42 protein-coding genes and 3 pseudogenes are annotated in these 40,981 nt (G+C 34.3%); 9 read left to right on the top strand and 36 right to left on the bottom strand.

From position 1 onward, the window contains the following. Positions 1 to 215: 215 nt before the first annotated feature. The 5 genes from hfq to BAU28_RS00630 all read right to left on the bottom strand — a co-directional run bounded on the left by hfq (position 216) and on the right by BAU28_RS00630 (position 2,206). Positions 216 to 404, bottom strand: a complete 189-nt coding sequence (hfq, locus tag BAU28_RS00650; protein WP_071717420.1) for an RNA chaperone Hfq — start codon at positions 402 to 404, stop codon at positions 216 to 218. A 27-nt stretch (positions 405 to 431) separates the two neighbouring features. Then, on the bottom strand, positions 432 to 767 hold the full coding sequence (locus BAU28_RS00645; RefSeq protein ID WP_071717419.1) for a transposase: 336 nt from the start codon (positions 765 to 767) through the stop codon (positions 432 to 434). A 251-nt stretch (positions 768 to 1,018) separates the two neighbouring features. Continuing rightward, on the bottom strand, positions 1,019 to 1,297 hold the full coding sequence (locus tag BAU28_RS00640; protein WP_071717418.1) for an AbrB/MazE/SpoVT family DNA-binding domain-containing protein: 279 nt from the start codon (positions 1,295 to 1,297) through the stop codon (positions 1,019 to 1,021). A gap of 430 nt (positions 1,298 to 1,727) precedes the next feature. Continuing rightward, positions 1,728 to 1,991: a hypothetical protein gene (locus BAU28_RS00635; protein ID WP_071717417.1), complete on the bottom strand. Its 264-nt coding sequence runs from the start codon at positions 1,989 to 1,991 to the stop codon at positions 1,728 to 1,730. A 26-nt stretch (positions 1,992 to 2,017) separates the two neighbouring features. Then, positions 2,018 to 2,206 carry a hypothetical protein gene (locus BAU28_RS00630; protein ID WP_071717416.1) on the bottom strand — a complete coding sequence of 63 codons (189 nt, stop codon included), beginning with the start codon at positions 2,204 to 2,206 and terminating at the stop codon, positions 2,018 to 2,020. A gap of 115 nt (positions 2,207 to 2,321) precedes the next feature. On the opposite strand from BAU28_RS00630, the gene BAU28_RS30270 reads away from it, so the two are divergent. Further along, positions 2,322 to 2,474, top strand: coding sequence for a ribbon-helix-helix domain-containing protein (locus tag BAU28_RS30270; RefSeq protein WP_000290205.1), 153 nt, complete (start codon positions 2,322 to 2,324; stop codon positions 2,472 to 2,474). Between the two features lie 214 nt (positions 2,475 to 2,688). On the opposite strand, the gene BAU28_RS00625 is transcribed toward BAU28_RS30270, so the two are convergent. From BAU28_RS00625 to BAU28_RS00520, 22 genes are all read right to left on the bottom strand, one after another. Beyond that, a complete protein-coding gene (locus BAU28_RS00625) occupies positions 2,689 to 3,351 on the bottom strand; it encodes a restriction endonuclease (RefSeq protein WP_071717415.1) in 663 nt (220 codons plus the stop codon). Next, positions 3,344 to 4,321 (bottom strand): DUF3991 and TOPRIM domain-containing protein, encoded by a 978-nt coding sequence (locus tag BAU28_RS00620; RefSeq protein ID WP_071717414.1) that lies wholly within the window; start codon positions 4,319 to 4,321, stop codon positions 3,344 to 3,346. Before BAU28_RS00620 ends, BAU28_RS00625 begins: the two co-directional genes overlap by 8 nt. Before the next feature lie 85 nt (positions 4,322 to 4,406). Next, positions 4,407 to 7,064, bottom strand: a complete 2,658-nt coding sequence (locus BAU28_RS00615) for a type IA DNA topoisomerase (RefSeq protein ID WP_071717413.1) — start codon at positions 7,062 to 7,064, stop codon at positions 4,407 to 4,409. 15 nt (positions 7,065 to 7,079) lie between these two features. Then, a complete protein-coding gene (locus tag BAU28_RS31250; RefSeq protein ID WP_276327741.1) occupies positions 7,080 to 7,214 on the bottom strand; it encodes a hypothetical protein in 135 nt (44 codons plus the stop codon). 144 nt (positions 7,215 to 7,358) lie between these two features. Next, a complete protein-coding gene (locus tag BAU28_RS00610; protein ID WP_071717412.1) occupies positions 7,359 to 9,857 on the bottom strand; it encodes an LPD25 domain-containing protein in 2,499 nt (832 codons plus the stop codon). After that, positions 9,850 to 10,125 carry a hypothetical protein gene (locus BAU28_RS00605; protein WP_071717411.1) on the bottom strand — a complete coding sequence of 92 codons (276 nt, stop codon included), beginning with the start codon at positions 10,123 to 10,125 and terminating at the stop codon, positions 9,850 to 9,852. The genes BAU28_RS00610 and BAU28_RS00605 overlap by 8 nt, the downstream gene beginning before the upstream one ends. A gap of 43 nt (positions 10,126 to 10,168) precedes the next feature. After that, a complete protein-coding gene (locus tag BAU28_RS00600; protein WP_071717410.1) occupies positions 10,169 to 10,606 on the bottom strand; it encodes a hypothetical protein in 438 nt (145 codons plus the stop codon). Then, positions 10,607 to 11,800: a MobP2 family relaxase gene (gene mobP2, locus BAU28_RS00595; RefSeq protein ID WP_071717409.1), complete on the bottom strand. Its 1,194-nt coding sequence runs from the start codon at positions 11,798 to 11,800 to the stop codon at positions 10,607 to 10,609. After that, positions 11,793 to 12,053 (bottom strand): hypothetical protein, encoded by a 261-nt coding sequence (locus BAU28_RS00590; RefSeq protein WP_071717421.1) that lies wholly within the window; start codon positions 12,051 to 12,053, stop codon positions 11,793 to 11,795. The genes mobP2 and BAU28_RS00590 overlap by 8 nt, the downstream gene beginning before the upstream one ends. 227 nt (positions 12,054 to 12,280) lie before the next feature. Then, on the bottom strand, positions 12,281 to 13,177 hold the full coding sequence (locus BAU28_RS00585) for a hypothetical protein (RefSeq protein WP_071717408.1): 897 nt from the start codon (positions 13,175 to 13,177) through the stop codon (positions 12,281 to 12,283). Positions 13,178 to 13,198: 21 nt separating this feature from the next. Continuing rightward, positions 13,199 to 13,777 (bottom strand): MerR family transcriptional regulator, encoded by a 579-nt coding sequence (locus BAU28_RS00580; RefSeq protein WP_071717407.1) that lies wholly within the window; start codon positions 13,775 to 13,777, stop codon positions 13,199 to 13,201. A gap of 27 nt (positions 13,778 to 13,804) precedes the next feature. Then, a complete protein-coding gene (locus BAU28_RS00575; RefSeq protein WP_071717406.1) occupies positions 13,805 to 14,932 on the bottom strand; it encodes a bifunctional lytic transglycosylase/C40 family peptidase in 1,128 nt (375 codons plus the stop codon). A 4-nt stretch (positions 14,933 to 14,936) separates the two neighbouring features. Beyond that, positions 14,937 to 16,874 carry a VirB4 family type IV secretion system protein gene (locus tag BAU28_RS00570; RefSeq protein ID WP_071717405.1) on the bottom strand — a complete coding sequence of 646 codons (1,938 nt, stop codon included), beginning with the start codon at positions 16,872 to 16,874 and terminating at the stop codon, positions 14,937 to 14,939. Positions 16,875 to 16,889: 15 nt separating this feature from the next. Then, positions 16,890 to 17,702 carry a hypothetical protein gene (locus BAU28_RS00565; RefSeq protein ID WP_071717404.1) on the bottom strand — a complete coding sequence of 271 codons (813 nt, stop codon included), beginning with the start codon at positions 17,700 to 17,702 and terminating at the stop codon, positions 16,890 to 16,892. Positions 17,703 to 17,716: 14 nt separating this feature from the next. Then, complete coding sequence (locus BAU28_RS00560; protein ID WP_071717403.1) at positions 17,717 to 18,004, bottom strand: DUF5592 family protein; 288 nt, start codon at positions 18,002 to 18,004, stop codon at positions 17,717 to 17,719. A 47-nt stretch (positions 18,005 to 18,051) separates the two neighbouring features. After that, entirely contained in the window at positions 18,052 to 20,268 is a 2,217-nt protein-coding gene (locus tag BAU28_RS00555; RefSeq protein WP_071717402.1) for a pLS20_p028 family conjugation system transmembrane protein, read from the bottom strand. Between the two features lie 23 nt (positions 20,269 to 20,291). Further along, on the bottom strand, positions 20,292 to 20,501 hold the full coding sequence (locus tag BAU28_RS00550; RefSeq protein WP_048376551.1) for a hypothetical protein: 210 nt from the start codon (positions 20,499 to 20,501) through the stop codon (positions 20,292 to 20,294). 58 nt (positions 20,502 to 20,559) lie between these two features. Then, positions 20,560 to 23,136 (bottom strand): VirD4-like conjugal transfer protein, CD1115 family, encoded by a 2,577-nt coding sequence (locus BAU28_RS00545; RefSeq protein ID WP_071717401.1) that lies wholly within the window; start codon positions 23,134 to 23,136, stop codon positions 20,560 to 20,562. An 18-nt stretch (positions 23,137 to 23,154) separates the two neighbouring features. Next, positions 23,155 to 24,324, bottom strand: coding sequence for a hypothetical protein (locus BAU28_RS30825; RefSeq protein WP_116500254.1), 1,170 nt, complete (start codon positions 24,322 to 24,324; stop codon positions 23,155 to 23,157). A gap of 15 nt (positions 24,325 to 24,339) precedes the next feature. Continuing rightward, positions 24,340 to 25,425, bottom strand: a complete 1,086-nt coding sequence (locus BAU28_RS00530) for a hypothetical protein (protein ID WP_071717400.1) — start codon at positions 25,423 to 25,425, stop codon at positions 24,340 to 24,342. A 103-nt stretch (positions 25,426 to 25,528) separates the two neighbouring features. Next, complete coding sequence (locus BAU28_RS00525; protein ID WP_071717399.1) at positions 25,529 to 25,837, bottom strand: hypothetical protein; 309 nt, start codon at positions 25,835 to 25,837, stop codon at positions 25,529 to 25,531. A 25-nt stretch (positions 25,838 to 25,862) separates the two neighbouring features. Continuing rightward, positions 25,863 to 26,087, bottom strand: a complete 225-nt coding sequence (locus BAU28_RS00520) for a hypothetical protein (RefSeq protein ID WP_071717398.1) — start codon at positions 26,085 to 26,087, stop codon at positions 25,863 to 25,865. 295 nt (positions 26,088 to 26,382) lie between these two features. Here BAU28_RS00520 and BAU28_RS00510 point away from each other — a divergent pair, with 295 nt between their 5' ends. Further along, on the top strand, positions 26,383 to 27,576 hold the full coding sequence (locus BAU28_RS00510; RefSeq protein WP_071717397.1) for an IS110 family RNA-guided transposase: 1,194 nt from the start codon (positions 26,383 to 26,385) through the stop codon (positions 27,574 to 27,576). Between the two features lie 123 nt (positions 27,577 to 27,699). Here BAU28_RS00510 and BAU28_RS00505 read toward each other — a convergent pair whose 3' ends face one another. The 6 genes and pseudogenes from BAU28_RS00505 to BAU28_RS00480 all read right to left on the bottom strand — a co-directional run bounded on the left by BAU28_RS00505 (position 27,700) and on the right by BAU28_RS00480 (position 30,916). Then, positions 27,700 to 28,143 carry a hypothetical protein gene (locus BAU28_RS00505; RefSeq protein ID WP_071717396.1) on the bottom strand — a complete coding sequence of 148 codons (444 nt, stop codon included), beginning with the start codon at positions 28,141 to 28,143 and terminating at the stop codon, positions 27,700 to 27,702. A 562-nt stretch (positions 28,144 to 28,705) separates the two neighbouring features. Continuing rightward, the gene (locus BAU28_RS00500; protein ID WP_071717395.1) at positions 28,706 to 28,951 is read right to left on the bottom strand and encodes a hypothetical protein; all 246 of its coding nucleotides are present in this window, start codon (positions 28,949 to 28,951) and stop codon (positions 28,706 to 28,708) included. A gap of 103 nt (positions 28,952 to 29,054) precedes the next feature. Continuing rightward, positions 29,055 to 29,630 carry a TraM recognition domain-containing protein gene (locus BAU28_RS00495; RefSeq protein ID WP_071717394.1) on the bottom strand — a complete coding sequence of 192 codons (576 nt, stop codon included), beginning with the start codon at positions 29,628 to 29,630 and terminating at the stop codon, positions 29,055 to 29,057. Between the two features lie 90 nt (positions 29,631 to 29,720). Then, positions 29,721 to 30,005 (bottom strand): annotated as a pseudogene (locus BAU28_RS00490) (TRAG family protein). Positions 30,006 to 30,151: 146 nt separating this feature from the next. Beyond that, a pseudogene (locus tag BAU28_RS30820) lies at positions 30,152 to 30,565 on the bottom strand (LPXTG cell wall anchor domain-containing protein); the annotation flags it as partial. 141 nt (positions 30,566 to 30,706) lie between these two features. Continuing rightward, on the bottom strand, positions 30,707 to 30,916 hold the full coding sequence (locus BAU28_RS00480; RefSeq protein WP_071717393.1) for a helix-turn-helix domain-containing protein: 210 nt from the start codon (positions 30,914 to 30,916) through the stop codon (positions 30,707 to 30,709). Positions 30,917 to 31,055: 139 nt separating this feature from the next. Between BAU28_RS00480 and BAU28_RS00475 the strand changes: the two genes are divergently transcribed. Next, positions 31,056 to 31,439: a helix-turn-helix domain-containing protein gene (locus tag BAU28_RS00475; protein ID WP_071717392.1), complete on the top strand. Its 384-nt coding sequence runs from the start codon at positions 31,056 to 31,058 to the stop codon at positions 31,437 to 31,439. A gap of 271 nt (positions 31,440 to 31,710) precedes the next feature. On the opposite strand, the gene BAU28_RS00470 is transcribed toward BAU28_RS00475, so the two are convergent. Further along, complete coding sequence (locus tag BAU28_RS00470; RefSeq protein ID WP_071717391.1) at positions 31,711 to 31,962, bottom strand: hypothetical protein; 252 nt, start codon at positions 31,960 to 31,962, stop codon at positions 31,711 to 31,713. Positions 31,963 to 31,986: 24 nt separating this feature from the next. Further along, positions 31,987 to 33,141: an AimR family lysis-lysogeny pheromone receptor gene (locus BAU28_RS00465; protein ID WP_071717390.1), complete on the bottom strand. Its 1,155-nt coding sequence runs from the start codon at positions 33,139 to 33,141 to the stop codon at positions 31,987 to 31,989. A 490-nt stretch (positions 33,142 to 33,631) separates the two neighbouring features. Here BAU28_RS00465 and BAU28_RS00460 point away from each other — a divergent pair, with 490 nt between their 5' ends. Further along, a complete protein-coding gene (locus tag BAU28_RS00460; protein ID WP_071717389.1) occupies positions 33,632 to 34,627 on the top strand; it encodes a Replicase RepFR55 in 996 nt (331 codons plus the stop codon). A 506-nt stretch (positions 34,628 to 35,133) separates the two neighbouring features. On the opposite strand, the gene BAU28_RS00455 is transcribed toward BAU28_RS00460, so the two are convergent. Then, the gene (locus BAU28_RS00455; RefSeq protein ID WP_071717388.1) at positions 35,134 to 35,712 is read right to left on the bottom strand and encodes a DUF3967 domain-containing protein; all 579 of its coding nucleotides are present in this window, start codon (positions 35,710 to 35,712) and stop codon (positions 35,134 to 35,136) included. Positions 35,713 to 36,139: 427 nt separating this feature from the next. Between BAU28_RS00455 and BAU28_RS00450 the strand changes: the two genes are divergently transcribed. From BAU28_RS00450 to BAU28_RS00435, 5 genes and pseudogenes are all read left to right on the top strand, one after another. Further along, a complete protein-coding gene (locus BAU28_RS00450) occupies positions 36,140 to 37,363 on the top strand; it encodes a ParM/StbA family protein (RefSeq protein WP_071717387.1) in 1,224 nt (407 codons plus the stop codon). Positions 37,364 to 37,383: 20 nt separating this feature from the next. Next, complete coding sequence (locus tag BAU28_RS00445; protein ID WP_071717386.1) at positions 37,384 to 37,740, top strand: hypothetical protein; 357 nt, start codon at positions 37,384 to 37,386, stop codon at positions 37,738 to 37,740. Between the two features lie 705 nt (positions 37,741 to 38,445). Continuing rightward, a pseudogene (locus BAU28_RS29590) lies at positions 38,446 to 38,594 on the top strand (IS4 family transposase); the annotation flags it as partial. A gap of 240 nt (positions 38,595 to 38,834) precedes the next feature. Then, positions 38,835 to 39,953: an acyltransferase family protein gene (locus BAU28_RS00440; protein ID WP_071717385.1), complete on the top strand. Its 1,119-nt coding sequence runs from the start codon at positions 38,835 to 38,837 to the stop codon at positions 39,951 to 39,953. Positions 39,954 to 40,107: 154 nt separating this feature from the next. Further along, complete coding sequence (locus BAU28_RS00435; protein ID WP_071717384.1) at positions 40,108 to 40,752, top strand: lysozyme family protein; 645 nt, start codon at positions 40,108 to 40,110, stop codon at positions 40,750 to 40,752. Positions 40,753 to 40,981 lie beyond the last annotated feature (229 nt).

The following is a 40,981-nucleotide window of genomic DNA, read 5'->3' as shown; positions in this document are numbered from 1 at the left end:
TCATTAACATAAGAGAATAGTAACGTGCTTTTAACTTCAAGAATAGTCTAAATCCTTAAGTTGATGGATGTGGGGTCACACCACATGCCCGTCAACCTAACAGAACAAGTTGCCCCCAAAACGATAAAAATGAACTTCGGTGCCATAAAAAACACAAAATTTCCGTTTAAGGAGTACTTTAAAATCTTAGATTGATGGGTATGGGGCGGGACTCATTAAATAGCAAGTGTAGAGATTGCTTGTTTGTAGATTAGTTGTTGTTTACCATGAACCATCATTAGGACGGTAAATTTATCTGTTGCAAGGATCTTCCCGCGTAATGGAACGCCATTCTTTAAAAATACAGTAACTTCCCCTTTTTTTTCTTTCAATTGTTCATAAGTATCTTCTTGTAAATTAAACATGAAATGCGCCCCCTGGTTTCTTTTTATTTACTTTTCTTCTAATACCTGCTGCTTTTCACTGTTGAATATTTGTGATTCCCATTCACTTTCTATTTTTCTAAACCATTTTCCTATTTTGCTTAGATAATATCTTTTTACTTCACCATTAGGAATCCAAATTTCACGTTCCTGTATTTGATTCATCACTTCATGAAGAATCTCATCATGTTCATACTTCCTAGGTTTTCTATAATGTGTTTTTACAAACTGTGTATATTCTCTACGTAACCAATTAGAAATATGTTGCCTTTGTCTTTGCTTGAGATGTGACCATTTTTTATTTGTTTGAAGGATTTTTCCATTTACTTTTATGTGGTTTTTCATCTACACTCATCCCCTTTTACTAGCAAAACGAATATATAACTATCGTATCATATATAAATCGAAATACTGCTCTAGATACATATTTCGCAAGAAATCTATCCGAAACAAACCATACATGATCCATTTAGCGGCTTACTTCAACATAAGATTTAATGTAGACTATTAATTAGGTATTTAGTTTTTTATTAAATGTTACGGTACGTGAAATTTTATATTTCCTGTATTAAAAAAAAGCCCCTTGAAAGGAGCATTTATTTTACAAGATACTGTTCTACTTCTTTTAGTAATAATTCTGCACCTTCTGGACTTAATGTTATCTTACCATTTGCTAATGCTATGTTACGATTTGACACTTCTCCTGTTAATGTACAAACATGACCAGGTTGATACTTCTGTAAAATGATGTCTTCCCCTTCTACAAAAATCTCTAATGGTGATTTTTCTTTAATCCCAAGCGTATTTCTAAGTTCCTTTGGAATTACTATACGCCCTAATTCATCCACTTTTCTAGTTACTCCGGTTGCTTTCATCCAGCATATTTCCCCATTTCATCATCAATTTGTACCCAAGTTATTCTTTACTATTGTAACAGGCTTTCTCCATACACGAGAAACATAATGATCCAAAAACTAACGATCATAACCAGAATTTCTTTAAACCTTTGCTGAAAGGAAATACACCCTTCTTCCATTCTACATGCCCCTTTTCTCTACAACTTTTAATATGTTAAAATATAGAGGAAAGAAATCTGCCAATTTCTTTCCTCGACGGTCACTCATGACTTTGCTCTTTGTTTGCTTCTTGCAAATGAAGAGCTTTTATTTTGCATACTTATACTTACTTTCTAACATCGCATAGCGCAATAGCTTTAACTTTGTCTCTCTCTTCAATGCTTTCCACTCAGATACACCAATTTTCATTTTCCATTCCTCCAATAATTAAATTTGTTATTTATATAGCTTATAAGTTCCAGTTGTAAATCTTTCTAATTTGTTTATCGCTAAATCCTTCATGGACAGCAAATATTTCTGGAAAATCAGAGATACACAAATCAATAATTATATTATCAGTTGTTCTTATATAGTAATATTGGACAGCTCCTTCATAATTCGAATATAAATAGTACTTATGAATCTTATGATTTAATCCATTTTTCTCTAATACCTCATATAACTTATTTTTAGTTTCATCCATTACGTCAAAAATGGTTAACTGCTCCATCATTAACAGCTCCTTATTGCGTAAATTTACTAAACTAACTCTAGGAACAAGGTTGTTTCATTATGTTCATTTGTATGCACATTAAACTGTTTTCCCGTAGCTTCTAATGCACTAAAAAGCATTCTTTTATATCCTTGCTCCATAAAATCTACACTGATTTGACCATGATTCATAATAAATTGAAGATCAGCCATCATCTTTTTAACTTTTCCTTCCATATAATAACCTCCTCAATAAAGTTATATAACTTATATAATCATTCTATTACTCATTTTTCTAGTTGTCAATATAAGTTATATAACTTATAATATTTTTTATAGAGGAGGTTGTAATATGGCTGTTAATAAAGATAAGTACACTCAAATTTTAGTTACTTTTACAAAAGAACAAGTAGAACAAATAGAAAATTATTGGCATGAAAATAAGCTGAAGAATCGAAACGAAGCAATTCGTCAGATCGTAGACAAAGGGTTAAGTCGTAAATAATGGCTACCCTTTTTATTTTTCCTAAAAAACCTAAAAACGCATTTAAATCCCCTTTCTCCCTTTACATGCGTTTTTATAACAAATACGACTTATTATATTGATAACTCCATCAAAACCCCATACAACTAAATCTGAAAGGTCATTTTTTAGTTGAACTGTTTTTTTTCATGTATTCTTTAAATAAATAAAAAAAGAGCCGGATTTTCATCACAGCTCATGAATTAATTGGTTCTGTATGTGTACATGTGGGATATTGTGAACATCCAAAAAACTTATTACCTGTTTTATTTGAATTACGAACGACTAAATCATGTTTACATGTGGGACATTTCCGTTCTGCAGGTTTTACCCCTTGATACACATCTTCAGCCGAATATTCGGGATTGATTTTATTAATCAATTTCTGAAGTTCTACACGATCTATAAGTTTTACATGGCATGCCTCCGCTAATTCTTTCGCCTGTCTTGTATATACACTATTTGTTACAACCCAGCCCTCGTGTGCTTTGTAATAAGCTTGCGCTGCATATATCTCTTGTACGGCACTAATGCCGACTCTATTTTTCATCCCGTAGCGTTTCGCCTGGATTACAATACGATTCTTCCCCTTCAATACCAGATCCGCTCCGAAATCATTTGACTGCTTTGTGACTGTTGGAGAATAACCCAACTCTCGAAAGAGAGCTTTTAGGTATACTTCGAATTTATGTCCGTCCATTTTGTCTATATAGCGAATACCAGACTTAGCCATTCGCTTTAATATTCTTCGCTCCTGGATCTTCCGGTACATGAATTTACAAATACGAAAAAGAACATAAAGGATAAAACCATACATCAAAATTTGTAATATGTTTGGCATTTCTGGTAGATTAGACACTTCGCTCCACCTCTTTAATTGGTTTCATTTTCTTTGGTTGGGCTGTTTCTTTTGCCTGTTGCTCATTCACTTGTTTCTTCCGGACATCGTTCCAATCTTTTTCATTCGTTGGAATATCCTCTTTAAGATCTACAAAGCATTTCATTGTCTGAATGAAGTCTTTCCCAGCCTTATCATTATCAACTGCCATTATGACTTCTTTAATATCGTGCCCTTCTTTTTTCGCATCCATTAAAGATTGAATCACTGTTTTGGACTTCAATCCATGCATAGAAACCAGGCGAGCGTTTTGGATATTATTTTGTTTAATGCTCCAATGAGATAACATGTCGATTGGATCTTCATAAAAATAAATCTTATCCGGTTTACCTACATCAACCGTAAAACCGGCATTGATTTTTTCATAATTCGGGACAATTTGCTTAAAGCTTCCTCTTTTATTCTCCATTTTGACTGTACCTTGACGGTTCATTCCAATTACTTGCCCTTTTCCTCCTTCTTCCCTCCATTTAAACACCACATTATTTTTCTTATCCTGGGCGATGAGATCCTTTTTAATCAGCCAATTCACCAAGCGAGGATCTATTTTTCGTTCATGAATTAGATATTCTTTTATCTCTGTTTGCTTATTTACTTCCAGGTGTTTTGGATAACTAAATGGCTGCTGCTCTTTTTGGCGCTCCTCTTCAGCTTTTGAACGATCAAACTCTTTGTAGTCCCCCTTCTGAATGTCCATCACGGCTTGTGGGAATGTCATGTCATAGTACATCATCGCAAAGCTAATCGCTCCATATCCTTTTTCCCCTCGACTATTCCAGGCGTACTGATTTCCTTTAATGATGAGACTATCATGTTCCGTATGACGATAATAATTTCCTTCTTTCTTAAACGTTTCTCCTTTTGCTTCCAGATATGAAATCAAGTCAACTTTTCTTGCTTTCATCGCATCCTCCGCACTGACATATGCCATTACGGAATCCCCCCTTTACTCTATAAAATGAAATAAAAAAGAGGACTATTCCGTTTCCTAGTCCTCTTTTACATACATTCAATTTTTATTTGCCGAATAAGAATTTTAATCGCTTCTCCTGTACGCTGTATGATAAACGAGCGTCAAATTTTTTCCCGTTTTTGTTCGAGATAAACCCTTTGATCTGATCCGTTACATTCTTTTCTAATAACTTTTTCACATGGTTACTACTTAAATTTTTACCAGAGAATGTACCAAAAATAATGAAGTCACAGCCTTTTTTGTATTTCTCACATAAGTAATTACTTTTCCCTACAAGAACTCTACTCTTACATAATGGACACTTACCAATGGTACGATCTTCAGTTGTTGGAAAACGGAATTTCAAACTTCCGTCCGCTTCCATATAGATAGCTGCTGTAAATTCTCCCTTTTCCCCTTCAAAGCCATTTATAAAATCAGTCGTTTTATACTGAATCAGCTTTTTCATTTGATTACCAGGGATCGCTTTCCCTTTCATCTTTGCTGGTAACATAAAATCGCATCCGTTTTTATGTTCCGTGCATCCATAAAACGTTTTACGATGAAGGATCTCACCTTTTTTACATTTTGGGCATTTACCAAATGACAGCTCCTCTTGTGTTGGGAACTGAAATTTAACTTTCCCTTCATGTAACACTAGATAAGCGGAAAACTCCTTCTCATTGGACTTAAATCCTTTTAAAAGATCTGTTTTCTTATCCTCAAACAGCTTTTTCGCTTGCGCTTCCGGAATCGCTTTTTCTTTAATTTTTTTCGGTAAGGAGATTTCGCATTCTGGATAATTACTGCACCCATAAAAATTGCCTTTATGAAGGATTTTTCCTTTTCTACAAGGGCATTTGCACACCTCAATTTGCTGATTCCAAGTATTAATAATGCTATCCGATACTTTATCATCCATTGCGCCTAGTTGTTCCACCGTATCCTTTACAAACGTATTTGTTTTCTCTACAAATTCCTCATATTTCATTTCATTCTTTTCGATCATGTAGATCATCCCTTCCATTTCTGCCGTATAAGATGGATTTTTGATTTCATCTACCGGAAAAGCATCTATAAACGCACGACCAATATGAGTGGTTTGAATCTGATTGTTGGTAACATCAATATAGCTTCGCTCTAACAGTTTCGGGATAAATGTTTCTTCCGTTGCGACTGTCCCAATCCGTTTTCCTTTCATGAGTTCTTTCAAATGTTCATTATCCAATTTACGTCCTGCCGTTTCCATAAAGGTTAAAATGGAACTTTCCGTATGAAAGGCTGGTTTCTTTGTTCGGGACTCAATCAAGTCATACTGAACGATTCTGAAAGAATCTCCCTCCTGTAAAACGGGTATTTGAAATGCCTCAACTGATCCCTCTTCTATATCCTCTTGAAACACACTTAGAAACCCTTTCTCTTGTAGGATTTTTTCTTTTGTACTATATGTGTTGCCCTCTTGATCTATAAAGTGTACTTCTCTTACCAGGTAGATTGCCGGTTTCATAAAGTTCCCGATAAATCGTTTTACAATTAAGTCATATAACTGTTTTTCTAATGGATTTCGGTTGGTCCCGACATATAATTTTGTTGTTGGGATGATCGCAAAGTGACTACTTACTAACTCATCATTAAAAGTCGTATGTTTTTTCGTAATAGAAGATGGAACTACTTGTTGTACTAAATTTGTATAGGAGCTCTTTTCTAATGCTGCCATTACTTCTTTCACTCGTTCCACTTGTTCGGTAGGTAAGTGCCTGGATGAAGAACGAGGGTACGTGATAAAGCCTTCGTCATACAAACTCTGAATATGTTTTTTTGCCGTTTCTGCATTTACCTTCAGCTTGGCGTGAGCATCTTTGTAGATGTCTGTTAAGTTATATAACAATTTTGGTTTCTTTTTTCTCGTACTTTCTTTAAATTCCGTAACGATTACATTTGTTTCTTTCAAACTATCTCCAAGTTTTTGTAGTGGCGATGGATCTGTCAGTTGATCTTCTGTTTGCATTACTGGGGATAAACCGTTTTCCGTTAATAATTTTAAATTGTAGTAGGTTTGTTCTTTATAGTTTTGGATAGCAATTTCCCTTTGACGAATTTCATTCAAGATACACATTTGAACACGACCAGAAGCCAATAAGAATTGGTTTCTTGCTAGTTTTGATGTGCAACCTCTTGTAACATTAATGCCTAGGATATAGTCCAGGTATTGCCTTGCTTTAGCGGATTGAGCAAGCCCATCATAGTCTGTTCCTGGTTCTAATCGGTTTAATGCTCCCTCTAACTCTGCGGCCTCATAGGAAGAGATAAAAAGGCGGGATTCTCGCTTGTTAACACCTGCATGTTCAACTATCTCACGATAGATAAGCTCACCTTCCTTGTCCGCGTCACAGGAGTTGACCACATGTTCTACATCGGGACGATTTAACAACTTAACCAATATTTGAACTTGTTCGAGACTATCCGATTTCACTTTATATTCCGGCTCCAAAATAATTGGTAAATGTTCGAATTTAAATTCTTTGTATCTCTCGTCCATCTCCTCTGGATGTTTTAGTTCTAATAAATGCCCTCGGCACCAACTAATAATGTAATTTTCATTTTCATAGTAGCCATAATATGGCTTACTTCCTGGATATTTTTGCGAGTTTCTAAATCTAGGTGATTTCAATAATTCAACAGCTACCTTCGGCTTCTCTGCAATAAACAATGTTTTCCCCATACGTAGTACCTCCTATTAATCTGCAATTTCATTTTCACGATTCCATTTCTTATTTCTCCACCTTTTTATCATTCTGTGACCGAATAATAACAACGTGTTTAAAAAGACTGCTACGAGGAACATACAGCCCCCAAACAGCCATACATTCATGACATTCGCTCCTTTCGTTTTACAAATGAGAAAGAGGGCTTTACTTTTACCCTCTTTCATTTTTAGCTATAAAAAAATCACTTTCCGTTTTCTCAATTGAGTAACAAAAAATGATTTAATCTGGTTTTCCTGTTATAAAATTTTTCATCGTTCCATTTCCATTGTTTCTTTTTTTCTATTGGATTTCTTTGTAGCCTTCGACTGCTCTATATTACCTGGCTCTGGCTCCTTTTCTTTTTCATTCGTTTGTTTTCCGTTTAATGGCTGAATTTTTTTATCTACATCCATTTCCTTTGAAGTTGTAGACTGATTCACCGTTATTCCTTCTTTTCCAAGTTTCTCATCCACCTGGTTTTCTAATTTCACAACGTGTTCCTGGCTTACCAGCTCATTATCAATCGAAACATACTTTGTTGTATAATACCGCTCTTCAGCTTTTACACGAGGGACAATACTATCAATATTATCTGGTGTTTCTTCATATTGTGAGCGTCTGTATGCTTCGTATTTCCGGCTTAAATCCTTATCTAAAGTAGCTGACTCCTTTTCTTTTGAAGGTTGAATTTGTTGATCTAAAGAAGCAATAGGTGCATATCCCTCCTTCTTCATTTCTTTATACAATTCCACTTCTTTCTCATTAAATGAGGGATCTTTTTGTTCCTCCGCTTTATCAACTAAGATTCCATATCGTTCATCTTTTACGATTTCATCTAGACTCATATTTGCATCCTTTTCATAAATGACGAATGACAAATTTCCTCTTCCATCAAAAATAGAACTTTGAACCTTTTCATATAAATCTGGTTTCAAAATATTATCTAAATAGACATTTTCTCGTTTCCCGTTCTTTTCCATTAGGGAAACATATAAATCGTCCCGATCTGTTTTATCTTGATTCCATACAGACAAATAATTTATATCTTTCGTAACAGCATCCATCATGTGGATTCTTGCCAGTTCTTCATCTTGTATACCGTTTGCTAACACTTCAATTGTAATTAAGTGATTGGGTGTCTCTTTTATGTTTTCTAATGTATTTTCATGTGCTTTTTCCATCGGCATTTCTTTGTTACTTCTATAATTCACTACTTCATCTCGTAACGCTTGTTTCACTTCATCCGATAGATACCTTTTCTCGTTTAATACTTGTTCATAAGGTGTCTTATAGTCTCCATCTCCAAGATCCAAACAATCCATACTCACAAGCTCCATTCTCCCAAAATCCCTATCTACTTCTTTTGGAATGGCGATATGATAACGAGTTTTATCATATGGTACGTATTCATCTTTTTCTCTTGCTTCCTCCTTTGCTTTTTCGATATTTGAAATGACTTCAGACATTTTTTCATTTGCCTCTCCAAATGGGATTAATTGATTACTTGCAAAATTTTCGTTTTCACTCCATTGAATTAACATAGTTGGACGAGTAATTTCATTCTGATTTAGAGCTGCATATCTTTCTTTATTTGCCACGTTAAATGCATCTATGAATTCCTTATCACTCAATTGTTCTCCACGCTCTACAGGTTGAAATGCTTGGTTTCTAGAATTTGTTAGATCTCTTAACTGCGTAACGGAAACTAGTTCTTGTGTCGTATTACTTAGACTCATATATTCCACCAATAAAATATTTTTTTCATCCTGTTTTTCATTTTTATTTGCCATACCTTCCACCTCTTTTTCATTTATTTTTCCTTTTTCCTTTTCTAACGTGTTTTCAATTGTTTCAATAAATTCAATGGAGGTTTCATGTACTTCTTTCAATAACTGGGTTTTATCTTTCATCTCTTTTCCTTTTGTCCAACTGGCTAGGTAACCGAGGGAATATTCGCTCGTATCAATTCCGAAATAAGAAGAAACAGCATAAGCGGTCATTTCTGCTTGAAACTCTTTTTCTGGTGCTGTGTAATTCATATGTGTTTCTGCTGTATGAAGTTTGGCATGTGCCAATTCATGAAGTAAGGTTTTTACATTTTGTAATTCACTGTTTCGTGGATTCAATGCAACTTCTTTTGTTAAGGTGTAGCTGACACCCTTTGCGACACCAAGCTCTGCTTTTGGTTCAATAATTTTTACACCGTTCTTTTCCGCAACAGCCTTCATCCCTCTGTACAAACTCTTGTAATCTTTTACGCTTCCTTCTAGCCAACGGTTCGGAAAAATGCGTGGTAGGTCTTCCGCTTTTGCGTTCGTTTGATACACATCAAACACATGGCCAACAGCAAAATATAAGCGACCTGGTTTCACTTCTACGCTTTTAGAATCAATTTGTTTTTTCTCTTCTTCATTTGCCTTTGTAACGGATTTCCATGTCCCTTCTTTGTCTTTAAATTTTGCTATAGTTCTGTTTGGAACAAGGATCTGGATTCCTTTCTCACCCTTCTTAACCGCAAACCCTTTTTCTTTCCAAAAAGAAAAGGAACCAACTGCCCTGGCTCCTTCAAATTGACTCTGTATTAATGAAATATTAGATGGTGAATACTGATAAAACTTTGCCATAAACGATAAATAATCTTTCAAATCTCCTGGTGTACGAAAATAGCCTTCTATGCTTTTTTCCATCTTTTTTGTTAAAGCTTGCACCGCCTCTTTCTTTTCTTCCGGTGATTTCGTTTGATACTTTTTCTTATAATTTTTACTCATGATCTTCTCCTACTCTTTCACTTGCTCTTTGCAATTCCTCCATGTCTTCTTCATTCCATCTTTCATTTGTATCAAAGAAAAGCGCATGTGTTTTTACGTTAACCGGAACTAACATATTCTCTTGATTCATGACATGGACTGCCAGTTCTCTCACTTGTTCTCTTGTAATTTTAATTATTAATTCTTCATCCTTTACAAGTAACACAAGTTCATCTTCTCCAATTTCTTTAATGACTCCTAATGCGATATCTTCATAAAATAATAACATCCTAATAACCCCCTATTTTTTTTATAAAAAAGAACAATGTATCTTATGTTACATTGTTCTTTGATGCCTCATGATCTATACGTTTTTGTCTAGCATGACTAATCCGTTCCGCTACAACTTCCTTTGCCATTTTCACGCCACCGACTTCTATTTTATCCGTAGTAATAATACTCTCTAAATCTAAGTCATTGGCAAAAAAGTAACCATTCATTAATTCAATTAAAACTTGTGTATTCCTATCCGCACTATTTGCACCAAGACGAATTTTTGTTAGCTCACTTTTTAATATGTCATGAAGATTTTTAGAAACAACTTCTGAAATATAATTCAATGACCATTCTGTATTTTTTGATGCTTGATGTTCTCTACAAATCCTTACAATTGCTTCGCCGTTGTATCTAATATTGTGTTCTTCCATATAATCTTTAATATACGTATCTGTTTCTTCATCCAATGTAATTTGCATGCGAAAGTCCTTCATTTAATAACCCCTCTCATTTTGATATGCACTTTCTTTTTGCATACGCTCATAATACTTTTGGTTCTTCCAGCTTTCATATTCACTTTTAAACGCACGTTCTACTTTCCTCATAGAATACTGAATAGATACATTCTGTTGAAATTTTTGAAACGGCTTTGATTTTTTCGTGTGATGGATTCTCTTTTGTTCTTTATCGTATGCCTTCATTTCTTGTAAAAAGGCGTTCCCCATTCTTTTATACAGGTCATTGATTTTATTCGTCTTGTAATTTTCATATTGCTTCTTATCATACTTTCCTTCTCCATATGCTTCTTTAAAAACTTGCACTTCTTTATCTAACTTTTGGAGAAACTGATCGTAATCTTTTTTATGATGATGTTGAATATATCTCCTGCTTAATTCATCAATTTCCGGCTTCAATGGCTGAATTGTATTGTAGCTATATTGCCACTGTCTTTTATCACTTGGTAACTGTTTATAGATTTGTAAAAACAATGGTTTCAAATGTTGATTGCGCCAATCAAAAACCGAATCCTCTTTTTTACTTCCCACCATATTGTTTCGAATCAGATCATTAATTTGTTTTTGTTCCTGCTTACGATCTAACAGATTATTTACGACTTTTCCCCTCATCGCATCCAATGTTTTGGGTTTTCTTTTTCCACGTTCTCTCGTTGGAAATGGTTCAACAGTTGCCACGTGAATATGAATGTTATCCGTATTAAAATGAATGGCTGCCGACCAAGTAGAACTTTTTTCTAATCCCTCCCTTTTCTGCATTTCCTTCATTGCAAGCCGTGTCACATCCATTAACTTTTTTTCATCTAATGTTTTCGTTTTCTCATCATAAATACCTTGTTCCTCTAGCCAAGGATTATGAAAAGAAATGACATCTTGCCACATGATACTTCCATTTTCATGAGCGGTTTTAAACATTTCCTTTAAGGCTTTTTTCTCACTTTCTGTTAAGCGATTTGCGTGTTCCGTAAACAGTGCCGATGTCTTTTCTGGATTCCCCATATATTCTTGATACGTTTCAAACATTTTCGGATTTAGCTTCACTTCACTTTTTGCTTCTTCTCGATCTACATACTCAATATAGTTCTGAAAGGCATCCGAACTCGGCAATACAAATTTTGTTTTTAAAACAACACCAGGTGTGACGGAAGAGTGAACAGGAACGGCATTACTCATTTTCATCATCCTGTGTCATGAGTTGTATAAACTCATTCATTTTTTTCATTTCTCCATAACAATCATTCATCATATGGATGTTCTTTTGGATGATATTTTCTAATTCCATTTCTCTTTTATTTTGCTGCTGAAAAAATGCCAGCATTTCAATTTGAGCTTTCAAAAATTTTTGCCGGGATAATCCTTTCCTCTTTGCAATTTCATCTATTTTCTTTACAGCAATTGGATCTATTTCTCTTATTCTAATTTCCACTTTTCCCTCTCCTTTCTGCAATTCTGGGTAGAGATCAAAAAATAGTGAGAAGAGCATAAGGGTTTTTTGTTCCCACCTAAGGTGTGAAGCTAGGCGGAGCCTAGCAAAACGATGGGAACAAGAAAACCTTCTAGGTGTAGACTCACTCACGACTCATTTTTTCGTGATGTGGACTCACTCACGATACAAAATCCCCTGATGTAGACTCACTCACGACATGACTTTTTTCACTTTTTATTAATTTCTTGTGCTTTTTGTTCTAATTTTTTGATCTTATCTCGTGCAATTTTTTGTTCCCCTTTAAACAATTCAACGTTCTTTTCTGATGATTTTATTTTGGATTCTAAAGATGCTATTTTAGATTGTGTTTCCGTTTTTTCCGCTTCGGTTTGGTACTTCATTTCATCTTTCAGTTCTTTCACTTTCTCAAAAACTGTCTTCCCATTTTCTTCTTCAAGCTTGATTGCTTTTCCATAATTTTCGATCTTTGTTTCAATATCTTTTTTGTCTCTTTCTATAAAATCTAACTCATATGTTTTTTTATTTTCAGCTAATAATTCATCATTTGCTTTTGTTTTTCTTTGATCGGTAAAAATCGTCTGAACAAGTTTATTCGGACTTTTTGTTGATGCATTTTCTTCTTCATATTCGTTCACATCTTGTGTGAATTTGCGAATATCCATTTGTTCTTTTTCACTGTTTTTATTGTAAATATCAAAAGCTAACGCTCCCCAATTCGGAGATAATTCCTTTACTTCTACTACGTAATTTCCGTTTTCTTCATACAATACTTTGACAGGTAATTGAACACCAGACTTTGCTTTTTCTTGCGCCTTAAATGTGAATCCTGTTTCCTCATAACCTTCTATTCGAAAGCGAATTTGTATAAAGTTTTTGTGTGGATTGTATTCCCTTTGTTCTACAATCAATTTCCCCATCCCTGACAACTTGATTACTTTATTTGTTTCTGTATGGAATAGTTTTTCATCGTTTGGCATGTAAATTTTAGATGTTAAAAAAGCGAAAAAACCAAAAAATAGAAAGCTGATAATTGCTAGGTAAACCCACGACTTATTTTTTCTAAGATTAATTCTTTCACTCTTCTTACTGATTGCACCTATCACACTCTCACCCCACTTTTTTCGTTATAAAACTTTCATATTTAGCTCTTCTACACTCGTAACTCGCCATGTTTCCTTTTCTTTTTTTATGATAATTCGCAACACATTGTTTACCTTTTCTTCTCGATTTTGTGTTGAATCTGTCGTGATATTTATAAATTCGGCTAACACATTTACCTCCTCTTTATCGGGTTCATTTTCTTGTAAATAAAACTTCATTTCTATTGGTTTTGTTTTATACGTATCTCCTAATTCGTATTTGTCAGTCGGATAGAATTGTTGTAAAAGTTCTTCACTCATAATGGATTTTGCTTTTTCTTTTCGTTCACTGTACCCTTCTTTTTCTCGATGAAATGATAATTGTATAAACGTTTCGGCTGTCGATAAGTACTCCCTTCTCTGTTGTTCTTGTGCGGAAGGAAGTACTTTATCCAGACGTTTCTTTAAATCTTCATTCTGTCTTGTTAGTAATTCATTTGAAAGTTTTAACTGTTTTTCTTTACCATCACTCATTGATTTTTTACTCAAATAGATATTAAAAGCTGTTACACCTACAACTAAAATGACAAACACAATAAACAAAAATTTTCGTTTATCTTTCATTCTTTCAGTCTCCTATTCTTTTGGCTTTTAGAACCTTCTTACGTGACCAGAAAAGACTTTTTTCCAATATGGATTATTTAAATCTTCAATGGAAACCCCTTTATTTGTTTGGCATCCAATGAAAGTATTTTTATCAATTACAATGCCAACATGACCATCATGCTTGTAAGTATCAAAGAAAATAACATCACCTGGTTTCATATCATTCGCTGATACTTTTGTACCTATTTTATTTAACGTTTCCGTACTTACCGCTCCCATTGGACTAACATTCATCCCTACTTGTTCGAATGCCCAGCGTACAAAACTTGAACAATCAAATATCCCTCTTGCAATGTCATTTGTGTTACGTCCACCACCAAATACATACGTAGAACGTCCTATCCATTGACGACCTACATCGGCAACTTTTGAACCACTACTTCCACCACTTCCTGGATTTCCTCCACCACCAGAAACGACAGAACCTGGCTGATAATATTTCAAAACGGCATCAACATACAGGATGTCGCCATAACACGCATCAAATGGAACGGCTTCCGGCCTTAAACAATGATACATTCCTGTGTGCTTCACCTTTTGATACTGTTGTTGTGAAAATTTAATTGCTAATTCTTTCGTATACTTGCCACCATTTGCACCAATAAAGTCAAAAAATCCTGTCCCAAAATTATAGGCTTGAAGTGCTGTTTTGATATGATCCATGTCACCCGGACTCGTTACACCAGCTCTTTCTATCGCATGTTTAAACTCTTGTACGCCAGCCCCAATACTGTAATCTGGATCTGTAATACAGTTTGGTGATTTACAATATTTCGTATTAAATGCGCCCTCGGAACTCTGCATGGGATCACTACCACGCCCTCCGCTTTCTTGCATCATTTGGGCAAGCATTAAAGCGACAAAGGGTTCCACACCAAACTCTTTCGCATATTTCCGAATGGTTGGCTCCCATTTTAAAACTTCGGGTGAAACATTCATAACTTGCCCCTCTCCTGTATACGTAATATCACCTGTGTCTGTTCCGCTATCGCTTCCCATTGCTGCAATAAAAATACTAACGACTCCAAGTAAAAGAAAAGAAAAAAGACCCATCACAATTAGCGCTAAAGTGATGAGCCATTTCTTTGGTATAATCTTTAAAACTAGATGCATGGTATTAAGCACCTCCCCCAAATAACATCAATTCTTCGTCTGTTACTTCTACATGGAAGTGAATGTTTTTTACAGCCCCAATACTTAAAATGACATCCCCTGTTGGTAAATGTGGAATCGCTGCAATCTCACTTTCACTTAACTGTCCTGCAAATACTTTTCGTAACATATCTAAACTGTTATTATCTTGTTGCATGATGAATTTGTACTGTGTTAACTCAAATAATACTTTAATTTCATCCACCATTTCTTGTGACGATCCATCCGGTACAAAATCTCGTATACTATGACTTGCGTATAAAAGCCCTGCAAAATATTTTCGATCTTCTCGACTAAATTTGATTAAAAATCGTAGAGCATGAGCGCTTTCTTTTTTCGTGTTAATAATATGGTGCGCCTCGTCAATAATAATGAAATAACGTACAACATCTTCAAAAGCAATTTGCTTTTTATTAAAGGCTCTTAATTGAGGAGCACCATTTGAAATCATTTCATCCCAAAGGAGATTTAACACATTAAAGATTTGTGCTTGAAACACTTCTGGTTTAAAACTAGATATATTACGTAAGGAAAATGATACAACTTGTTCTTTCTTAAAATCTTCAATTGTAGAATGCCCATCAAACAATTCTGCATATGCTTCTACTAAATTCATAAGATTTAATTCAATTAATTCTAAACGATGGATTCTACTGTCCCCTAAATTATCATGATGCTTTCTACTTTCTACATCTTGATATAATTCGTTACGAACAAACGTTAAAAAGTCGGAGAAGATAGGGTATTCTTTCGGTTTTCTTGTTGTAATTTCATTTGTTGCTCCCTTTTTATCGTTCCATAATTCCATACGAATATATAATTTGCGAAGCAAATTTTCATATTCTTTAATTTCATCATCCTTTGCTTCTGGTGCAATAAAACGATAAAAAGTTGTCAGTTTAGATAAATGCTGAATGAAACTAACTTCCTCACTTTCTGCCGTCTTATATACCTGAAGTGGGTTAATTTGACCTTGCGATCCATCTAATGCAATTGTCTTCCCCCCTAGCTCATCTACTGTATCTGTAAACTCTTCTACAACATCAAAAATGCGAATGAAATGACCTTTACTTGCATAATCCACGGCTTTCTTTTTTAACAATGTTGATTTTCCAGCACCAGGCTTTCCAATCATTACTCCGTTATAACTCTTCCTTTGTTTGTCTTTATGAAAAATATCAAAAATAACATTTCCTTTTGTTTTCGTTGTTCCATAATACGTACCGTATGGATCATGCAAATAGGAATAGTGAAATGGGCACCCACCAGCCAGACTGACTGCCGGAATTTCTTTCCCTTTTCTTCGGTTCACATAGTTTTTTTGTGTATCAAAGCTCTTTACGAGTGCATCCCATTCATATTCTTGTTCATTTAAAAAGACAGCTCCTCGAAAGTTATAGGATTCTAATGATTCCACGATTTCTTTCACTTGTTTTTCTAACTCATCTAATGTTCTAGAGGAAACATAGATACGGATGTGAATACGTTTCATGACTTCACCTTGCTTCAAATCTGTATAGAGAGCTTCCAGCTCTAAGAATTCATTTTTCGCATCTATCCGATCTATGTTATCCTTCGCTGTATCATGCCGAACACTTTGTTCACTCAAAGATTTATTAATGGATTCAACAACCTCTTTTCGGTCATCACTCATTACATCTAATGTCGTGATCACATTTGGCATATTCATAATTTGCTCTAACCAAAAATCATTTACCTCTGTTGGATAGTCAAAAACATGAATACAAGTAGCAAATCCATCACCTGTTTGCACATAGCTTTCTTTAAAACTTATTCCCCCTTGTGGTTGAACTCTAGCCACTAAATACGGGTTGTAACCTTTCTTCTTTTTTAGTTCTTCTTGTCTTTCCTTTTTGGATTTTTTACTTTTGAACGCAAACATCGTGTTTCCCCCTCACTACCATATATTTTTCGTTCCCAATTTTGCATTTTGATTAAACAATTTAAACATAAGCTCTAACTTTTTCTCTTCATCCACCTCTAATAGTTCAGTAGAGCGCTTGATATATCGTTTTGCTGCATCCACACGTTCCTTTACGATTAATTCTGTTTCTCCGTAAATAAATAAAAAGGCTTCACGATTTGTTCTTCCCCATTCTAAAAACTGCAATTCTTTTAACTTCTGATTTAAAATTCGTTCATACAAAGGACTGGTACATTCTTTAATTTTTTTCTCTATATATCGTTGTTGTTCGGTTGTTTGACATGGGAAGTTCAAAAAAACAAGTTTAATTGACTGTTTGTATGCTTGATAAAAATACGCATGTGAGAAAATAACAAATGCTTGTTCTTCACTATTCTTAGAGAACATATCGTCACCTTCAACTTGAAGGATTTCTAAAAACTCCTCATTTTTCAGCTCAAATATGCCGTCTTCCGTCATATCTATGATTTGCATAATTTCCGCAATACTTTTCTTTACCTTTGGTGGTGCTTCTTTCTTTTTTCTAGACAAAAAACCTAAAAGTTTTGGATTTTTCTTTTTCAAAACATCTTTCTTGGGCTTTTCTTTCTTCTGTTTTTTTACTTTTCTTTCTACCTTTGTTTTTTCTTCCTCTTTCTTTTCGTTGGGTACCACCTTAACAATTTCTTCTGGCTCAGAAAGTGATTCCTTTACATTTTTTTCGTTAAAACGAAATGCCTTTTTCTTCGGTCTTTCTATTTGTTTTGGATTTTCTTTTTCTACATCTTTTTCGCTGAATAACGCCATATGTGATCCCTCCCTTATTGATCGTTATCAATGGCACAATATGCACCTTTTCTTCTTAACAATGTAATAATCAACACTTCGTACATTCGTTTTTGAGGATTCGTGCTTGGTCGCCAAATCATGATAATGGCAATAACCGCCATGAAAATAACGAATGGTAACTGAAGAGAATCATGTACGAAATTCCTAAGAATCATCGTTACAACTAATAAACCAATTAATAAAAAGAAATCTATTAAATAAAGCACTTTATTAATCCGTAATTCTGTACTGATTTCCTTCGGAATCCGATAGCTCCTCATCGGGATTCCCTCCTTTTCGACAATAAAAAATAAGCGTAGTCGTACGCTTATTTTTCATCTTTATTCTTTTTATTTTTACTCACGATATCTCTCCAACTTTTACCCGTGTTTTGCCCCATTTGATAGAAACGCTTTGTATTTTGTACCGTTTCAGAATTATGAATGCGCTCTTGCACTCCTCTTACCGTTTGTTTCACCGATGATGTTGTATGTTTAACTTTATCGGTTGTATATTGTCCTAATGTCCGTGTTTCCTGACTTCTACTTGCTGCCACTTCTTTATCACTTTCATAAGGAATAATTGGGCTACTATGTGTCACCGTTACGTTGTTGGCTGATGCCGGGCTACTTCCACTTGGCACTGATCTTGGTGTTTCCATTGGTGCTGGGCTTCCTCCACTTGGTACTGGTCTTGATGTTTCCATTGGTGCCGGACTTCCTCCACTTGGTACTGGTCTTGGCGTTTCCACTGGTGCCGGGCTACTTCCGCTTGGTACTGGTCTTGATGTTTGACTTCCTTCACTTGTTCCTTGTCTTACTGTTCCTGGTGTTTGACTTCCTTCACTTGCTCCTTGTCTTACTGTTCCTGCTGTTTGACTTCCTGCGCTCGCTCCTTGTCTTACTGTTCCTGCTGTTTGATTTCCTTCACTTGCTCCTTGTCTTACTGTTCTTGCTGTTTGATTTCCTTCACTCGTTCCATTTGCTTTTCCAGCCTCTTTCATTTCATCTTGAAGACTTGTTGTTCCCGATTCTTGCCCATTTGCTACCCCAGGGGTTTCGTTCCCTTCTTTTTTCATATCTTCTTGAATAGATGGCATGCCACCATTCTTTTTATCTTCTTCCTTATTTAAGTTACCTTTTTCTTTTTCATTTTTTGCTAAATCATTTCCATTTGCTTTCTTCTGATCTGCTTTTTTCATTTGATCTTGCAAGGACTCTTTATTTTCGGACTCATTCCCTTTTTTCAAGCCACTTATAAGACCAGCCATACCACCTGTTGCCATTGCTGCTGCACTTGCCGTTTTAGCTGCTGCAACACCAGTTCCTTCCGCTGCACCTTTCGCTCCTTTTCCAATCATATTCCCTAGACTCTTCATTGGTTTTGAATTTGCAAGAGCGCCAATTCCTTTACCAAGTGCTAAACCACCTGCTAAACCACCTGCTAACATGCCCCAGCTGCTCTTTAATCCAATATCTATTCCAAATAACCTTTCTACTACTGCTGGACCATCTAAAACTGCCATACTAAATGCCGCTAATGCAATAAGATACGGGACACCATTTAATTTGTCATGGAGAAACGTTGTTCCCATTATATATAGCTTCAAAGATAGGAAAATCATAATCGTTGCTACAAATATATTGAGGATATTGGATAATACAGCTTTTAACTTTTGACCATTCGCAACATCGGCTGGTGCTAATATGTTCGCCAATAAGTAGTTAAATGCCAATTCGTAAAATAATCTAGCCAACTTAATACTTACTAATAACAATGTTAAACCTGTTATCAATAACGTAAAGAATATATTCCAAAAGTTCCAATGCCAGCGATAATACTTTTCTGGGAAGAAATCAAACCAACCATCTTTCAATTCGGCTAAAGATGCGACTCCTAACGCATCCATTACCCTTTTATTCTGTAAAATTTTTTGACCACCATCTGATAAATCCTTATCTTTCGTAAATTTGAAATCGGAATCAATTTTTTCTGTAATATCTATTTGTCTGATATTTTTTTCAGGAATATTATTTTTCGGATTCATATCTTCTTTCTTTTTCCATCCGTTTTGATCTATTACTGCAATATCTGTTATATTCTTCTTAATAATTTCATCACTTAAGGAACCTTTTTGTTCTGATTTTACAACTGCTATGGCATCATCGGTGAACTTATCAACCTTTGTCATACCAGTACTTAATAAACAAAGTACACTTAGTGTTACGAAAATATTAATGATAATTTGAGAACGGTTCATTTGTTTGTTCATAATGAACATGTAGCCAATATATAAAAACGAAATGGCTAAAAGAACGACAAACAGTGGATATAACATATCCACAAAATTTTGTATTTCCGGTGAATTAAAGAATCCTTTAATCCCCAGTATGGCATCTGTCACACCCTCCAAAGCATCTACAACCAAAGATAGCCCTTGAATTAAGAACCATCCTAGCCAACGCAATACATAATTCACAATGTCTCCTACTTGAAGATAATCCGAGAACTCTTCTAAAACCTTTAAAATCTCTTCATCTTTCACTATTTATCCTCCTCTCATGCTTACTACTGCCCTAATACTTCCTTTGCTGTCCAATTCACCCTTTCATTCAGTCTGTCAATACGAATAATCAATTTCCCTTTTTGTTCCCGATCTACTGAAAGGAAAAGAACCGCATCTTCTAAACCAAGAATGACCTCATTTTCTTCTGTTACAAATGGCGAGTAACTATCTAAAATCAATTGCATTTTATCCGTTATTATCGGTACACACATTCTCTCTTCCTCCTTTATGTTTGGATTCAAAAAAGCACTCAATCATTTGAGTGCCTTTTTAACTCGTTACTTTTTCTTTTTCTTTTTCTTCTAACTCACGTAAAATTCGATTAATCTTTTTTTCAACTGCTTGATAAACACTTTTGTCGATGTGGTCATTGTGAGCTAACATTTGAAATTCACTGTAAAACTCGCCCATTTCTTGATGTTCAACCTTATCTATTGATTTCCCTAACTGTGCTAAAAAGAACTTATCAACCAGTTTCAAAACCGCTAAATCAGATTCAAAAAATTCAACAACCGTTTTTGATTTCCAATTTTCAATAGTGAGTGAGTCAAACGGGCTGTCTTCCTGCTGAAACGCCCCTTCGGGTATGTCTTCATCAATTCCCATCATTTTTGGTTCTTCTATTGGCTGCGGTGCCTCTACTGGTGAAGAAGCTTCCTGTTCTGGCTCCGGTGTTTCTTTCTCGATTTGTTCTGCCTTTCTATCTCCTAAGAAATCTACAATAAGTTTTTTAGGATCTACATCATCATGTAGGGAGTCAATATCTATATCTAAAATAGATTTATCTGTATCGAACTCTACCCCTAGGTATTCCCATCTGTATTTTAAGGCCGTTTCGTCCGTGTTATAAATTGGTCGTGGTCTGATACGTGTTCGGTTATTATCTTGACGTTTTATGACACGAATAACAGTAGTTTCTCCTTCTTTAAGAGTCATAAGTTCATTTGGTGTTAAAAGTGGTCGTTGATCTAGACTTTCGGTTTTATTTTTATCTGTAGAGAGACCTTTTCCACTTCGGGAAAGTGTGTTAATTGTCTTGTTCCCAAGCTTTTTCGATACTCTTTCGGCTGTCTGTTGGTCATTTGTTAATATATAAATGGTATTCCCACAGTTACCATCGATGGTATCTGCATCATCTCCATATTTGTTTTTTAGTTGTGAATACGCTTGAATGATGAGATTAAAACGGATATTTCTTCCCAAACAAACCGTTGCTAACGTTGCCATTCCTTCTATACTCGGCATGTTGCCAAACTCATCCAAAATAAATACTACTTCACGATGACACTCATTACCACGAGCAAAGGATGCACCTTTAGCCAATATAAAATAAAGCTGTCTTACGAAAATAGAAGCAATCACATGATTCGAAGAATCAAAGTCTGGTGTAATCATAAAAATAGCCACTGGTTTATCGAAATAATCCACTTTTGTGACTTGCATATCTTCATTTTCTTCTACTACTTTAAATTCTGTATGACCTGTCTTTTCATCTATTTTCGAAATAGAAATGGATGTTTGGGTTTGAGGATTTTCCTTTTCGTTACATTGAATGGTATCCCCAACTTTTATTACTTGCTTAAAATCTAATTCAAAACGTCCTGTAATATCTGCTTTGATAGACTCCTTTGAGCCATCTGGAAATACAATTTCTACTCGTTTTCTAGGTGTTACTTTTCCTTTTATCGTTTTTCCAAACCCTACACGTTTTAAATCCACACTGTTTTTCGAAGTCATTTTTGCAATTTCATCGAACGTAAAGATAGAGAGTCCGTTCATTGTTTGGGTGAAGATTCCGCCTCGTGTCGTTCCTTTCGAGAAGTTTGAGGTTGCATATTGCATTTTCGCAACATTATCTGCTGGCAACCCTTCAAAGTATAAATCTAATGCATTTTGTGGATCTGCTTTTGGATCTACGATTACCTCTTTTGATCCAAGTTCTGATAACATATTTGCAACTGCATACATTGTGATTTTTTCTTCTGTACCCTCCGCAATACATTTATCTGTAACTGCTAATATCATGGCGTTACACAAGCTCATAGCGCACTGTTGCCAAAAAGGATCTTTTACAGTTGGGTTGTAATACAAAGTGTGTGAGAGTGTTTTACATAATGCCTGTGCCGTTGAATAATCTCCATCTTTATAGGCATCTTTGACAAGCTGCAACAAATTATAACTCATAGAATCAAGTGGGTTTAACAAGTTCAAAACTTCAATGTGATACCCTCGCTCTTCCAGTGTTTCTTTCGATGCACTGAAGAGCTCACCTTTTGGGTCATTAAAAATTAGGGATGGCTTATTTTCCGCTCTAGAATAGACATCAATTGTAGGGAATACAAAGGTTTCCCCTTTACCAGAGCGTGTTGTACCAATGATTAAATTGTTTACCGGACTATCATCAATAAATACTTTGTCACCTAGTCGAGAGATAACGACGCCACCGCCACCTTTAAATGATTTCTCTCGATCTGGTACAGCTCGATATTGCTTTTTCAGCTCTTCAACTGTTGTAAAACGACTAGATCCTTTCTGATGATTATTTAAGTTTTTAAAGGAAGATTTTAATTTGTACACTGTTCTCACTATAGTTCCAATCACTAAAAGGAAAACAAGTAAGTAGTAAATTGGATGCTCTGTAATCGGCATCCGAAAAAGAAATCCTATCTCCATATGAAATGGTTTGGGATGTAATAAGTCACTAAATGTTGTTTCTATCAGCTCTAAAGATAAATTGAGTAAAAAATTAGCGATTAAAAACATTCCAACAAACAAAAAAGTACTCAATGGAATGAGTACTTTTTTTTCAGCTAACTTATATTTAATTGAAATTTCATCCTTGTACATGGGCAAGTGAATCCCCCTTTAAACTGTTACATCTGATTTTGACTCTTTTTTATTTAATTCTGTCGGCTTTTCTGGATTTGTTGGTTTTTCTGGATTTGTTGGTTTCTCTGGTTCTGTCGGCTTCTCCGGTTCTGTTGGCTTCTCTGGTTCTGTTGGTTTCTCTGGTTCTGTCGGCTTCTCTGGTTTCGTTGGTTTCTCTGGTTCCGTTGGTTTCTCTGGTTCTGTCGGCTTCTCTGGTTCTGTCGGCTTCTCCGGTTCTGTTGGCTTCTCTGGTTCTGTTGGCTTCTCTGGTTCTGTTGGTTTCCCTGGATCTGTCGGTTTCCCTGGATCTGTCGGTTTCTCTGGTTCTGTTGGCTTTTCTGGTTCTGTTGGCTTCTCTGGTTCTGTTGGCTTCTCTGGTTCTGTTGGCTTCTCTGGATTTGTTGGTTTCTCCGGTTCTGTCGGTTTCTCTGGTTCTGTTGGCTTCTCTGGATTTGTTGGTTTTTCCGGTTCTGTTGGCTTCTCTGGATTTGTTGGCTTCTCCGGTTCTGTTGGCTTCTCTGGATTTGTTGGTTTCTCCGGTTCTGTTGGTGGCTCTATAGGTGGTTTGGGTTTTTCTGTCCCTGTATTTTCCGTATTACCATTCTCACCTTCCGGTGTAGCTGGTAGGCTCACAATTGCATCTGGTTTCTTCTCTGGAGGAATAATTTCTCCTATACTTGCTACTGAAGAATCAATATTTTGATCGCCAAATGCAAAATGATCTCCGTTTACGGTGACTTGTGGCTTATTATCCGTAATAGCTGCAATCACATTATCTTTTGCTGTATCTTGAATTGATTTATCTGTTGTTTCTTTATCAAAGAGTGCTAGAACACGAGAAGTGGTGTCATCCCCATTTTGAAGATTACTTACAATAGATTTTTCTTTAAAATTAATTTTCGATTTATCAAGCTCTTCGAGAACATAAGCAACTTCATTATCCTTACTTTGAATTGCATTATCTGTAATTGCTTCGAAATCTTGTTTGTTCAGATTCTCTTCCTTTTCCTCCGGTTTATTCTTATCTACCTTTTTTGTAATAGCTGGTTTACTTTTTGATGATTCCTTACTTCCAAACCAACTGCAACCTGTCGTACTTAATATCAATGAACCACCAAGAAAAACAATCCCCATTTTTTTGTACAAATTCTCATAATTTAATGGCATGTTATTTCTTCCCCCTTAGATATCCTTTAGATCCTTATCAATTTTTTCAATCTTAGCTTTCTTTTCCTCTTCACTTATCGTAGATTGTTGAATATCTCGTTTCTCTAATTCTTTGACCTCTTTCATCAAGTTTTTATTTCCTTGCGTTTTGGCAAAAGAATAACAATCTTCATATTTTTTTAGATTTACAAAAGCCTCAACAATGAGTTTTTCACGTCTACCATCCATATTGACTTTCCCCTTAAGTTTAATTACCTCCTCATATTTCTTATTAAGCGCTGCCTTTTCAAAGTCGATCACATCATTTTTGACATCAATTTCATTGATTTTATTCATGTTGTCTATCCCAATAAAATAAGCAACCACACTTTCTGCAAATTTCGGCTCATATTGTAATGCCTTATTTGCCTTTCCATTTAATAAATAAGTAAATAAAACTGCCTTCTGGCTATCTTTATCTAATTCTGTGTAATTGACTTTATCGAAGTATTTAACGGCTTCCCCATACTGTTGAATGGCTGCCTGTTGTAATCCTTTTACTACATATTGTTCAGAACCAGCATTTGCACTCGAAACCGGATCGGAAGAGAATAATTTAAAAGCAAATATGGCACCAGCTCCCATTAACACCACGCTTCCTATGACACTCGCAATAATCTTGAATCCTTTTCTATTTTCCTTTTCAGGCTTTACATGAGGCTTTATTCCATCCGATGGACTATAAGAGGGTTCTTCTTTTCTTACTGGTAATTCTTCTTGATATTCATATTCTTCATGAAAAGGAGAATCATTGATTTCCCTTTCTAACGTTTCTAACAGCTCCTTTTTTTGTTCCTCTTGTTCTGGATCTAATTGCATCACATTCATTTTTTTAGAAATGTGATCAAAAATGTGATCTGCATATCTCGAACCAAGTGATAACGTACCATTATAAATTTCATTAGCATGAACATCTAACAAATCGAAATCAATATGTTCTTGCCGCCCTGTTTCTCTATAAACTCGTTCTAATCGCTTAGTTAAGGTATAAGCTTCATGAAACGAATATTGCTTACCCGACTTAATTTCTGTTCCATTGCTACTCTTAAAAATGACAAACATGGCTTCTCCTTTCTCACATTCACTTTAAATTCCAATAAAAAAAGGCAACAAAAAAAGCCATACCTTTTGCATAGCTCCCTCATTGCCTTTTTATAATTTTTCACTATTTCATCCAAAGAAATGGGAATAAGATTTGACCAAATTTAACATTGCTATTTACGCTCTCTGCTAAGTATTGGCATCCCATTACGATAACAAGTCCGGCTGCCCCACCAATAAACCACCAAATACATTTATGTCTTCCTCGTTCACCACCCCAAATTAATAGATAAGCGCCCCAGCAAAATACAATCGCTGTACTCACCATTGCCCCTCTTTGCATCCATGTAATAAATGAATTCCCCGTATTAATTAGACCATCCATCGCATCACCTAAAACTAACATTTGAGCTATTGTTCCCAACATATACATTCACTCCCTTTTCATTTTTAGATGCTTACACATTACTAAGCTGACTTGACTCATTCGGCTTGCTGCCTTCTTTTACTTCTGTTGATGTTGTTTTATAAGCTTGTAAAGCTTTCATTACTAAATCTTGATTTTCTTCAATGTATTTCTGATGATGTAAATGAAGCCAATGGTTATAATCCTGACCATTGGCTCTTAATAGGTTTGCTACCATATCTTTTTCTTTTTTTAATTCCCTTTGTGTAATCGCCACTGTATCACCACCTCGTATGATTAAGTTAGGTTTTTTAGGAATGGGATTCACCTATAAACCCAAGAGTATCCAGCTTTATGAGATACTTATATTTGTAGATAGAGTGTTGCCGATCACCACCTTGAATCCTTGTATTCGATTGAAAGATTGGTACCTCTGTCTAATAAGTAGTTTACGAATGAGTTGGATGTTGATGACCATTGGTCATTCTTCGTATCTCTTACGAGGTAGTAGCGCTTATTAGTTCAGGGGAGGATAACACTATCTAAAAATCATCAAAATAGGGGTGTATACTATGTTCTACTTAGGTATTGATATTGCCAAACACAAGCACTATGCTTCCATCATTGATTCCACTGGGAAACCTATTACCAAGCCATTTCCTTTCCACAATCATAAAGAAGGTGGACAAGCTTTATTAACTTGGCTTTACCGATACATTAGTTCTCCGACAGAACTGTCAATCGGGATGGAGGCCACCGGTCACTATTGGATAGCTGTCTATTCTTTTCTACTAGATCATGGTTTTTCTGTGATTGTACTGAACCCACTCCAAACCAATGCATGGCGAAAGGGAACAGAAATTAGAAAGAGAAAAACAGATGCCATTGACGCCACTATGATTGCCGATGTCATACGATTTGGCCGCTTCCTTGAAACTCCACTCGTAGACGAGAAAATGTTCGCTTTAAAACAACTAAGCCGGTTTCGTAATTCTCTTGTACGTAATATAAGTGATTTAAAACGTAAGGCGCTTGTCGTGTTAGATCAAACCTTTCCAGAATATCAAAGTATTTTCTCTAATGTCTTTGGCAAAACGTCTTCACAGCTCCTAATTGAATATACATCTCCTAGCGATTATGAAAGACTGTCTATTGATGATTTGACACTAATAATTGAGCAAGCAAGTCGTTGCCGACTTGAAAAAAAAACAGCCAATCAACTGATGGAATTAGCCTCAAACTCATTTGGTGTCACCTTTTGTAAAGATGCTTTCTCATTCCAATTAAAAATGTTGATGGAGCAAATCCGCTTTATTGAAACTCAGTTGAGAGAATGTGAGAATCAAATGTCTCAACTATTAAGTGACTTAGATACGCCAATCACTACTATTCCGGGTATTGGTCCTATATTAGGTGCCACTATATTAAGCGAGATTGGGGATATAGGCCGCTTTGACAAGCCTTCTAAACTTGTGGCTTATGCCGGTATTGATGCCACTATTTCTCAATCAGGTCAATACGAATCAACTGGTATGTCTATGTCCAAACGTGGCTCCTCCCATCTACGTAGAGCATTATTTCAAGCGGCTATTACTGCTTATAAACATGACCCTGTATTAAAAGCTTTTTATGAAAAGAAACGAAATCAAGGAAAACACTATTATGTTTGTATAGGAGCTGTAGCTAGGAAGTTGTGTTATATTGTCTATGCCATTCTAAAGAGTAATAAACCCTATAAAATCCCTCCATTCCCAGTCCAGAGATAACTTTTTTATTTTTTGAGACTTCTCAAGGTTTATTTAAGTTACCCTTTTTTAGGGTAACCACTCTTCATTTATATTGTATTTCACGCTTGACATTTCATAGTTGGTCTTTCAATGGTTATGTGATTACTTCTGATATTGCTCTTTGCAATTTTGGACAAAATAAGTAACTTCTTTTTCAAGTTCTGAGAGTTTATCAATTGTGAACTTAATCTCTTTTTTCACCTTACCTTTTTCATAATATGCAAGAGTATCCCTTCTTTGATATAATCCCCAATCATGAGGGTTACTTGTACTTGGAATATCATCACGATTTTCATCTAAACCCTTTACTTCAATCTTTTCTTTTTCAGCTATTTTTTTTACAAGGAAGATCCAATCTTCACTATGCCTCATGTTAGACGTTAGCATAACAAAACCTGTTCCATCCTCACTCATAAACTTCTTCATTTCTAACGGACTAAGTTCCATTACTTCCCCTTTTCCCGAACTAAAGACAAATGTTGAACCAATACCAATTGCAATTAACAGTCCAACAACAGCGGAAATGATCCACCCTTTACGACTCATATTTGTTCCTCCCTATGCCATATTTTTATAAGCGATTTTGAAGTGTGATGAGACACATTTAAACTTCAACATCCGTCTTTTTTTATAACATTTTAAGGAAAGTGGAATATAAAATGGAAATATCATTTGTGGCTGGAATGACGAACCCCGTATTGGTCTGCGTATAGAGAAAAATCCCGACTTAGTTTCTATATGCCCAATACCGCACTACGCATTTTGGCATGAACGTAGAACCTTATGTATCTACGGTTTATGATGTTCGTCGCTTCATCAGAATGTCAAAATGGGATATTCCTCACAACTACTGACACAAACGGATTTTTGATACAATGCATTTTCCAGTGGTCACAGATGAGTTTTACGATCTTACTCATCCAACGATATTCGTATACCTAAACCCTTTAGTGACCTTTTGAAGGGAGGCACGCATATATATTGAAAGCTGTATATCATCCTTCTACATCATTACTTAAAGGAAGATATACGCAATATACATCTAAATTGTCAAAGAGCAAATGACTTTGTGCTATATTCTCAGCACACTTCAAAATCGCTTTTTTATTTACATTTTTTGTTTAACAGCTACTAATTCCGCTTGTTTATGTTTCCGTTTTGCAATTAAGTTTTGATGTTCGTCTCTGACAGAACGCACTTGATAATAAATTTGAGCTACTTTCTCGATGTTTCCTGTGGTATTTTCAATTGCGATGGAACCTTTCAGTTCGTATATTTTTCCATCAAAAGTTTTGACACTATGAGCTTGTGATGCGGCAATATCATAAAATGTGAGCCTTTGTTCTTTTCCCATACGATCCCCTCCTATTTTTGATTAAGAAGGGAGAAAAATGTTTCTCCCTTGTCTAGTTTTCTAGCCATCTAGATAGGGTAAAATAGTAAACGAGTGCTTTATATCATGCTAAGATTGTTGTGTTATACGAGGTTATGATACGTTGCGCTGCCTCTTTTCCGTATATGTGCTGTAATGCGGATTGAGATTCAACTACGATTGAATGATGAATGTGGTATGTTGCGCTTTCTTTTAAAAACTGCTCCATATGAGGGATTGGATACAAATCATATTGATGAAATACCAGGTGAATTGGTCTTATATTCTTGCATTCTGTTAGATGTTGAAGAAAGTTCGATAACGCTTCCCCTCTTTCTTCATAAGTACTTTGTTCTGTTTCTACACGAATATAAACAACTACTTTTTGATACCTATCAATTTGAAGTGTTTCATATCCAACAAATAGATCATGTTTCAGTATGTGATACCCTTGTTCTTGCTTTTCCTTATGAGTATCCTCATGGAAAATGTCTTTTGGATCAAAAATAAAGATAAATTGATCTTTTGCTTCCTTCAGCTTTTCTATAACCGATTTATAAGCTCCAAAACGAGCATTTATGATACCTGCAACCTTTTTTCCCTCATCCATTTCTTTCAACGCTCTAATTACCTTTGTGTACTTCTTAGCTACACTTAACATAATTATTCTCCTTCCTATTTCACTTGTATCTACTAGCGGTTACTGAAACCAAAAATACTCTTTTTGCTCCCCTTGCTTTTCACGTTGATGTTATTCAAGAATGTATAACAATGTGATTATGATCGCATTCCCTGTTTCTGCTGAATAAAAACCCATCTCATGGAATATCTGATACGCTGGATGCTCATTTTCTAACGATTCCACCACTTCTACCAAATACGCCTCACTCTCATATATTTTTTCTATGAACTCGATGACCTTTTTTACATCCAGGTAGTACAAGTTTTTGTGTCGTTGATCCAGGTATAAAATACTTCCTGCCAATAAATTTATTTCCAATCATATCCAATAGTCATGGCGTTTTTTAGGTTTCATGACAGTTTGAGCAATCAAAATCGCTTACATCAGTTCTTCAGAAAGCCAAGAATTTTTGCGCGGCCTAACTTCTTCCCCAGGTTTCCCTAAATTTTTCATTTTTCCAACATTGACTCCTGTCACTACATTTCATCCCCCTTTTCGGTCTAATTTGCTTTTTTAAGATTTCTCATTGCAAATACGAATGCTGTTAATGCAAGAGCAATACATGCAAAACCAATCCATTTCAAATATGGATTTTCAGCTTTACCGCCTGTTGTAGGAAGATTTCCTTCTACTTCTTCTACTTTCTCTGGTGTTTTTTCTAGTTGTTGTTTTTTAACAATATGTTGTGTTTTCTCTGATTGTGGTGTAACAGGTTTATCTGTTACTTTTGGTTGTTCTGGTGTTTGTGGTTGTTCCTGTTGATGTGGTGTCTCTGGTGTTAGTAGTGTCGGCTACTTCTGGTCCTTCACCATGTGCTTAATAATTTCACCATCTTCTTTGATTTCAAAGGAGAATGTTTCTTCGTTAATCAAGTATCCTTCTGGTGCGAGCGTTTCAACATGACTAACAGATCCCTCAAATGATATGCAGTTTTTGTTGAATGGAATCAGAATTTTCAGATTAAGATAATTAAAAAAAATAAAAATAAAATTGTACCTTTTCTTCATTACTGATTTAAAATATAAATGTATAATTGTATATTACTAAGCATTGCTTCATTCCAACCTTGCTCGATAGTATGTTGCGAAAAAGAGGCTCTCGATAGGTACTCCCAAAAAATCCGCAATACTTTTTGCACGACTAGAAATCAGACCTTTTCTTCCTGATTCTACATCATACAAAGTACTGGCTGGAATTTTGGAACCGCTTGAAACCTCATTAATTGTATAGCCCTGTGATTCACGAATTTCTCTTAGAACTGTCAAATATCTCCCCCCTTATTTACAGTTTATTCGTCTTTAAGACTAAAGTCAACACTTAAAGTTCTTATTTTTAACACTTTAAGTGTAAAACGTGAAGACTCTTCTTAAAACCTACTTGTTTAAAATTGGAGTGATAACTTATATGAAAATTGAAGAAAACGTACTAGGAAAAAACATAAAAAAATTAAGGGCTTTAAAAGGAGTAAATCGCAAAGAAATGGCGGAAAATCTCAAAACTACGTATAGGACTGTTTCTAGTTGGGAAACAGGAGAAAAAAAACCCCGCCTAAACAAATTAGAAGAAATCGCAAATTATTTTGACGTTAATACAGCTTCTTTATTAAAGAGTGAAATCCCTGATAAAGAATTATTAAATACTATAAAGGGAGAGGATCCCGTTGAACGTCTAGCTCGACTTCTTTATGAAAAGTACATGAGCGTTCCAGATAAACACAAACCTAGAATTGAAGAAGAATTACTAAAATATGCAAGCAAATTGAAGATGCAAATTGATAAAGAAGAATAGAGGGTCCCTACGCTTGAGACTCTCTTATTCTTCTTTACAGCTATATTCTGAACATAATTCAATAATTTCACCAAATGTTTGTAAATCCATCTCTTTTATAATCTCTGTAAGCTCATATATACTTAATTTCATGTCTATCCCTCCATTATTAGATTGTGAATTTAGAAACATAAATTTCGCAATTCCTTATTTGGAAATTTATAAAACATTTTATAAAAGCACAAAAGACACCGTTTAAACGATGTCTTTTTTTAATAAACAAGATTAAGAATCAGCCGCCACCACCGGGATCAACCATTCTATTCATTATGTCTTTATTAACTGTATATTTCAAATTAGATTCATGTGATCCAAATAAATTCGGAGAGCCTCCACCAGGATCTACATTCATATAAGAAACAAATTGATTATCAACATGTTTATATTTAAAATGCCATTGATACGCTAGAAATTTATCTGATAAACCATTTACTATTGTTATCAAAAGTAAGGTAACTACTATCAATCCAAATAACTTTTTCACTCTATTCGCCCCTTCCTGTAAAAACTACATTACAATTTCTACATATTCTTCATATACTCCTTCTGCAAATTTTCCGTACAAGAAATCATTATTTGACTTAAACATATTAATAGATTTCTTTATTAATGCTAAATCATCCTTAGCCATCCCCATATAGCATGTCTGCAATGGTGATAAGTACCCTTTTTGAATTTCAATTTTTTCTAATATACTTATAGCTTCACTTTTTTTTCCTTCCTTAATTAAAAAAAGCGCAAATTCAGCTGAATGGAGTTTATTAAATTCTATTTTATCTATATCTTTCCACCAGACAATTCTAATAAAATTGATATCGTTTAACGCTATCGCAAATTTTAAACTCTCTTTCGCCCCACTCAATATATTTAAAGCTTCCAAAAAGAATTTTAAAGATTTATTGTAATCAGAGAACATGTAACTTTCTCCACGCCTAATATTCAAAAATGCTTCCATGACCGGGAAAAATTTTAGATCTCTATATGTCCTTAAATATGTATTATTTTCTTCAAAATCCTTACACATATCTTTTCTTAAAAGCGAATAACTCCATAGTTCTTTTACCCAAAAACAATATAAATTCTTTAAATAACTATTAGTCACCAATTTCATATTATTTTCAATCCTAATCTTATATCCTTCCATCAATCCAAAATCACCTAAATCACATAAAATTAGCATGCTAAGTATGTCACAATAGATTTCTATATCGAAATTTTTTTTATTGGTTATGTTTCTAGCTTTCTCAATATCTAAATATACATCTTTAACATTCTCTCCATCCAAACGAGCAATATATAAACTGAAAACCTTTTCCAATCGCCTCATTTCAATGTCTTCACTTTTCTTGCATAGTTGCGAAAGAAACTTCATTAATTTCAAGTAATCATTTAAATGTGCAATTGCAAATGCAACTTTTACATTTATATTCATTCTATCTTTTAAAGTACTTAAATAATTAATAATCATTTGTTCTTGCTTATCTTTATCCTCTTCAAAAACAATGTATATAATTTTGGAAAAAGTATATACTGATAATGCATTATTCTTGTTAAAGTAATTAGAAATGGTTGATTTAGCAACACCAACCTCTTTTGCAAGGTCTGTATATGTCATATTCTTAAATGATATGTAATCATCAATTTCTTTTGCTAGATTCTTCATATATATTCACCTCTTTTTCAGCGGTATTCAGTTTAGTTTATAAAATATTCAGAAATATATACATTTAAGGCGATTATACCATAACAAAAAACTCTTTATTTTTCTCATTAATAGACTGAATATTAAGTCTATTAATGGCAAATGAATAATAATTTTATCTATATTTTCCTCTTTAACATTAAATATGAACTTTAAGTGTTGATATTCTCCAAACGGAATTGTAGAATATAAATAACTTATCTATGTACGCAGGTTTTATAAACCAAAACAAAAAAAAACCCCACCGTCCAGTTTTTAATTGGCTTCTAGTTTGGCGACCGGATCCAATTAAAAACTCCAAAAGATAGGGTTTTAATTCACACTACAAATGTATGTGTTTTTCTTTAATATCATGCTTGATATTAAAATTATATCATAAGGTACATACTATGTGAATATAAAACCTCTGTTTTCTTATTTATTTGTGGTGGGAAAAATAGGAGGTTTTTTTGTGTTACTTCAAAACTTTTTGCTCAGTCGAGCAAAGTCCGAATTAAGTCCTCGAATCAAACACTTATCCAAAACACCTGGGGCTATTAATCACGCAATCAAGAAAGTTACTACTTATATTGATAATATTGTCCTAGAATATGAAGGTGTTACTACAAAGGATTATCTTACCAAACGAAAATATGAAGCATTAGAAACTGTTTTATCATATTTAGTACAAGAAGGGTATTCCCAAGTAAAGCAAGATCATATCAGCAAAAAATCAGGTATTTCAAAACCAATTATTAACTACGTGTTTAATTGGTTACAAGACTTGGGAGTGTGCCAACAAATCAAAGTACGAAGACATGGTAAAATTGCCCCTTCAATTTACATTTTAACTCTACATAGCAATTATTTAAAAATCATTGAATATTTCAAGATGAAATGGGCTGTAGCAATTGATGTCTGTTCTACTTTCACTAAAATTTTAAAGAAAAAACTCTTTAAAAAAGTTGTTGAATCCAAACATGAGGAAAAGAATACTTTATCTGATGGCATAGATATTTTAAATTTTGAAAAACTAGAAAGATCAAATACTTATTCACAAAATGCTATTGATAGATCACAAGATTTAAATGATTATTTAAGTGAAGATCAGAAAAAAGCATATCGCTATATAACAAGTCAACCAGTAACATATTTAACAGAACAGGACGCTTATACTATAGCCTTAAGAATGCCGAAAAAAATTGATCGTTATCAAAGGTGGGATTTTGAAAAATGCGTTGAATGGTTTGAATATAATCAAGCTGAAATAAGTAATCCCGCTCATTTTATGAAAATGTTCGCTGAAAAATCTAAACAAAGAAAAGAGCGTAACGATTATGAAGCGAAAGAAGCCTTAACTAATATGGAACATGCACAAAAATATGAAAGCAAACTTCCAATTATAGACTGGCTTAATAACAAGAAAATGGATTCCATTCTGCAAAAAATGGGCGCTCTAAAGCCCTAATAAAAAAACATCTAAAACTTAGCCTTGCTCAAAAATAATATAATTAGCAAGGCTATTTGTCATGTATTCTTATAATCTCCTAGCAACGTGCTATTTTTCATCAAAAAGAATTTCAAATCACCCCTCAGATCTTATAATTATTTCTCTTTTTCTAAACTATTCAGCTATGAAATTTCAACTTATACGCGACTGAAAATTCTATCATTTACTCATAAATTAACCTTGTAATTTACTAAGATAAAATCTTGAGTCCATTGATACAACTAGCCTATCATCTCTAAAATAGATTCTAATGTTTGTAATGATTTTATTTTTTAAACAAGATTTAATAAATACAGTATTCTATCCTAAAAGGGAAACATTATAAGTATGTTCTTTATCATTTTCCGACAGAAGACTCTCCCTTAATTTTTGTGATTATTTGGGGAAATATATCAAATTCATAAAAAAGTAGGGAAGCTTGTATGTTTTTACAAGCTTCCCTACTTTTTTACGTATTATTTAAGTCATTTTTTAAATAATTTAGCGAACCATGATTTTTCTTGTTGAGAAGACGCAACTAACTTTTTGGTTTCTTGTATTTCTCGAACCACTTCTAATAACTGCTGATCTCTATTGTTTATTTTTCTATCAATAGTCTTTTGCTGTTCATCAATCTTGTTCGTTAGTGTTTGATTAGTTTGTTCTAAATTGTCTATGCGCTTTAAAAGTTCCATATTCATAGCTTTTTGCTCTTGAAAATATATAGAAACCTCTTTCATACTCTCATACATTGTCTGAATAATTGGTTTCGTTATTTCGTCGTCTTCATCATTCTCTTCTACTACAATATAATCTACATTTTGTTTTAACATCTGTTCTATTATTTCTGGTGGCTCTTGTGCATCCTTCATATTGGCAATTAATTTAAAAAGCTCTAATGCTTCCTGTTCATATCTCAGCGTTCGCCCCTTCGTCCCAGCGACAGTTGGTAAGTATGGTTTGAATTGATCCCGCCAGGCCTGAAGGGTTGTCCGTGGCTTCCCAAGCATCCTTGCTATATCTGCAAGGGAATATGTTTTCTTATAAGGTTCTTCCCTATCCATTCCATCGTCCTCCCCTCATCGTCATTTGTTATTATCGATGTCCGACATGTTGTCATCGTATTGTTATTGATTATCATCCATGTCGGTCATGTTGTCATTGTATTGTTATTGGTTATCATCCATGCCGGTCATGTTGTCATTACATTCTTGTTGACCATCATTTATGTCGGTCATGTTGTTGTTTTACTGTCATTCATCATCATTTATGTTCGACATGTCGGCGTCTAACTGTTATGTGTTTAATTCGTTTGAAAGAAGGTATTTCCTTGTTTATTTTGAATTTTTTAAGTATATAGGTTAATTAAATAACAAGTATGATTCAAGTCGTACTTATTATTTAAAGTGTTCTTATTTTTGATTAAATGTGCTAAAGCATAATCAAAAGTAGCATTTAAGTCGTACTTAATGTATAAAGGGGGAATTATTAATGAAAATTGGAAGAAAAGTAGCGGATTTCGGAAATAGTTTTAATAATTTCATGGTTGATGGTTATTATATTGAACTTGCAACGAATGTAGTTAAAATTTCAAAGAAACAAGCTGAGGATTTACTTGTTGATCGTATTTCTAGACCAGAAGATTTACTAGATAGATTACTAATTTCCACTGAAATCGAAGGTGAAGAATCTTTCTATTTAGTTGGGCAATTAGCTGAAGATAATCAGTTGGCAAACTCACATGTAAATAAGATGCACGATAAAATTAAGAGTCCTATCCCATACGTAAGCTTTTTAGGAGCAATTGCATATTATCATGCCCTTAACGCTGAACAAGAAGATAATGAAGTTGAAATTGAACACATGAGTATGATGCTTCCAATTTGGCTTTTAAAACGCGAAGAAAAATTTAGCATTGCCCATAAAAAAATGGAAGAAAGATTTATCGGTGAACATAAAGTTAAAGTGTTAACACCAGGAATGGAGAAAGAACTAACTATTACAGTCAATTCAGCAAAATGTAGAAATGAATCCGAAGTTGCTAGACATTCTTTAAAATATAAAATGGTTTCAAAAGATCATAATACAAATGTAATTAGTATTGAAAAGCGATATGAATCCGAGAGATTCGATGACTATGAAATAGTTTTAACTGACATTGGTGGCGGGTCTACAGATGCTGTGCGATTAGGCAAAGGACTTACTACACCTAAGCACAGAGATTCTTTCCAAGTTATTGATATTGAGCCATTCTTAGGATACCTAGAACGCTTTAGAAAAGAAAAATTGATTCAATACTTTAAGGATATAAGAACATTAGAGAAATTTATAGTTAATAATTATAAAGTACAAAAGTATGTACTATCGAATGAAAATACTGGTGAAGAATATGATTTTACAAATGAAATTGTAGAGGCGCTGAAAGAATATGCAAGAATTTTAGTAGCTAAAATTCTTGATGTATTCATCCCATCTAGTACGAATACAGTATTGAAATTCATTTATATCGGAGGCGAAGCACCCGTTTTAGAACCTTACATCCGTCTCGCTTTATTGAATCATATGTCTGAAATGGCCGCTAAAAACAATCACTTCTTCTTGAACGATATTATTCAAAATAGCGACAAAGAAGTATTTGCTCCAACTTCACGTACAATTAATCTAACTGCATTAGAATTAAAAGTAATTGATGAAATGAAGGGACAGTTAGCTTAAAATAAAAGGACGTGCTGATAATGGCTAAACATAGAAAAATGGCATTACATGCTGATAATATGCCTGAAGATGTATATAGGATCCTTAATGAAAAAGCTAATAGTAGACAATTAACAGCATTTATTGTTGAACTAGTACTAAATGAAAAACGTTATGAGCAACTACTGCAGAAATTAGATAATGTAGAACAGAGATTAAATCTTTTAGATACAGTTGAAAATAAATTGGAGCTTTTACTTACTAATGGAGTTGTTTCCGCACAGAGACAAGAAGATTTAAAAACAGAGGAGCCCATATTGCAAGAAGGTAAAATTATTGACGCTAGGGTAGTACTTGGTGGGATTTCTGAAGAAGATAACGAAGAGCTTGATTTCTAACTAGTAAAGAAGACCTTTAGGTATAATCCTAAGGTCTTTTTATAGTTGTGTGACCTAAAAATCTGTTGAATTGAACTATCCCACACTTAACACCCTTATAGGTTATTAGAAGTGGGAGATTCCTACGAACACCAAAGTATCCTTCGGTTATCCTATTAGGCTAATCCCTTATTTCCTACGGTTAATACAAAATTCGTACGGTATCACAATCTTATTTTGTTTTTTTAACATCCAGGGTTTTGATAGTACGAATCCCACTGACATAAGTCATGTTTCCCCTTTAGGGATGAGAGTGTCAAAATGAAATAGTCCTGATATCACGGCTATAACCTCCTTCACAATATAGAAATATCCCTATTTCTATAATTGGATATTTCCCTATTACTCCACTTTTATTATTAGAAATGGCGGTATAGGGGCATTACCACACATCCATCAACTTAAGAACTCAAAATTACCCCAAAACGAAAAAAATGAGCTCAATTCTCATGAAAACCTATGAAAATATGAATTTTTCGTTTCGGGATGCTACAAAATCTTTAAGTCGATGTGCATAGGGTCACCATATTATTTCGGGAAAATTATACGTATAGACACAAATTAACCGGTACCTTGTACGTTAAGGAACCGGTTATTGACTTACTGCTTAATGGTTGTAATTTAGTTTCTTCCTAATCCCAATTGATATCTCCAGTAGTTATAGCTCCCTTAGTACAATTATGTAGTAAACTTCATGCAGCCACTGGTACCTTACTCAGCCTTAAGGGCTTAAATAAACGCTTAAATACAAAGGCAGTTTTGTTTTTACAACATATTTTTCTTTATTGTTACAACAAAAACGCTGTGAACAAACACAGACTTTAACAATTAGAATACATAAATATGTTTATGCGTTTCAATAAATTGGAATACCATCTTAAAAAAACTTTAGATGAATTTTTAAAAAAACTTTAGATAAATTTTATTTTTTCTTTCTATAATTTATGCATGAATATGAAAAATCTCTTTAAAAGATACACAACTTTTTTGTAGTAGCGAGGGTTTAAATGACCTTTATTAACAGCAAAATCTACGATTTATAAGGAGAGCAATTTATGAGTAAAAGATTAAAAGAATTAGATTCTATACGAGGCTTAGCGGCTATTACAGTGGTTTTTGGGCACTTTTGTTTAATGCTACCATCGTTGCCCATTTCTATTAAATTTTCCCCTCTTAGGTTTTTATGGGCCGGTGGGGAAGCTGTAATCATTTTTTATGTACTCAGTGGTTTTGTGCTATCTATGGCACTTTATCATTCAAAAACAAATTATTGGGGATATTTAATTAAGCGATTTGTACGAATCTATATCCCTTATTATTTCTGGATATTCCTCACCTTTGCTTTATTTATTTTGTTTTCACCATATGAAGTTACGGGACTACGAGATTGGTTCTATGATAAGTGGCAAGGGCCTATAACAAAATTAGATATTATGAATCACTTTGTACTTCTTAATAACTTTTTTACGGATAATTATAATCCGGTTATCTGGTCATTAGCTCAAGAAATGCGTATATCTATCGTGTTCCCCTTGTTATTCCTTCTGTTTTATAAACAGAGTTGGAAGAAAACGATACTGTTTGCTATGAGCTTTTCTTTAATTGGTATTTTCCTTAATATGTTGCATATTGGGAAAGCTGAAGGGTTTTATAATGGTTATGCCGATACACTGCATTTCACATCTATGTTTATGGTTGGAATGCTACTTTTTAAACATCAGGAAGAACTTACTCAATTATATAGAAGTATGAAAAACTTAAACAGAAAACTTCTTATCGCATTAGGGGTCTTTCTATATCTATATTCCATTTTGATTTATGGGCTTTCTAGTAATGATACTACTTTCTTATTAAAAGATTGGGGTGTCGTAATTGGTGTTAGCATAATAATCATTATGGCAATGAATAACCTAAAGGTAAAAGCTATTTTAAATAAGGGTGTATTTGTATACTTAGGGGAAATTTCATATAGTATCTATTTATGTCATTTTCCAATCACGATGGTACTCTTTAAACTTTTATATGCAAAGATACCCACCCTTTTTCTTCTTATCTTATGTATTACAACGACAATACTTTGTTCTATATTATCGTATCATTTAATTGAAAAGAAATGTATAAATTGGGCAAAACAAAGAACAGCAAAATTCAAAAAAAAAGTGCGATACTTGTAGGGGTACGGGAACGATTCAAAGAATAACCCGCCTTGAAAAATCCTCCAATTCAAGCGGTTGTTTTTCTTTAAATTCCTATATTAAACTTTACACCTAAAAGAAATAATTTTGAGTCCAAAAAGGTACGAATTTTTTATACGAGGAGGAGTAACATATGAGGGATACAATTAAAACACGATTTATTATATTATTCTATATTAGTATTTTAGGTGTAGGAACCATGCTTGGAATATTTTATGTTAATCATAAAACCAATATTCAAAAAAATAAAGCGCTCGCTACCGAAAAACGTTTATTGCAATATGAGCCCACCTTGAAAAAAGAATTAGAAAAATATAATTTAGGAGGTAAAACAGCAGTTTTATTAGGTATTATGTACCAAGAGAGTAGAGGTGAGGGTAACGACCCTATGCAGTCTTCTGAATCACTTGGATTAAAGCCAAATGAAATTCAAGAGACAAGCTTGAGCATTAAACAAGGGGTAAAACACTTTGCTCAAATGTACAAATATGGAACGGAAAAAGATGTTAGCATGGATACAATTATTCAAAGCTATAATATGGGACCAGGGTATATTGATTTTATTGCTAGTCAAGAAGTTAAACAACACTCGGAAGATTCGGCCAAAAAGTTTTCTAAGATGAAAGTTGATCAAAATCCAGAGATGTACACTTGTGGTGGAAATAAAAATAATTTTAGGTATCCATATTGTTATGGTGATTTCACATATGCCACAAAGGTGAATGAAAAAGCAAAACTTATTGAAGAATTTCTCCAGAAAAATTCAAAAAATTTTTAATGTAAGAATTTTAAGATTCATATGAGAGATCTATTAAATCAGGTCATAGTGATACCCGTATTCTAAAAATAGTCTGACTACATGTCCGGTTCAGATAAGTTTGGAGTGACTCATGCAAAGTAAGCAGGATTTAAAAAGCACTCCACCAAGTCACGAAAATTTAGGTTTTACCATAGGTACCATTTCACGTTCAACAAAATAATTTTGGGTTGATAATGCTTCCATTTAA

Origin of the sequence: Bacillus paramycoides (assembly GCF_001884235.1) — a bacterium.
Taxonomy (GTDB): Bacteria; Bacillota; Bacilli; order Bacillales; family Bacillaceae_G; genus Bacillus_A; species Bacillus_A paramycoides.
The sequence above is the reverse complement of the archived record's forward strand: the minus strand, read 5'-3'. Positions and strand labels throughout refer to the sequence as shown.

Excerpts from the sequence above, each read along its gene's own strand:
- BAU28_RS00580 (WP_071717407.1), bottom strand. The coding sequence starts at position 13,777 with ATGAAAGATAAACGAAAATTTTTGTTTATTGTGTTTGTCATTTTAGTT.
- BAU28_RS00495 (WP_071717394.1), bottom strand. The coding sequence starts at position 29,630 with ATGTTAAGTGTAGCTAAGAAGTACACAAAGGTAATTAGAGCGTTGAAA.
- BAU28_RS00565 (WP_071717404.1), bottom strand. The coding sequence starts at position 17,702 with ATGGCGTTATTCAGCGAAAAAGATGTAGAAAAAGAAAATCCAAAACAA.
- BAU28_RS00450 (WP_071717387.1), top strand. The coding sequence starts at position 36,140 with ATGAAAATTGGAAGAAAAGTAGCGGATTTCGGAAATAGTTTTAATAAT.
- BAU28_RS00445 (WP_071717386.1), top strand. The coding sequence starts at position 37,384 with ATGGCTAAACATAGAAAAATGGCATTACATGCTGATAATATGCCTGAA.
- BAU28_RS00600 (WP_071717410.1), bottom strand. The coding sequence starts at position 10,606 with ATGAAGGACTTTCGCATGCAAATTACATTGGATGAAGAAACAGATACG.
- BAU28_RS00505 (WP_071717396.1), bottom strand. The coding sequence starts at position 28,143 with ATGAGTCGTAAAGGGTGGATCATTTCCGCTGTTGTTGGACTGTTAATT.
- BAU28_RS00550 (WP_048376551.1), bottom strand. The coding sequence starts at position 20,501 with ATGTGTGTACCGATAATAACGGATAAAATGCAATTGATTTTAGATAGT.
- BAU28_RS00545 (WP_071717401.1), bottom strand. The coding sequence starts at position 23,136 with ATGTACAAGGATGAAATTTCAATTAAATATAAGTTAGCTGAAAAAAAA.
- hfq (WP_071717420.1), bottom strand. The coding sequence starts at position 404 with ATGTTTAATTTACAAGAAGATACTTATGAACAATTGAAAGAAAAAAAA.
- BAU28_RS00615 (WP_071717413.1), bottom strand. The coding sequence starts at position 7,064 with ATGGGGAAAACATTGTTTATTGCAGAGAAGCCGAAGGTAGCTGTTGAA.
- BAU28_RS31250 (WP_276327741.1), bottom strand. The coding sequence starts at position 7,214 with ATGAATGTATGGCTGTTTGGGGGCTGTATGTTCCTCGTAGCAGTCTTT.
- BAU28_RS00455 (WP_071717388.1), bottom strand. The coding sequence starts at position 35,712 with ATGGATAGGGAAGAACCTTATAAGAAAACATATTCCCTTGCAGATATA.
- BAU28_RS00570 (WP_071717405.1), bottom strand. The coding sequence starts at position 16,874 with ATGTTTGCGTTCAAAAGTAAAAAATCCAAAAAGGAAAGACAAGAAGAA.
- BAU28_RS00635 (WP_071717417.1), bottom strand. The coding sequence starts at position 1,991 with ATGATGGAGCAGTTAACCATTTTTGACGTAATGGATGAAACTAAAAAT.
- BAU28_RS00440 (WP_071717385.1), top strand. The coding sequence starts at position 38,835 with ATGAGTAAAAGATTAAAAGAATTAGATTCTATACGAGGCTTAGCGGCT.
- BAU28_RS30825 (WP_116500254.1), bottom strand. The coding sequence starts at position 24,324 with ATGCCATTAAATTATGAGAATTTGTACAAAAAAATGGGGATTGTTTTT.
- BAU28_RS00465 (WP_071717390.1), bottom strand. The coding sequence starts at position 33,141 with ATGAAGAATCTAGCAAAAGAAATTGATGATTACATATCATTTAAGAAT.
- mobP2 (WP_071717409.1), bottom strand. The coding sequence starts at position 11,800 with ATGAGTAATGCCGTTCCTGTTCACTCTTCCGTCACACCTGGTGTTGTT.
- BAU28_RS00510 (WP_071717397.1), top strand. The coding sequence starts at position 26,383 with ATGTTCTACTTAGGTATTGATATTGCCAAACACAAGCACTATGCTTCC.
- BAU28_RS00530 (WP_071717400.1), bottom strand. The coding sequence starts at position 25,425 with ATGTTTGTCATTTTTAAGAGTAGCAATGGAACAGAAATTAAGTCGGGT.
- BAU28_RS00560 (WP_071717403.1), bottom strand. The coding sequence starts at position 18,004 with ATGAGGAGCTATCGGATTCCGAAGGAAATCAGTACAGAATTACGGATT.
- BAU28_RS00500 (WP_071717395.1), bottom strand. The coding sequence starts at position 28,951 with ATGGGAAAAGAACAAAGGCTCACATTTTATGATATTGCCGCATCACAA.
- BAU28_RS00435 (WP_071717384.1), top strand. The coding sequence starts at position 40,108 with ATGAGGGATACAATTAAAACACGATTTATTATATTATTCTATATTAGT.
- BAU28_RS00605 (WP_071717411.1), bottom strand. The coding sequence starts at position 10,125 with ATGTTATTATTTTATGAAGATATCGCATTAGGAGTCATTAAAGAAATT.
- BAU28_RS00645 (WP_071717419.1), bottom strand. The coding sequence starts at position 767 with ATGAAAAACCACATAAAAGTAAATGGAAAAATCCTTCAAACAAATAAA.
- BAU28_RS00640 (WP_071717418.1), bottom strand. The coding sequence starts at position 1,297 with ATGAAAGCAACCGGAGTAACTAGAAAAGTGGATGAATTAGGGCGTATA.
- BAU28_RS00575 (WP_071717406.1), bottom strand. The coding sequence starts at position 14,932 with ATGCATCTAGTTTTAAAGATTATACCAAAGAAATGGCTCATCACTTTA.
- BAU28_RS00475 (WP_071717392.1), top strand. The coding sequence starts at position 31,056 with ATGAAAATTGAAGAAAACGTACTAGGAAAAAACATAAAAAAATTAAGG.
- BAU28_RS00630 (WP_071717416.1), bottom strand. The coding sequence starts at position 2,206 with ATGGAAGGAAAAGTTAAAAAGATGATGGCTGATCTTCAATTTATTATG.
- BAU28_RS00610 (WP_071717412.1), bottom strand. The coding sequence starts at position 9,857 with ATGAGTAAAAATTATAAGAAAAAGTATCAAACGAAATCACCGGAAGAA.
- BAU28_RS00620 (WP_071717414.1), bottom strand. The coding sequence starts at position 4,321 with ATGGCATATGTCAGTGCGGAGGATGCGATGAAAGCAAGAAAAGTTGAC.
- BAU28_RS00525 (WP_071717399.1), bottom strand. The coding sequence starts at position 25,837 with ATGTATATGTTGGGAACAATAGCTCAAATGTTAGTTTTAGGTGATGCG.
- BAU28_RS30270 (WP_000290205.1), top strand. The coding sequence starts at position 2,322 with ATGGCTGTTAATAAAGATAAGTACACTCAAATTTTAGTTACTTTTACA.